Origin of the sequence: Jiangella asiatica (assembly GCF_004349065.1) — a bacterium.
GTDB lineage: Bacteria > Actinomycetota > Actinomycetes > Jiangellales > Jiangellaceae > Jiangella > Jiangella asiatica.
This window is the reverse complement of the sequence record NZ_SMKZ01000055.1, coordinates 1-44,420: the sequence shown is the minus strand read 5'-3', so window position 1 is coordinate 44,420 and position 44,420 is coordinate 1. Positions and strand designations below refer to the sequence as shown.

Sequence of the window (44,420 nt, the reverse complement as noted above, 5' to 3'; positions counted from 1 at the left end):
CCCCCGTGACGTCTCCTCTGGCGTCCCCCGCCCCGGCGTGGGGCACGCCGGGGCGGGGGACGCCAGAGGAGACGTCACGGGGGACGTCGATCGGCGGGACGGTGTCCCGCGGGACCTATACTCAGGCCGGTGGCCGACCTCTCCGTCAGCGAGCTCATCGAGGCGGCGTCGAAGGGCGACCAGCTGTCCTGGGACCGCCTCGTCGACGCGCACGCCTCGCTCGTGTGGGCGGTCGTCCGCAGCCACCGGCTCGACTCCGGCGACGCCGAGGACGCCTTCCAGACCACGTGGCTGCGGCTGGTCGAGAACCTGGACCGCATCGAACGCCCGGACCGGCTGGCGGCCTGGCTGGTCACCACCGCCCGGCGCGAATGCCTGCGGGTGGCCCGCCGCGACGGCGCCGAGGTGCCCGATCCGCTCGTCGCCGAACGCGCCGGCCACGCCGCCTGGACCGATCCCGGGCCGGTCGAGGCGCTGCTGGCCCGCGAGGAGCAGCTGGAGGTGCTGCGGGCGTTCCAGCGTCTGGAACCGCGCTGCCAGGATCTCCTCCGGCTCACGGTCGCTACCGCAGATCGCCGCTACGTGGACGTCGCCGCCGAGCTCGACATGCCGGTTGGCAGCGTCGGCCCGACCCGTCAGCGCTGCCTCGGCCACCTGCGCCGGCTGCTCGGCAGCGCCGACAGTCCGGCCGCGGCGTCTCGCCCCGCCCGGCGCTGAAGGGGGAACCCGTGCCTGACGACGAGCAGCTCCTGGACCGCCTCAGAGAGGTGCTGGAAGCCACCGACCCGCCGCCGCCCGCGCTCGTCGACGCCGCCAAGGCCAGCCTGGCCTGGCGCACGGTCGACGCCGAGCTGGCCGAGCTCGTCGCCGACTCCACCACCGAGCTCGCTGCCGCCGTCCGGGCCGCCGATCCGCCCCGCCTGCTGACCTTCACCGCCGGCGAGACGATCGTGGTCCTCGAGGTGGTCGGCGACGCCGACGCCCGCCGCGTCATGGGGCAGATCCTCGCGCCCGCCCCGGCCGCCGTCGAGGTCCGTCACGCCGCCGGCGCGTTGAGTGTGGATGCCGACGCCGACGGCCGGTTCCGCGCGGCTGCGGTGCCCGCCGGGCCCATCTCGGTGACGTGCCGGTTCCCGGACGGTGCCCGGCCCACCGTCGTCACCAGCTGGGTCACCATCTGACGCACGCGGTCGACGGCGGCACCGTCAGCTCGCGGCGAACGGCAGCGGCTCGGGGCCGGTCTCGGCCACCCGGGCGCTCGCGGCGGTCATCCGTCGCCGGTGGTGCTGGCGGCACAGCACCTCGTAGCCGAGCTCGTCGGCGACCCCAATGTCGCCGACCACCACCTGCTCCCCCTCGGTGACCATGACGCCGCCGACGGTGCGTGCGTTGTGGGTGGCGCGCCGGCCGCACCAGCACAGCGCCTCCACCTGCAGCGTCTCGACCCGGTCGGCCAGCTCGACCAGTCGCGCCGACCCCGGGAACAGCCGGGTGCGGAAGTCGGTGAGGATGCCGAACGCGTACACCGGGAGGTCCAGCTCGTCCGCGACCCGCGCAAGGTGGTCCACCTGCTCGGCGGTGTAGAACTGGGCCTCGTCGCCGATGACATAGTCGATGCGCGCGCCGGCGGTCAGCCGGCCGACCACCAGGTCCCACAGGTCCGTGGTGTCCTCCACCTCCACGGCGCGCGCGGACAGCCCCAGCCGGCTGGACACCGTCGCCTCGCCGGCGCGGTCGTGGGAGGCCAGCATCAGCCCGGACATGCCGCGCTGCCGGTGGTTGTAGTCCATCTGCAGGGCCAGGGTGGACTTGCCGCAGTCCATCGTCCCGGTGAAGAAGATCATTTCGGCCATGCCGGTCTCATGCCTCCCCGACGAGCAGCGGCACCAGCAACTCGTCCTCGCTCAACGCTCCGTGCAGGCCACGCAGCCGGGTCTCGACCGGGAACACGCTGCGCCGCTCGACCGCGCAGTCGCCGTCGACGCTCACCACGACGTCGCCGATCCGCTCGAGCACCCGTTCCTCGACCGCGCCGAACCAGCCGGCGGTGACCGCCTCGCCGCGGGTCAGCACCGTCGCCCGGGAGCCGAGCACCGTGCGCCAGGCCGCGGCGACGTCACCGGCGGTGTCGTCGGACAGCGTGTACACGTGCCGGAACCGGGCCTCGCCGGCTACCAGCGCCACACCCTCGCGCAGCGCGGGGACGTCATCGACGTCGATGCGCCGTGACGGCTCGACGTCGACCATGCCATGGTCGGCGGTGACGACGAGGACGGTGCCGGCCGGCAGCTCGTCGTACAGCTGCTCGGCGAACCGGTCGACCATGGCCAGCTGATAGCGCCAGGCCGCCGACCCGCAGCCGTGCTGGTGGCCGGTGTAGTCGAGGTCGCCGTCGTAGACGTAGACGAGCGCTGGCGGGCCGGCCGCCGCGGCCGCGACCGCCGCGGCGACCCGCTGGCCGTAGGTGTTGGCGGCACGGAACGGCCCGCGCAGCGCCGCCCGCGTCAGCCCGGTGTCGCGGAAGCTGCTCTGCCCGATGACGGTGGTGGCGACGCCCGCCCGGTCGGCGCGTTCGAAGACCGACGGGTAGGGCTGGTAGGTCAGCGGGTCCAGCGGCGGCTCCCACTTGAGCGCGTTGAACAGCGCCGTCCCGCCGGGCACCCGCGAGGTGTAGCCGACGACGCCGTGCCGCCCGGGTGGCAGCCCGGTGCCGAGGCTGGTGAGGCTGGTGGCGGTCGTGGTCGGCAGCCCGGCGGTGATGGCGTGCCCGGTCATCGAGGTCAGGAATGGCGCCTGCGCCGGGTGGGCGCGCAGAAGGTTCCAGCCCATCGCGTCGACGAGCAGGATGCAGTAGCGCGGTGCCGGCGGGAGGCCCAGGACGTCCTGCTCGCCGCGGACGCCCAGGGCGCCCAGCACGGACGGCACGAGGTCAGCGAGCGCCGCCTCGCCGTAGCGCGGTAGGAGCACCGCTCACCGCACGCTGACGGTGGCCGCGGACAGCGCCCGCGCGAACGTCAGCAGGTCGCGCACCCGGCTGCTTCCGTCGCCGGCCTCGCTCACCCGCAGCGTGAAGTCGTCGGAGGTCAGCGCGCCGGTGTAGCCGTGGTCAGCCTCGCACTCGGGGTCGCCGCAGGTGGCCGGCTCGAGGTCGATGCGGCTCATGGCGCCCCAGCCGACGGTGAGCACGACGTCCAGCGCGGGTGCGCCGCTGCGGTAGGCCGCCGGTGCGGTGACGGTGCGGCTGACGACGACGGAGGTGACGCGGTCGAGCGGGACGGCCTCGGTGGATGTGGTGGCGTACGGCACGTCGTGGGTGTCGTCCGACGGGTACTCGTCGGTGTGCCCCACGATCAACCGCGTGGGGGTGAGCACGAGCACGCTGACGTGGCGACGCAGCTCGTCGCGGTCGAAGTGCGGCTCGTGGTGCACGACGTACGAGTTGACCGCCTCACCGGCCAGCGACGTCTCGAGCATGTCAGCGACGAGGTCCGGGTAGTAACCGGCTTCCTGGATGGCCAGGCGAAGTCCCTCACGCGTCCCTGTATCCGCCATTCCTCCATCCTCGCACGCCCGCGGCCGGCGCCGTCACGGCAACCTGCCCGGGCCAGCCGTCCGGGTGACCCGGGGGCGCCGGTCAGCTCAACCGCCGCGTGTACCAGTCCTGTCGGCCGGCCGGCGGCGCCACCCGGGCCGAGCCGTTGACGACGGCCAGCCCTGACTCTCCCGCGAGCACGGGGCTCAGCTCGATCGCCCGGACCAGCGGCACGTCGTCGACCATCCGGGACATGCGGTGCACGAGGTCCTCGACGGCCTTCAGGTCGGCCATGATGCCGCCGTGGTAGCCCATGAGCAAGGCGGCCGCTTTCACCTCGCGGACCATTTCGGCGGCGTCGCGGTCGGTGAGCGGCGGGATGCGGTACGACCGGTCGCCGAGCAGCTCGGTGGCCACACCGGACACCCCGAACGAGACCACCGGCCCGAACATCGGGTCCTCCCACGCCCGGACGACGACCGGCACGCCGCCGGGTGCCATCGGCTGCACGACGAAGCCCGCCGCCGCGGGGTCCGCCATCGTCTGGGTCATGGTGACCCACGCGTCGCGCATCTCCGCCGGGCTGTCGATGTTGCGCCACACCGCGGCGAGGTCGGGCCGGTGCCGCAGCCGCGGGGCGGTCGCCTTGAGAACCACCTCGCCGCCGAGCTCGTCCAGCGCGGCGAGCGCGGCATCGAGCGTCGGCGCCGGGCGCATGGACAGCAGCTCGACGCCGTACGTGGCCAGCAGGGCGCGCAGCCCCTCCGGGCCGAGGTCGACGCCGTCGTCGGCCCGCTCCCCCGCTGCGGTGAGGACCTCGCGGGCCACCCGGGCCGCGGCGTCTGGGTCGCAGCCCTCGATCGCCGGGATGGTGCCGTGGCTGCGCCGGCGCCACTCGGCGTAGGAGGTGGCGTGGCCGAGCGCGCGGGCGGCCTCCTCCGGCGTCGGGTACGACGGCACGGCGCCCGGCCCGTGCACGCCCCGGCGGCCCTGGAACGTGCCGACCACCGGCTTCGCTGCCCCGGCCACGACGTCGGCGACGGCCTGTGCGACGTCGTCGCCGCTGGAGGCGTCGACCGCCGGCGCGTAGACCACCAGCACCGAGCTGACGTCCGGCTGCGCCATCAGCGACGCGAGGGCCTGGCGGTAGTCGTCGGCAGTGGCGCCGGCGCCGAAGCTGAGCGGGTCGCCGTAGACGTCCAGGCCGGCGCTGACGGCGGCGTCGGCGGCGAGCAGGCCCAGCGCGCCGGAGTTGCCCATGACGGCGACCGTCCGCCCGGCCGGCAGCGGTTGGTAAGCCAGCACCTGGGCGACGTCGAACATCTCCGAGATGGTGTCGACGAGCACCACCCCGGACTGGCGGAACATCGCGTCCAGGGCCGGCGCCGGCGCCTGGATGGGCCGGACGGTGTGCCCGAGCGGCACGCCCTGCGTGGACCGGCCGCTCTTCACCGCCACGACCGGCTTCACCTCCGCGACCGCGCGGGACAGCCGGGAGAACTTACGCGGGTTGCCCAGCGACTCCAGGTACAGCAGCACGACCTCGGTGACGGGGTCGTCGCGCCAGTACTGCAGCAGGTCGTTGCCGGACACGTCGGCGCGGTTGCCGGCCGAGACGAACGTCGACAATCCCAGGCCGCGCGCCGCACCGTCGCCGAGGATGGCGGTGCCCAGCGCACCGGACTGGGCGAAGAAACCGACCTTCCCCGGCGGCGGCAGGACCGTGGCGAGTGTGGCGTTGAGGGAGTACTCCGCGTCGGTGTTGACGATGCCCAGGCAGTTCGGCCCGACGATGCGCATGCCGTGCGCCCGGGCCAGCCGGACCAGCTCGCCCTGCCGGGCCCGGCCCACCGGCTCGCCCGTCTCGGCGAACCCCGACGACACCACGACCAGGCCGTGGACGCTCTTGGCCGCGCAGTCCAGGACCACGTCGGTGACTGAGTCGGCGGGCACGGCGACGACGGCCAGGTCGACGTCGCCGGGGATGTCGCGGACGCTGGCGTAGGCCGGCAGCCCGGTGACTGCCCGGGCCTCCTTGTTCACCGCGTACACCGGCCCGGTGAAGCCGCTGAGGACGAGGTTGCGCACCAGCGTCTGCCCCACCTTGTCGCGGGAACGGCTGGCGCCGACTACCGCCACCGAGCGGGGCCGCAGCAGCCGCTCGATGGAGCGTGCCTCGGCCCGGTGCTCGCGCGCGGCCATCACCTCCAGCGACGTCCCCGTAGGCGCGATCTCGAACTCCACGTGGACGACGCCGTCCTCGTAGCTGTTGTCCACGGTGTAGCCGGCGTCGGCGAAGACGGTGATCATCTTGCGGTTGGCGGGCAGGATGTCGGCGACGAACCGGCGCATCCCGCGTTCCCTGGCCGCCTGCGCCAGGTGCTCCAGCAGCACGCTGCCCACGCCGCGGCCCTGGTGACCGTCCTCGACCAGGAACGACACCTCCGCCTCGGTGCGGTTGACGCGCTCGTACCTGCCGACCGCGATCATGTCGTCGCCGACCAGCAGGATCAGCGCGACCCGGTCGTGGTGGTCGACGTTGGTGAAGTGGCTGACGTCGCGGCTGGTGAGCGTCGGGTACGGGGCGAAGAAGCGGTAGTACTTGGACTGGTCGCTGACGCGTGCGTAGAACTCGACGAGGCGATCGGCGTCGGCCGGCGCGATCGGGCGCAGGTGTGCCGTGGCGCCGTCGGCCAGGACGACGTCGGCTTCCCAGTGCGCGGGGTACGGCACCGGGCCACTCGGCGCTGCGTCCACGATCACCCAGGTTAGCGGGCCAGCGCCGGGTCGTCGCCGTCGAAATGCCCTAGGGTCCGGTCACATGCGCTTCGGATTGGTCGGTACCGGGCATTGGGCCCGGGCCACTCACGCTCCCGCCCTCCTGGCCACCTCCGGCGTCACGCTGGCCGGCATCTGGGGCCGCGACCCCGGCCGTACTTCGTCGATCGCCGCAGCCTTCGACACCCGTGCCTACGACGACTACGACGCCCTGCTGGACGTCGTCGACGCCGTCGCCTTCTCGGTGCCACCGGACGTGCAGGCTCCGATGGCGGCCACCGCCGCCCGGGCCGGCAAGCACCTGCTGCTGGAGAAACCCATCGCCCACGACGCCGACGGCGCGCGGTCGCTGGAGGCGGCGGTCCTGGATGCCGGTGTGGCGAGCGTCGTCTTCTTCACCCAGCTGTTCCGGCCCGAGGTGCGCGCGTGGCTCGCCGAGTGCGCGGCCGCGGAGCACCCGTGGGAAGGCGGCCTGGCCCTCGCGCTCGGGTCGGTGCAGCGCGAGGAGGGCGTGTTCTCCACCCCGTGGCGGCTGGAGCGCGACGGCGGGCTCTGGGACCTCGGGCCGCACGCGCTGTCGATGGTGGTGCCGATCCTCGGGCCGGTCGTGTCGGTGGCGGCGCACGAGGACCGGCTTGGCACCGTCCACCTGGTGCTGGAGCACCGCGGCGGCGCGTCGAGCACCGCGACCGTCTCGCAGGCCGTCCCTTCCGCGGCGTCCACGAGCTACGCGCGCCTCTGGGGCGGTTCGGGCCACACGCAGCTGCCCGACCGCCATTCACCCGTCGTCGAGGTGCTCAGCGGCGCGGTCGCCGAGCTGGTGGCGGCGGCCGAACCCGGCGCCGCGCCGCACCCCTACGGCGTCACCTTCGGACGCGAGATCGTCGACACACTTGCGACAGCACAGGAGCAGCTGGCGAATGTGCGACACACCGGGCAAATGTCGGCGCAATGAACGCCGTCGCGGCCGGCCTGCTCGTATCGTGACCCGCAAGCGAACTCGTGTCGACAAGTGGCCCCGAAATCCGGGCCAAACCTTGACATGATCGTCATTTCCCGGAAAGAGTGCACGTCGTACGAAGTCTCCGTCATCGGAGAGGGGGGCCTGACGCTTCGGACTCGGTCATCTCGCACCGATTCGCGCGGTAGAGCCTCCCAACCTCCTGCGCATTCGTCCGATGCGGGTCATTCTGGCCCGGCCGTGGATCGTGACGGGTGCGCGGGATCGCGTCATCCACGCACCATCCGCAGAGAGGAGCGCACATGCGCTACCGAAAGATCGCCCTCACGACGGCGGCAGCCGGCCTGGTGGCCATCGGCTTCGCCGCACCGTCGCAAGCCGCACTGACAACGTTCTGCGACGGCGTCGCCGCAGACGTGACCGTGCCGGGAGACCTCGTGGTCGCGGCCGGCAAGTCGTGTGAACTGACCAACGTGACCATCAACGGTAACGTCACCGTACGGCAGGACGCAGACCTGCTGCTCGAGGGCGCCACCGTGAACGGCAACGTCCGCGTGCTGGGCAACGGCTTCGCGGACCTGCTGGGCACCTCGGTCAGCGGCTCGACGACGCTGGCCGCCGCCTTCGGCGCCTACGCCGAGGGCAGCACGCTCAGCAACAACGTCACGGCCACCGACTCCGGGTTCTTCTACAGCGTCGCGTCCTCGCACGCTCGGAATGTCACCTCCACGAACGGTGAGACTTTCATCGAGAGTGGTTGGGTCACCCGGAACCTCGCCACCACGGGCGACGCCCTCACCGACGTGTACGACACCGTCATCGAGGGCACCGTCGCCGTCGCCGACGCGGAGCAGGGCAGCGTGTTCTGCACGTCCGAGGTCGACGGCGACGCGACGTTCAGCGGCAACGGCGAGATCGTCCAGGTGGGCGCCTCGGATCCGCTGACCGGCTGCGGCATGAACGCGTTCGGCGGCAACGTCAGCGTCACCGACAACACCGGTGAGGCGTACGTGTCCGACAACGTGGTCCGGGGCGACCTCACCTGCTCCGGCAACGCCAGCCTGGTCGCGGAGAACAACCGCGTCCGTGGCGAGGACAACTGCGAGGGTGCGGCCGCCGCGGCTGCCCGCTCCTCCGTGCGCAGTGACGTCGCGGCCGACCGGAAGGCCGAGGCCCGCGCTGAGATCGAGGCTCGCTCCGACGCCGCCTCCGCTGAGGCCGTCGAGGCTGGCCCGGCGTTCAGCTGAACGCTCGCTGAGCAGTAGTTCCACCGAACGGCGGTGGGTGGTCCTCCGGGATCACCCACCGCCGTTCGTGGTAGCGGCGTGCACTGGCGGGCGTGCTCGTGCTCGACCCGCCACTCCCCCGGCCTCGACTCCGTCCAGGCCGCAGCCCCAGCGGCGGGACGTCCCGGTCGACGTTCCCGCCCGACTGGGTCCCGCCCGACAGGGTCCCGCCTGACGGGTCCCGCTCTACATGACGTCGGGTTGCAGCCGGCCCCGCCCGACCTGCGTGCACCCGCTTCACCAGGCTCACATCCCTGGTGAAGCGGGTGCACCCATTCTCAACTGTGATCATTCAGGGGCCACGCGGGCCCCGTGACCCGGGCTCAGAGGGCGGCGGCGGGGTCCATGGCGGCCTCTTCGAGCACCTCCGGCGCGACGGCGCCGACGAGCAGGCGGCCGTCGTCGAGCAGGAGGGCGCTGACCAACTCGGTGCTCAGGACCCGGCCATTGCCGTACGGGCCGCTGATGTCCTCGAAGCCGCTGAGGACGGAGTCGGCCAGGGCGGCGGCGTCGGGGTCGAGGCCGGCCGTCAGCGCCTCGACGTCCACGTCGCGCACGACCAGCACGGACGACCAGCCGGAGCCGACGACGGAGACCGAATCGGCGTCGAACTCGCTGAGCTCGGGGCTCGTGGCGTGCTCCCGCGGGGCCTGGAGGTCGGTGGGGTCGATCTCCTCGATCTCGGTGCCGGCCGGCGGCTCGAAGTCGTAGACCGAGTCGTCGGGCTCGGAGAACGTGACGGAGGTGAAGCCGACCTCGAAGGCCGGGTCGCCGCCGTCGCGGTCGAAGATCTGGACCCGCAGCGGCATGGAGTTCTCACCGTCGACGGCCAGCCGGATCGAGCCGATGAGGGACTGCTCGTCGCGGGGGCGCAGCACCAGCTCGTACGCGGCCCGGCCGGCGACGGTCGCGGTGCCGTCGACGTCGACCTGGGTGGTCGGGGCGATCGCCTGCAGCGCCATGGCCGCGGCCGCGCCGGGCACGGCCGTCGTGCCCTCCGGCAGCCCTTCGCCGTCGGGGCCCTCGGTGCCGGATGGGCCGAGGAGCCCGTGCGGGCCGGGCGACATCTCCTCGGCCGTCTCCTCGTCGATGGTGGCGTGCGAGGCGCTGTTGTCCTGGCTGCTCCAGAACCACAGGTCGGTGCCGTTGCGGACGAGGTCGGTCTCGGCCAGCTCGTCCTGCAGCGCCAGCCGGTAGGTGTCGCCGTCGGTGTACCAGATGCGGGCGGTGCTCGAGCCGCCGAGCAGCGACATGGCCGCCGCGGAGAAAGAGTCGGCCTCGGCGCCGGACACCTGCGGAAGCGTGGGCAGTCCCAGGTCGGCGGACTGGACCACGGTGCCGGCGAACGGACCGACGTCGATGCTGGCGAGGTCGACGAGCAGCTCGGCCGCGGTGCGGTCGGGCAGCTCGGAGTCGGCGCCGGCGATCAGCGGCCCGGCGACGGCGGCGCCGACCACCGCGGTGACGACGGTGGCCGGCACGGCCCAGCGGGCCACCGGCCGGCGAAGGACGGAGTTCGGCATGTTCTCTCCTAGCGTGGTGCTCGGTGCGCATGTGCCGCGGTGCGTGCGGCGCAGGTGCCCAGTGCGCGGGTCTGTTCGAGCCAGGTTCGACCCGATGACAGCCACTGTGCGCCCCCGTGCCTGTGAGAACCCTGAGAGCCGCCCAGCCGTCGAGCCTACGGTCAGGGCAAGCTATGCGTCATGCGGGTGCTGGTGGTCGAGGACGAGCGCGGGCTGGCGCGGGCGCTGCAGCGCGGGCTGTCCGCGGAGGGCTTCGCGGTCGAGCTGGCCCACGACGGCCTCGACGGCCTGCACCTGGCCCGCGAGAACGACTACGACGTCATCGTGCTCGACATCATGCTGCCGTCGCTGTCGGGCTACCGGATCTGCCAGGCGCTGCGTGCGGCTGGCAACTGGGTACCCATCCTGATGTTGTCGGCGAAGGACGGCGAGTACGACCAGGCCGACGGGCTCGACGTCGGCGCCGACGACTACCTGACCAAGCCGTTCTCCTACGTCGTCCTGGTCGCTCGGCTGCGGGCGCTGCTGCGCCGCGGCGCGCCGGCCCGGCCGGTCGTCCTCAGCGCCGGTGATTTGGAGCTCGACCCCGGCGCGCGCACGGTCCGCCGCGCCGGCGCCGACATCACGCTGACGCCGCGGGAGTTCGGCGTCCTCGAGTACCTCATGCGCCACCGCGACGAGGTCGTGTCCAAGCGCGACCTGCTGGAGCACGTCTGGGACCCCCACTACGACGGCGACCCGAACGTCGTCGAGGTGTACGTCGGCTACCTGCGCCGCAAGATCGACGTGCCGTTCGACCGCAACGCGCTGCAGACGGTGCGCGGCGCGGGCTACCGGCTGGCCGGTGACGGCGGATGAGCCGCCTCGGCCGGCTCAGCCTGCGCGCCCGGCTCACGCTCGCGGCCACCGTGATGGTGGCCGTCGGCCTGGCGATCGGCGGCGTCCTGCTGGTCGTCGCGCTGGACCGGGCCCTGCTCGACGCCCTGGACGAGGCCGCGAGGCGGCAGGGCGAGGACATCGCCGCGCTGGTCGAGAGCGACCGGCTGCCCGACCCGCTGCCCAGCTACGGCGCCGCCGTCGTGCAGGTGGTGGACGAGCAGGGCCGCGTGCTCGCCTCCACGCCGGGCGGTGACCGCCTGACCTCCATCGTCGACGACGCCGACCTGGCCGCGATCCGCGACGGTGATGCCGTGCGGCTCGACGGCGCCCGGCTCGGCCAGCCGGAGCCGCTGCGCGTGGTCGGGGTCGAGACGGACCCCCCGGGCGACCCGCACATCGTCCTCGTCGCAGTCTCGCTCGAGGAGCAGCGGCGCAGCGTCCAGTTCGCCAAGATCGGCGTCACCGCCGGCGGCGTCGTCGTCACCGCGGCGCTGGCGGTGCTGAGCTGGCTGGTCGTGGTGCGCGCGCTGCGGCCGGTCGACCGGCTGCGGGCGGGCGCGGACGAGATCACGGGGACCGGCGCGACCCGGCGGCTGCCGGTGCCGGCGGGCGACGACGAGCTCAGCCGGCTGGCCGTCACCCTCAACGACATGCTCAGCCGGCTCGACAACGCCGCGGAGCGCCAGCGCGCCTTCGTCGCCGACGCCGCACACGAGCTGCGCAGCCCCATCGCGGCCCTGCGCACCGAGCTCGAGGTCGCGCTGGCGCACCCGGACGCCGTCGACCCCCACGACACCGCTCGCGAGGCCCTCCAGGAGGTCGCCCGGATGGGCCGGCTCGTCGACGACCTGCTGGTGCTCGCGCACCTGGACAACCCGCGCCCGCAGCGCCGCGAGGAGGACGTCGACCTGCACGAGATCGTAGCCGCGATCGCCGAGGGCGTGCGCGACACCCGGGTGCCCGTCACGGTCTCGGCCGGCGGTGCGGCGGTGACGCACGGGCATCGCGATTCGCTGACCCGGGTGGTGCGCAACCTGATCGACAACGCCGTCCGGCACGCGGCCTCCCGGGTCGCCGTCGAGGTCCGGCGCGACGGCGCGTCCGTGCGAGTCGCCGTCGACGACGACGGCGCCGGGGTCCCGCCGGCGGACCGGGAGCGGATCTTCGAACGCTTCACCCGGCTCGACGACGCCCGTGACCGCGACGCCGGCGGGTCCGGGCTGGGCCTGGCGATCGTCCGCGAGATCGTCCGCGCGCACGGGGGCACGATCGTCGTCGAGGACGCCGCGCCGGGTGCCCGGTTCGTCGTCAGCCTGCCCGCCGCGGCCGCGCCCGAACGTGCAGCCGTTCGCCCTGCGGACCGAACAGGCTGAGCACCTCCAGCGAGCCGGGGCCGGCGTTGCCGAACCAGTGCGGGGTGCGGGTGTCGAACTCGGCGGCCTCACCGGCGCCGAGGACGAGGTCGTGCTCACCGAGGATGAGGCGGGCCCGTCCGTTCAGGACGTAGAGCCACTCGTAGCCCTCGTGTGTCTGGGGCTCGTGCGGATACGGCGCCGTCGCCTCCCCTGGCGCCGGGAAGATCATCTTGTACGCCTGCAGCCCACCGGGCCGGCGGGTCAGCGGCAGATGGGTGACGCCGTGGCGTACCACCGGCTGCGGGTGCACCCGGGGGTCGCCGGTCGGCGGCGCACCCACCAGCTCGTCCAGGGTGACCTGGTGGACCCTGGCCAGTGGCAGCAGCAGCTCCAGCGTCGGCTTCCGTCCGCCGGACTCCAGCCGCGACAGGGTGCTGACCGAGATGCCCGTGGCCGCCGACAGCTGCGCCAGCGTCACCCGGCGCCGCCGGCGCAGCTCGCGCAGCCGCGGCCCGACTCCGTCGAGCACGTCCTCAGCCATGCCGTCATCTTGCCAGTCCGGCAACGTCCTTTGTCAATCTGCGGGAGACGGACGGAGGATCGAGATGGCGGCCGGCGAGTCGCCATCATGGATGCGCGGGAGGAATCATGCGGGATCTGTACGACGTCGTGGTGGTGGGCGGCGGGGCTGCCGGGCTGGCCGGAGCGCTGGCGCTGGGGCGATCACGGCGCTCTGTGCTGGTGGTCGACGCCGGCGAGCCGCGCAACGCGTCCGCCGAGGGCGTGCACAACTACCTGACCAGCGAGGGCATGCCGCCCCGCGACCTGGTCGCGGCCGGGCGCGCGGAGGTCGCCGGGTACGGCGTCGAGGTGGTCGACGGCCTGGTCCGCGAGCTGCGCCCCGTCGACAAGGAGGCCGGCGACGACGGCGACGACGGCGACGGCTCGCGGTTCGCGGTGGAGCTGGCCGACGGCCCGACGGTGCGAGCCCGCCGGCTGCTCGTGACCGCCGGCGTGATCGACGAGCTGCCCGCGATCGACGGCCTGGCCGGGCGGTGGGGGCGCGACGTGCTGCACTGCCCGTACTGCCACGGCTGGGAGGTGCGCGACCGGGCCGTCGGCGTCATCGGCACCGGGCCGCTTGCGGTGCACAGCGCGATGCTGTTCCGGCAACTCACCGACGACGTCGTGCTGATCAGGCACGCCGAGCCGGTGCCGTGGCCGTCGTCGCAGGACGCGGCTGCGTTGGCGGCCCGCGGTGTCACCGTCGTCGACGGGGAGGTCGCAGCGGTCGAGGTCGCAGGCGATCGCCTGGTCGGCGCCCGGCTGCGGTCGGGCGAGGTGATCGAGCGCGACGCGCTCGTGGTCGCCTCGCGCCCGGTGGTGCGCGGCGAGCTGTTCGTCGGGCTGGGCCTCGAGCCGGCCGACGTCGAGATGCACGGCCAGACCGTCGCCACCCACATCCCCGCCGACGGCGCCGGCGCGACGTCCGTGCCCGGCGTGTGGGTCGCCGGCAACGTCACCGATCCGATGGGCCAGGTGATCGGCGCTGCCGCGGCCGGCCTCAAGGCGGGCGCCGCGATCAACGCCGACCTCGTCGCCGAGGACGCCGACCTCGCCGTCGCGTCCGCCGGAACGCTCGCCCCCGCCCCCGGCTGACCGGCGCCGGACCAGCGGCGCCAGGCCGGGCGAGAGCCCGCGGGTCGGCCCTAACACTCGTTCGGTAACCTGTCGCGCCATGACCGACCTCGTCCTGCGCCCGTCCGTCCGCAACTCCGCGATTCGCTCCCGCGTAGTCGGTGTCGCCGTCTTCATCGCGATCATGCTCGTCCTCCCCACGATCATCGGAGGACTGCCGGGTCTGATCTTCGGCGTAGCGTTCTCCACGGTGATCATCGCGCCGATCGCCGCACTGCTACTGCGGTCGCGGGTCGTCGTCACGCCGACAGCGATCACCGTTCGGGGCATGCTCCTGCAACGACGCAAAGACCGCGCCACGGCGGCATCGGTGGTCCGGGCGATGCTCGTCGTGCCTCGCACCGGATTGGTCGACACCGTCTTCGTCCTCGATGCCAAGAAGCGACCGCTGTTGCGCATCAATGGCAACATCTACCGCACCGCGGACCTCGACCGTCTGGTCCAGCACCTCGGTCTGCCCACCGCGGCCGTGCAACATCCGGTGACCGTGCCCCAGCTGGAGAGCATGCATCCCGGGATCGTCTCCTGGGTCGAGGCGAACCCGTTCCGCGTTGGTTGCGTGGGTGCGGGGATCGCGGTCGTGGTGATCCTGGTCCTGGCGAGTGTCATCACGGCGGTGACACTGTGACCGGGACGGCTGGCCGAGTGGCGCCCGGATAGGCTCAGCGCACATGATCGACCTGGAGCTGCGGCCCTCGCCGGCGCGTCGGCGTCTCGCCTATGTCATGACCGCGGTGGTCGGCGCCGTGTTCGCCATCGGCGGGACCATCGCGGCCGGGGTGCCGGGCTTGCTGATCGGGCTGGCCGTCTCGGCCCTGATGCTCGCCGTCATGTACGGGCACCTACGCAGGTCGCGCATCGTCGTGACGTCGTCGGAGATCGTCGTGCACGGGCTGGTGATCACCCGGCGGCGGGAACGCTCGCGCGCCGCGTCCGTGGTGCGGGCCGTGGTGATCCCCGTTCGCGGCCCGGCCGTCGACACCGTCTTCGTCCGCGCGGCCGACGACTCACGACTGCTGCGCATCCACGGCAACAACTACGAGGCGGAGGACCTGGACCGCCTGGTCGCGCATCTCCGGCTCCCGTCGACCGGCCCGGATCGGCCGGTCACGGCGGGACAGCTGGACCGCGCGTACCCGAGCCTCGTGCCGTGGGTCGAGGCGCACCCGTTCAGGTTCTCCTTCGCCGTCGCGTTCGGATTCGTGACACTCGTCGTGGTCGTGGGGATCGTCGTCGCGTCGTTGTGACCCTATGATCGTGGCCGTGCCCGGACCCTCCCAGCCCGGCGCGGCGCTGGTGCTGCGCCCGTCGTTGCGCCGCTATCTGCGCACGTCCAAGGTGACGGTGCTGCTCGCCGCGGTGCTGCTGGCGGCCCTGCTGTTCCGCGGTGGCGGGTTCGGCGTCCTGGTGTCGGTGACGGTCATCGCGGTCGCGTCCGCGGTGGTCCCGGTGTACTTCCGGCGCGCCGCCATCGCAGTCACCGCCGACGAGGTCGCGGTCACCGGGCTGCTGCGCACCCGCCGCACCCCACGGGCCTCCGTCGCAGCCGTGGTCACCGCCGGCCTCCCCCGCTCCCACAAGGCCAGCAAGAGCCTCGCCCACGTCTTCGTGCTGGACGGGTCCGGCCGGCGGATCGCGCGGATGACCGGCAGCCGCTGGCTCGAGGACGACATGCGCGCGCTGATCCGCGAGCTGGGCCTCGAGCCCCGCAAGCTCGGCCGGGTGTCGTCGGCCCGCGAACTGGCGCGTTCCTACCCGCACGCCGTGAGGATCCTGGAGCGCTACCCCGTCATCGCCGGCGCCCTGGTCGTCGTCCCCGCACTCGCGATCATCCTGGCCGTGTCCCTCGAACTCTCTTGATCATCAACGGTTGGCGACGTCATGGCGTCGCCAACCGTTGATGATCATGGGGAGGGGTGGGTCGCTACGCAGGTCCGGGGGCAAAGCACGCCACAATGTCCCCCATGGCACGCCGCACAACGACACCACCACCGGAGGACTTCGAGGAAACCATCCTCGACGTCGACGTCGCCGAGGAGATGCGGGGCAGCTTCCTCGAGTACGCCTACTCCGTCATCTACGCGCGCGCGATCCCTGACGCCCGCGACGGGCTGAAGCCGGTGCAGCGCCGGATTCTGTTCCAGATGAACGAGATGGGCCTGCGCCCGGACCGTTCCCACGTCAAGTGCGGCCGCGTCGTCGGCGACGTCATGGGCAAGCTGCACCCGCACGGTGACGGCGCCATCTACGACACCCTGGTGCGGATGGCCCAGCCGTGGGCGATGCGGGTGCCGCTGGTCGACGGGCACGGCAACTTCGGGTCGCTGGACGCCGGGCCGGCCGCGTACCGGTACACCGAGTGCCGCCTGGCCGAGCCGGCGATGCTGCTGGTCAGGTCGCTCGACGAGAACGTCGTCGACATGGTGCCCAACTACGACGGACAGTTCGAGCAGCCCGAGGTCCTGCCGGCGGCGTTCCCGAACCTGCTGGTCAACGGTGCTACCGGCATCGCCGTCGGCATGGCCACGAACATGGCGCCGCACAACCTCGGCGAGGTCATCGACGCCACCCGGCATCTGATCGCCCACCCCGAGGCCAGCCTCGACGACCTCATGCGGTTCGTCCCCGGCCCGGACCTGCCCAGCGGCGGGCGCATCATCGGCCTGGACGGGGTCCGCGAGGCCTACGAGACCGGACGGGGTGCGTTCAAGACCCGCGCCACCGCACGCATCGAGAACATCACCGCGCGGCGCAAGGGCATCGTCATCACCGAGCTGCCGTACATGGTGGGGCCGGAGCGGGTCCGCGAGCGCATCGTGGAGCTGGTACGCAACAAGAAGCTGCAGGGCGTGGCCGACGTCGTCGACTACACCGACCGCAACACGAGCCTGCGCCTGGTCATCGAGCTGAAGAGCGGCTTCGTCCCGGAGGCGGTGCTGGAGGAGCTGTACCGGCTCACCCCGCTCGAGGACTCCTTCTCGATCAACAACGTGGCACTGGTCGACGGGCAGCCGCGCACGCTGGGCCTCAAGGAGCTGCTCGAGGTCTTCATCGCGCACCGCCTCGACGTGGTGCGGCGGCGCAGCGAGTTCCGCCGGACCAAGGCCTCGGACCGGCTGCATCTGGTCGACGGCCTGATGATCGCGCTGCTGGACATCGACGAGGTCATCGCGGTGATCCGGTCCTCCGACGACGCCAGTGCGGCGCGCGAGCGGCTGATGGCCGTCTTCGACCTCAGCGACATCCAGGCCCGCTACATCCTCGACACCCCGCTGCGCCGGCTGACCCGCTACGACCGGCTGGAGCTGGAGAAGGAGGGCGAGGAGCTGCGGCGCACCATCGCCGAGCTGACCGCCCTGCTGGAGGACGAGTCGCTGCTGCGGCAGGCCGTCTCCGCGGAGCTGGCCGAGGTCGCCGCGCAGCATGCCGACCCGCGGCGGACCGTCCTGCTGGAGGAGTCCGGCGCGGTGATGCCGCGCGCCGGCGCGGCCTCGCTGGAGATCGCCGACGACCCCTGCCGGGTGCTGCTGTCGTCGTCCGGGCTGCTCGCGCGGACCGCCGGCGACGACCCGCTGGTCCATGGCGACAACCGCTCCAAGCACGACGTCGTGGTCTCGGTGGCCGCGTCGACGGCGCGCGGCCAGGTCGGCGTCGTCACCAGCGCCGGCCGGGTGGTTCGGCTGTCCGTCCTCGACCTGCCGGCCCTCCCGCCCACGGCGGCCCTCACGCTGGCCGGTGGGGCGCCGCTGAAGGAGTTCGTCGACCTCGGCGGCGGCGAACGGGCCCTGTGCCTCACCACGTTCGACCCCGACTCCAAGGGCCTGGCGCTCGGGACGGAGCGCGGTGTGGTGAAACGGGTGGTACCGGAGCACCCGGGCAAGGATGCCTACGAGATCATCCGGCTCGACGACGGCGACCACGTGGTCGGCGCCGTCGAGCTGAGCACCGGCGACGAGGATCTGGTCTTCATCACCACCGACGCCCAGCTGCTGCGGTTCAGCGCGAGCACGGTCAGGCCGCAGGGCCGGGCCGGCGGCGGCATCGCCGGCATCAAGCTCGGCGGCGGCGCCAAGGTGACGTTCTTCGGGTCCGTCGACGCCGGCCGCGACGGCGCCGTCGTCACCGTCTCCGGGTCGTCGACGGCTCTGCCCGGCACCCAGCCCGGCGCCGTCAAGGTCACCCCGTACCGCGAGTACCCGGCGAAGGGCCGGGCCACCGGCGGCGTGCGCTGCCACCGCTTCCTCAAGGGCGAGGACACCCTGCTGCTAGCCTGGGCCGGCGCGGCGCCGGCGCGAGCGGCAGCGGCCAGCGGGGTGCCGATCGACCTGCCAGACGCTACCGGACGGCGCGACGGCTCCGGCATCCCGGCGGCACAGCCGATCGCGGCCGTCGCCGGCCCCACATCAGCCCGTTGATCTCGGAGTAACCGCGGCAATGCAGGACGAAGTGTCCGCTTGATTCCGCAGTTGCTCCAAGATCAACCGCGACGGGGACGACGGGAACAGCGTGCGGGTCGGGCGACGGGCCTAGGCGCGTGGACGCAGGCCACCCAGGACGCCGTCGAGGAGCTGCTCCAACAGTTCCCGCGACGGCGTCTGGTCCGGGTGGTGCAGCATCCAATGCAGGGTGGGCGCGGTGACGATCTCTGACATCACCTCGAGGTCGAGGTCGTCGCGCAGCTCGCCCCGCTCGATGGCCCGGCGCAGGGCGCCGCGGGTGAGCTCGCGGCGCGGCGCGATGACGGTCTCGCGGTACTGCGCGTCCAGCGCGGGGTACCGGCTCATCTCACCGACGAAGCACGCGTACACCTTGCGGTTGCGTGCGGACTCCCGGCTCCGGGCGGCGGCCTCGGCGATGGACAGCAGGTCGTCGCGAAGGGAGGCGCCCGACAGTGTGGGCAGCGGGCCCTTCAGCGTGAGCATGGCGTCGCAGATCAAGCTCTCCAGCCCGCGCCAGCGCCGGTAGATGGTGGTCTTGCCGACGCCGGCGCGTGCCGCGATGCCCTCGATGGACGTGCCGGCGATGCCGGACTCCGCGAGGAGGTCGAGGGTGGCCTCGATGATCGCCCGGTCCGCGTCCTCGCTGCGCGGCCGCCCGCTGCGCCGCTCCACCCGAGCGATCTCGGTCATGTCAGGTCACGTCCTCGCTGTCTCCGGCTCCGGTGCCGTCGACGGTGCCGGCTCCGCCGCCGACGGCCCGGGCAGGAACACCGTGACGACGACGACGCTCAGCGCCGCGACGGCGGCACCCAAGAAGGCTACCCACTGCACACCGCCGATGAAGGCGTCGAAGGCCGGGCCGCGCACCTGTGCGACGACGCCGGCCTGCTCGGCGGCCATCATGGTCGACCCGATCGACTCCGCCGCCGCGTGCCGGATGCCTGCGGGCAGCACGCTCACCGCGTCGTCGACGCCGGACCGGTATCGGGCCGAGAGCACCGCGCCGAGGACGGCGACCCCGAGCGCGCCGCCCACCTGGCGCATCGTGTTGTTGACCGCGGAGCCGATGCCGGCCTTCTCGCGAGGCACCGCCGCCATGACGGCCGTCGTCGCCGGCGGCATGACGTTGGCGATGCCCGCGCCCTGGATGAAGAACAGCGCCAGCAGGAACCACAGCGACGTGCCGGCGTCGATGGAGCCCATGCCGACCAGGCTGAGCGTCACCAGGCCGAGCCCGGTGGCGGTGACCGCGCGGATGCCGTACCGGCGCACCATCCGCTCCGAGAGCGCCGCGAACACCGTCTGGGCCACCGCGAACGGCAGGAACGTCAGGCCCGTCTCCAGCGGCGAGTAGCCCCGGACGATCTGCAGGTAGAACGTCATGAAGAAGAACGTGCCGAGCATGGCGAAGAACACCAGGCCGATGGTGGCGACCGACGCGGAGAACATCGGGTTGCGAAACAGTTGGACGTCCAGGGCCGGGTGATCGGAGCGGGCTTCGTACCAGATGAACAGCCCCAGCACGGCCAGCCCGCCCAGGGTGGAACCCCAGACCACCGGCTCGGTCACCGTGGCCCGCTCGCCGCCCTCGATGATGCCGTACACGAGCAGCGTCAGCCCGATGATCGACAATCCGACGCCGACGGGGTCCAGCCGCCCAGGCGAGGGGTTGCGTGACTCCGGCACCAGCCAGGCGATCAGGGCGAGGCCGATGAGCACGACCGGGACGTTGATGAGGAACACCGAGCCCCACCAGAACCGCTCGAGCAGCGCGCCGCCGAGCACCGGGCCGAGCACGACCGCGATGCCCACGGAGGCGACCCAGATGCCGATGGCGCGGCCGCGCTCCTCGGGCTCGAAGACGTTGGTGATGATTGCGAGCGTCGCCGGCATGACCGCGGCGGCGCCGACACCCATGAACGCACGGGCGGCGATCAGCTGCTCCGGCGACGAGGCGTAGGCGGAGACGGCCGAGGCGATGCCGAACAGCAGCAGCCCCAGCATCAGCATGCGGCGCCGGCCGAAGCGGTCGCCGAGCAGGCCGAATGTGAACAGCAGCCCGGCGAAGACGAGGGTGTAGGAGTTGATCGCCCACTCCAGCTCGCTCTGGGTGGCCGAGAGATCGTCCTGGATGGTCCTGAGCGCGACGTTGAGCACAGTGTTGTCGAGCACGACGACGAGCAGGCTGACGACGAGAACGCCGAGGATGCTCCATCGCCGGTTGTGGATCGTCGCTTGGTCCACGATGGCGGGTTTCCTTCCCATCGGATGTTGTTTCGATACGCTCACGTGTCGTATCGGTATGGGGGCGACAATAGACCCCATCCGCACGATACGCAACGGTCGCGTATCGCAATGCAGTCGAACTCTCAGCGAGTTCACAGCGGCCGACGGGCACCGTGGGGCGTCGCTGCCGTCCGGGAGGAGTTCGTGTGGAGTCCAGCTCGCGGGTCGGCCGGGCACCTGACCGCCCCGGCTGGCACACTGCCCTCATGCGAGTCACCGCCCGCCGGATCGCCGCCGCTCTGCTCGCCACGGCCACCACGCTCGCCCTCGCCGGATGCAGCGGTGACGACGACGGCGACGGCGGCGGCGACGACCCCCAGGCACAGCTGGACACCGCCGCCGACCTGCTGAACGAGGCGTCGAGCGTGCGGTTCACCGTCGAGGGCGAGGATCTGCCCGACGACGGCACCGTCGTCCTCGGCGCGGAGGGCGTCGCCGTGCCGCCGGCGTCGTTCGAGGGCGACATCCGCATCCGCGCCGGCGCGCTGCCGGCCACCGTCGCCGTCGTCTCCGTCGACGGCCAGCTGTGGGCACAGCTGCCGTTGACCAATGGGTTCGCGGAGGTCGACGCCGAAGAGCTCGGGTTCGGCGACCCCGGCCTGCTCATAGACCCCGACGAGGGCGTCAGCCAACTGCTCACGTCCGGCAGCGAGGTCACCGCGGGCGACCAGGTGCGCATCGACGGCGAGGTCTACGACCAGGTCGAATCGGTCCTGCCGGGCGAGCTGGTCGGCCGCATCCTCGCCATCGCCGACCCGACCGCCGAGGTCCAGGCCGTCTGGGCGCTCGATTCCGACTCCGGGCACCTGCGTCAGGCCACCTTGACCGGGCCGTTCTACGAGGGCGGCGACGAGCAGAGCTACTCCGTCCAGCTCGACGACTACGACGAGCCCGCCGAGATCAGTGCTCCCGACAGCTGAGCGCGCCGGCCGCCGGGCGCTGGCGCTCGGGGTCGTCGGGGTACTGCTGGCGGCCGCCGACACCTACGTCATCGTCCTGGCGCTGCCGGACATGATGATCGGCGTCGGGTTGGACGCCGACGAGCTGCAGCGGGCCGCGCCGCTGGTGTCGATGTTCCTGCTCGGCTACGTCGTGGTCCTCCCCCTCGTCGGGCGCATCTCCGACGTCACCGGGCGTCTGCCCGTCCTCACCGGCTCGATGCTGGTCTTCACCGCCGGGTCGCTCCTGACGGCCTCCGCCGACGGCGTCGCCGGCGCCGTGGTCGGCCGGTTCCTACAGGGCGCCGGCGGCGGCGCACTGGTCCCGGTGACGCTGGCGCTGGTGGCCGACCTGTGGCCGGCAGAGCGTCGCGGCGTCCCGCTGGGCCTGGTCGGCGCCGTCCAGGAGCTGGGCTCGGTGCTGGGTCCGCTGTTCGGCGCGGCCATCCTCGCCGTCGCCGACTGGCGGGCCATCTTCTGGGTCAACTTCGTGATCGGGGCGGTGCTGTTCGCCGGCACGGTCGCCCGACGGCGCCAGCTCACCCTGGCGCCCGCGCAGCCGGCCTCATCGCCCGCGCGGCCGCCGTCCGCGCCCGCCGGCTGGCCGGACGTCGCCGGTGCGTTGCTGGGCCTGGGCGCGCTGGCCTGCGCCGGCCTCGCGGTGACCCGGCCGGACCCGCTCGAGCAGAGCGTTCGGTGGGGCGAGCTGCTGGTCCCGCGGGTCGACGGCCGCGGCTGGACCACTCCGCTGGCCATCGCCGCGGCCGTGCTGGTGCTGGCGTTCGTCGCGCGGGAGCTGACCGCGCGCCGGCCGGTCCTGCCGCTGCGCCGCACCCCGGCGGTGCTGCGCGCCGCCGACCTGCCCGGCGCGCTGCTGCTCGGCACCGCGCTGGGCGGCATCGTGCTGACCTTCGCCGTGGCAGACCCCGCGGTCGAGCTGATGGCGCCGTCCGGGCCGTGGCTGCTCGCCGGGTCGGCGCTGGCGCTGGCCGGGTTCGCCTGGCGGCAGCGCCGGGCCGCCGCCCCGCTGGTGCCGCCGGCCGCCGTCCGCGCCGTGCCGGCGTGGGGATCGCTGCTGGTCAGCTTCTTCGTCGGGGCCGCACTGGTCGCCGTCGTCGTCGACGTCCCCATCCTGGCGCGCACCGTGCTCGAGGGCGCGGACCAGCTGGACGCGGCGCTGGTGCTGCTCCGGTTCCTGGTGGCGCTGCCGGTCGGCGCGGTGCTCGGCGGCTGGCTGCTGCACCGGTTCAGCCCGGCGCCGGTGGCCACCGCCGGGCTTGCCGTCGGCACCACCGGGCTCGCCGTCATAGCCACCTGGGGGCTCGGGTCGCTCGACGGGCTCGGCGACGACGCCGTCCTGGTCGCGGCCGGGTTCGGGTTCGGCCTGGCCATCGCCCCGGTCAACGCGGCGCTGCTGGCCGCGGCGCCGCGCGCGACCCACGGCGTGGCCAGCGCCCTGCTCGTCGTCGCCCGCATGGTCGGCATGCTCGCCGGGCTGTCCGCGCTCACCGCGATCGGGCTGCGGCGCCTCTACTCCGTCCAGGCCGACATCGAGTCGCCCACGGTCACCTGCCCGTCATCCCCCACCGACTGCCCGCCGTACGACGACGCCGTCCGGCAGGCCATCGTGGAGCAGCTGCAGGCTACGTTCACCGGCGCCGCGGTGTGCGCGGCGGCCGCGACCGTGGGCGCGCTGCTCCTGCTGCGGCACGTCCCCCGTACCGTGGTGGCGTGACCTCCTGCTCCGACGACAGCCGCGAGCTCGGCGAGCCGCTGGCCGGTACGGCGCCGGTGGCCGCCTGGTGGCTGGTGGTCGAGCAGCCCGGGCCGTGGGGCGCGAAGGCGCTCACGCAGTCGCATCTCGACCCCCGCCTCGGCGCAGAGCTGGACGCATCGGCCGGCGAGCACGGCGGCCGGGTCGCGCTGGTCCGCCGCCCGCGCCAGCACCCCGACACCCGCCGCCCCGTGTCGCACCGGGTGTGGCTGGCCGCGACCCGCCCGGGCGCTACCCGCCTGCTCGGCGGCTGGATCGCGGACCCGTCCGACCTGCGCGGGCTCGACTGGGCCGCGCTGCGCGCCGCCCGCGGCGGCCGCGACCTCGACGCCGTCGTCGCCTCCGCCGGGCTGGCGCTGCGCCCGGAGCCCGAGCCGCTGCTCCTGGTCTGCACCAACGGGCGCCGCGACGTGTGCTGCGCGCAGAAGGGCCGCCAGCTCGTGCACGACGTCCGCGACGACATCCTGGGGCGGGTCTGGGAGACCACCCACCTCGGCGGCCACCGGTTCGCCCCGACCGCCGTGCTGCTGCCGCACGGCGTCGTCTACGGCCGGCTCGACGACAAGGCGGCACTGCTTCTCGTCGAGTCCGCCCGGGCCGGCCGGTTCCATGCCGACCACTACCGGGGCCGCAGCACTTTCAGCCGGCCCGCCCAGGCCGCGGAGGCCGCGGTCCGCCGCGTCTCCGGCGACACCGGGCTCGACGACCTCGACGTCGCCGCCGTGGCCCCGCTCGACGACGCCGCCTGGGACGCCGTCGTCGAGCACCGTGACGGCCGCACCTGGACGGTCCAGGTGCGCACCGAGAAGCAGCACCCGGCCCGCCCGGAGTCGTGCGGCAAGCCGGCCGGAACCCCCGTCGCCTACATCGCCCGCCTGCGCGGATGAGAGGAGCGTCATGCAGACCGAGGATTTCGCCGACGTCCTGGCCGCCAACGACGACTACGCCAAGCACTTCGACCTGGCCGGCCTGCAGCCCGTGGCCGCTCGCGGGCTCGCCGTCGTCACCTGCATGGATTCCCGCATCGAGCCTTTGGAGATGCTCGGGCTGAAGCCCGGCGACGCCAAGATCATGCGTAACGCGGGCGCCCGCGTGACCGCCGACGTGCTGCGTACGCTGGCGCTGGCCACCCACCTGCTCGGCGTCACGCGGATCATGGTGGTGGCGCACACCAGGTGCAAGATGGCCAGCGCAACGGCCGAGGAGGTCAACGCCGCCATCCTGGACAGCTCCGGCATCGACGTGCGCAGCCTCGACTTCCAGCTCGTCGCCGACCAGCGCGCAACTCTGGCCGCGGACGTGCAGAAGATCCGGTCGTGGCCCTTCCTGTCGCCCGGCGCGCCCGTCGGCGGCTTCGTCTACGACGTCGACACCGGCCGGTTGTCGCAGGTCGCCTAGCGCCTAGACGAGGGCAGGCGCGAGCGCACGCCACTGCTGCCGCGGCAGCCCGCGTTCGCCGGTGAGGACCTGCACGCACACGTGGTCGGCACCGGCGTCGTGGTGCTCACGGATGCGGGCGGCGACGGTGTCGACGTCACCCCAGGCGACCAGCGCGTCGACCAGCCGGTCGCTGCCGTCGCCGCTGAGGTCGTCGTCCCCGAACCCGAGGCGGCGCAGGTTGTTCACGTAGTTCGGCAGCCCGAGGTAGAACGCGACCACCGGGCGGGCGACGGCGCGGGCCTCGTCGGGGTCGGTGGCGAGCACTACCTTCTGCTCCGGCGCCAGCAGCGGCCCGTCGCCCAGGATGCCCCGCGCCATCGCCGTGTGCCGCGGCGTCACCAGGTACGGGTGCGCGCCCAGGCTGCGCTCCCCCGCCAGCTGGACGGTGCGCGGGCCCAGCGCCGCGACGGCCCGGGCGCCCACGGGCACACCCGCCGCGTCCAGGGCGTCCAGGTACGCCGCGACCTTGCTGTACGGGCGTTCGTAGAGCTGCCCGCCCGGCTCGACGAACTTCGCATGCCCGGCGCCAATGCCCAGCAGCAGCCGGTCCGGGTGGTCCGGGCCGACCCGGTGGAACGCGGCGGCGACCTCGTCGGCCGGCTCCGACCACACGTTGACGACCCCGGTGGCCGCGACGAGGCGCGTCGTGGCCGCCAGCACCTGCTCCGGCCGCCGGAGTGTTCCCTCCGCGCCGCCCAGCCAAATGGCGCGGTAGCCCAGCTCCTCCAGCTCCGCGGTCGCGTCCGCCACCTCCGATGGGTCCGCCGGCCAGGTCCGCGCACCGACCCACACACCCGCTCGTCCGACATCGATCGCCATGTCGTGCCCAACCCGTACACCGGCGCCGCTCTTCCCCGTGACTAGGCTCGTGACGTGTCCCACACCTTTCGCACCCCGACCGCGGCCGACGAGCTTGCCCTGCTCACCCTGAACAACGACCACGCCCTCGAGCTCTCCGAGCTCACCGCCGACGAGCTGCGCGAACTACTCAAGATCGCCTGGCGGGTGCGCATCACCGACGACGCCGCCGCCATGGTCGTCGCCTTCGACCAGGACACCGTCCGCGACAGCCAGAACTTCACCTGGTTCAAGGAGCGCTACGACCGGTTCGCCTACATCGACCGGGTCGTCGTCACGTCCCGGCTCCGCGGACAGGGCGTCGCGCGGGCCCTGTACGAGGAGGTCATCGCCGCCGCCCGGGCCGAGGGCCACACCCTGCTGTGCGCCGAGGTCAACCTCGAGCCGCCCAACCCGGCCTCCGACGCCCTCCACCTCTCGATGGGCTTCACGCCCGTGGGCACGGCGCAGCTGATCGGCCGCGACAAGTCCGTCCGCTACTTCACCCGCCCGCTGACCTGACGCCCACGCCGCGGCCCGTCGGTCCCACCACGTTGATCACGGCCCAACCGGCCCTCCGCGTGCTCCGGAAGGCCGATTGGCCATGATCAACCGTGGGAGGGTGGGGAGTCAGCCTTTGCCGACGTCGTCGAGGGTGGGCGTGAGCTCGTCGACGACGAGGGTGTCCGCGCGCACGGCGTCGTGGCGGTAGGCGGCCCGGCCGATCATGTGGGCGGAGACGGGCGCGGTGAGAAGCTGGAACATCGCGACCGCCAGCAGCATGCCGAGGTCGGTCCAGTCCCGCAGCCGCAGCCCGACCCCGACCAGGATCAGCAGCAGCCCGAGCACCTGCGGCTTCGTCCCGGCGTGCATGCGGCTGAGCAGGTCCGGGAAGCGCAGGAGGCCGATGGCGGCGATCAGCGACAGCGACGATCCGGCGATCAGGCAGACGGCGGAGGCGATCTCGACGACAGTGGTCATGCTCGCTCCCCCTTGTCGTCGCGGGCGGCGAACCGGGCCACGCTGACCGAGCCGACGAAGCCGACCAGCGAGAGCACCACCAGGATCGGCAGCGTCGTCGCGTGCTGGTTCAGGGCGGCCTCCAGCCCGAGCCCGGCCACCACGATGGCGATCAACACGTCCATGGCGACCATCCGGTTGAGCATGGTCGGCCCGGTGGTGAGGCGCACGACCACCAGGACCGCCGCTACGGCCAGCAAGGTGGCGCACACCCAGATCACGACGGTCATCGCGGGTCTCCTTCCCTCGCGCGCCGGTAGGCGGCCAGCTCCTCGTCGGAGGCCAGCGCGCGCACGACCCGCTCCTCCTGGACCAGGGCGTCGCGGCGGGCCCGCTCGACGTCGGCTTCGTCGTGGACGCCGAGGACGTGCAGGAAGAGCGTCGACGTCGAGCGGCGCACCTCGACGACGAGGCTGCCCGGCACCAGCGACAGCAGCTCGGCGGTCAGCGTCAGGTACAAGTCCGAGCGGCTGCGCAGGTCGACCTGGATGACGGCGCTCATGGGCGGCCGGCCGATGCTCAGCGCCTGCCGGGCCACCTGACCGCTGGCGACGATCAGATCGACGACGAAGCGGCCGATGAGCCGGAGCAGGCCGACGGGGCGGACCTTGCCGCCGAACACGATGGGCGGCAGCGGGAAGACGACCACCACGACGAGCGCCACGACCAGCCCGGCCGCGATGTTCGCGACCGAGAAGTCGCCCCAGAGCAGCGCCCAGACGACGGTCAGCCAGACCAGGATCGGCCACTGGAGCCGACGCCGCCGCTTCGGCACCGCGCCGGGTGTCTCCGGCGAGCTCACGGCGCACCTGCGGGGAGGACGGCCTCGATGTACGGCGTGCGTTCGCGCAGGTCGCTGGCGGCACGGTCGGTCAGCGCGAACAGTGGTCCGGCGAAGATCGTCATCGCCAGCCCCACCAGCGCCAGGCCCGCCGCGGGACCGGCCAGCGCGCCGCGCATCGCCACGGTGGCGAGCCGGCCGGCAGGCTCCGGCGAGTCGGGCCGGACGGGTTTGCGGTGCAGATCGGTGGTCTCGCGCGGCCCGACCGGGTTCGGAGCCTGCCAGAACGCCCGGTTCCACGCCTTGGCCATCGCGTACAGCGTCAGCAGGCTGGTGGCGACGCTGCCGACGACCAGCGCGTACGCGAGCGCGCCGCCGTCGTCGACCCCGGCCTGCATGAGCCCCAGCTTGCCGAGGAAACCGGAGAACGGCGGGATGCCGGCCAGGTTCATCGCCGGGACGAAGAACAGCAGCGCCAGGACCGGCGACAGCTTCGCCAGGCCGCCCAGCCGTTCCAGCGACGTGCTGCCGCCGCGGCGCTCGATCAGCCCGGCGACGAGGAACAGGTTGGTCTGGATGACGATGTGGTGCACGACGTAGTAGATGGCGCCGGACAGGCCCGCGTCGCTGGCCAGCGCGATCCCGAAAACCATGTATCCGATGTGGCTGACCAGGGTGAACGACAGCATTCGTTTGATGTCGTTCTGCGCCACCGCGCCCAGGATGCCGATGACCATCGTCAGCAGGGCCGCCCACATCAACAGGTCGCTGAGCGCGCTGTCGGGGAACAGCAGCGTCTGGGTTCGGATGATCGCGTACACGCCGACCTTGGTCAGCAGGCCGGCGAACACGGCGGTCACCGGTGCCGGCGCGGTCGGGTAGCTGTCCGGGAGCCAGGCCGAGAGCGGGAACACCGCGGCCTTGATCGCGAACGCTGTCAGTAGCATGAGCTGAATCAACAGCGCGACGGCGTCGGGCAGCTCGTCCAGCCGGCCGGCCAGGTGCGCCAGCCCGACGGTGCCGGTGGCGGCATAGGTCAGCGCCAGCGCGGTGAGGAAGATGATCGACGACACCAGGCTGACGACGACGTACGTGGTGCCGGCCCGGATGCGTTCGCCGGTGCCGCCCAGCGTCAGCAGCACATAGCTGGCGGCCAGCAGGATCTCGAAGCCGACGTAGAGGTTGAACAGGTCGCCGGAGAGGAACGCGTTGGCGACTCCGGCCACCAGTACCAGGAACGTCGGGTGGTACACCGACAGCGGGGTGTCCGGCCCGTACTCCACGACGCCCTGGCCCAGCGAGTACACGAGGACGCTGAGCGCGACTACGGCGGAGATCAGCAGCATCAGCGCCGACAGGCGGTCGGCGACCAAGGAGATGCCCAGCGGCGCGTCCCAGCCGCCGACGTTCACGACCTGCGGGCCGTTGGCGTCGGCCTGGACCACCAGAACCGCGGCGATGACCACCATCAACGCGAGCACGGCGAGGCTGACGACACGCTGCGCCCGGGCCGATCGGCCGAGGGCGAACGCGAGCCCGGCGCCGAACAGCGGCAGCACCACAGCCAACGGGACGAGCGCGGTGACGTTCATCGGGACTCCCCCTCCGGGCCGACCTGGCGGCCTGGCCCGGCGCCGGGCGAGGCGGACCCGCCCGAGCCGACACCGGCCGGCTCGTCCGCGCCTTCCTCGTCCATGGTGCCGCCGGCGCTGTCGTCGTAGGTGGACGAGGCCTCGTCGCGCTCGGCCCGGCGCCGGATGACCGCGTCCTCGACGTCGTCCTGGACGTCGTCGTGTTCGTGCAGCTGCCCGGCGCGGTAGGCCATGGCCAGCAGGAACGCCGTCACGCCCAGGGTGATGACGATGGCCGTCAGCACGAGCGCCTGCGGTAGCGGGTCGCTCATCTCGTCGACCTCGTTGAGCCCGACGATGGGCGCCCGCCCGGCCCGGCCCGACGCCACCAGGAACAGTGTGTTGACTCCGTTGCCGATGAGGATCACGCCGATCAGCACCCGGGTGAGGCTGCGCTCGAGCAGCAGGTAGACGCCCGCGGCGAACAGGACGCCCACCAGCGCGACGAGGGTCAGGTTGGCACTCATCGGACCCCCTCCGCGGGCTCCAGGGACTCGACGTCCTCGTCGTCGACGGACTGCCGGTCGATGCCGCCGCCGAGGCTGCGCAGCACGTCGAGCATGAGGCCGACGACGACGATGTAGACGCCGACGTCGAAGAAGAGCGACGTCACGAAGTGGATGTGCCCGAGCAGGGGCATCGTGATGTCGACGACGGCGCTCTGCAGCACGTCGCCGCCGAGGGCCAGCGGCACCAGCCCGGATCCGGTGGCGATGAACAGGCCGATTCCCAGCACCAGGCCGGCGTCGACCGGAGCTGCCTCGTTCAGCTCGTGCCGACCGCCGGCGAGGTACCGCACCATCAGCGCCAGCCCGGCGACCAGCCCGCCGGCGAACCCACCACCGGGCGCGTTGTGGCCGGCGAACAGCAGGTAGATCGAGAACACGACGATGACGTGGAAGACCAGCCGGGTGACCACCTCGAACATGATCGACCGGCGCTCCGGCGCGAGGGTGCGCCCGGCCCGCAGCCACACGTTTCGGTGGACCCGGCGGCCGACGGCGGCCCGGGCGGGCGGCGCGTTCGCGATGGCCTCGTCGGCCCGCCAGCGCCCGGTGCGGCCGGTGATGAGGAAGATCAGGCTGGCCACGCCGGTCGCGGCCACCACGAGCACCGAGATCTCCCCCATGGTGTCCCAGGCGCGGATGTCCACCAGCGTGACGTTGACGATGTTGTGGCCGCCGCCGTACGAGACGGCCGGCTCGGCGAAGCCCTCAGACACCGGCTCGGCGACCCGCGCTCCGGACGCCGCGAGCGCCAGCCCGGCCATCACGAGGCCGACCAGCCCGCCCAGGCCCAGCCGCCACCAGCGCAAGCTGGTCAGTGGCCGGTCGGAGAAGTACGGCGGCAGCCGGCGCAGCACCAGCACGAAGATCACCAGCGTGACGGTCTCGACCAGCACCTGCGTCAGCGCGAGGTCCGGCGCGCCGTGCAGGATGAACAGCATCGCCATGCCGTACCCGGTGACGCCGGCCAGCACGACAGCTTTGAGCCGTCGCCGCGATCGCGCCGCGGCGACCGCGCCGGCCACCATCACCGCCACCACCACGGCCTGCGCCGGCGTGTCCCACGCGTGCACGTCGCCGTCCCATACCTGGCCGGCCAGCAGCGTGCTACCCGGCACCGCGACCACGACGACGAAGATGACGGCCAGGTAGATCGGCAGCGAACCACGCTGCGTGGTGCCGGTGACCTCGACGGCGAGCCGGTCGACCGCGCGCATGATCGCGCGATAGCCGGACTCCGCGTCGGCCCGCGGGGCCAGCCGTTCCTGCACCCTGGCGACCAGGTCGCGTCGCCAGTGCACCGCCAGGCCGAGCGCGACGGCCAGCACCGACAGCAGCAGCGGGGTGTTCACTCCGTGCCACAGGCTCAGCTCAGCCTCGTGCGTGCCCGGCGGGAACTGCTCGGCGTACGGCTCGAGCAGCTCGGTCTCCGCGGGTCCGACCAGCCCGAGCGCCAGGCACGCCAGCGCCAGCGCCACCGGCGCGGCAGCGAATCCCGCGACCGGCATCCGGCACTCCCCGATCGGCGGCACGTCGGGCTTGACGGCGAACGCGCCCCAGACGAACCGGGCGCTGTAGGCGACGGTGAGCGCGGAGCCCGCGCTCAGCCCGGCCACGAGGGTCCACCCAGCCGCGGAGCCGATGCCGGTGCCGTCGCCGGTCTCGGCGATGTCGACGAACGCCGCGTAGACGGTCTCCTTCGCCACGAACCCGGCCAGCGGCGGGACCGCCGCCATGGACGCCGCCGCGAGCACCGACGCCCACAGCAGCACCGGCATCCGCCGGCCGAGCCCGGACAGCTCCCGCAGGTCGCGGGTGCCGGCTGCGCGGTCGACGATGCCGACTATCAGGAAGAGCGACGCCTTGAACAGCGCGTGCGCCACCAGCATGGCCACCCCGGCCAGAGCCGCCGCCCGGGTGCCCGCGCCGACCAGCACCACGAGGAAGCCCAGCTGGCTGACCGTTCCGTAGGCGAGCAGCAGCTTGAGGTCGTGCTGCCGCAACGCCCGCAGTCCGCCCAGGAGCATGGTCACGACACCGAGGACGAGCAGCAGCGGGCGCCACGGCATCAGTCCCGCGAACGCCGGCGCGAACAGGGCGACGAGGTAGACGCCGGCCTTCACCATGGCCGCGGCGTGCAGGTAGGCGCTGACAGGAGTGGGCGCGGCCATCGCGCCGGGCAGCCAGAAGTGGAACGGCACCAGCGCGGACTTCGAGATGGCCCCGACGAGCAGCAGCACGACGGCGGCGGTGATCGCGTCGCCGGCCGGCGGGTCGGCCAGGACCGCCGAGATTTGGTACGTGCCGGCCCTCTGGCCGACGATGACGATGCCGATCAGCATGGCCAGGCCGCCGAAGGTCGTCACCATCAGCGCCTGCATGGCCGCGCGCCGGTTCGCCTTGCGTTCCGGGTTGTGGCCGATGAGCAGGTACGACAGGACCGTCGTGAGCTCCCAGAAGATGTAGAGCACGATCAGGTCGTCCGCGAGCACCAGGCCCAGCATCGCGCCGGCGAACCCGGTGAGCAGCCCGGAGAAGCGCCACAGGTCGCCGTCGCCGGGCCGGAAGTAGTAGGCACAGTAGGCCAGGACCAGCGCGCCCACGCCGGTGACCAGCAGCATCATGACCCAGCTCAGCGTGGTCAGCCGGAACGACAGCTCCAGGCCCAGCGTCCGCACCCAGGCGACCTGCTCCTCGATGGCGCTCGCGCCGTGCCCCGCGACCCGTGAGGTCATGGCCACTGCCCAGCCGAACGCGACCGCGGGCACCAGCGCCAGGACCAGGAAGGCCCGGCGATGCAGCCAGGCCACCAGGACCGGCGCCGCGGCCGCGGCGACGAAGTGCGCGGCGATCAGGGCAAGCATCATGAGCGACTCGAACGGACGGCGAACACAGGATCCCTCCGATGGTGCCGCCTCGTGGGATGCGAGGGGCACGGTATGCAGACGTCGACGGTCAGATGTCGGCGGATGCCGGTGGCGCCCGGCTGCCGGCCGCCGGTTCGGAGGAGTCCGGCTCGGCCTCGGTCGGCGCGGACGCGACGGGCCGGCTGCTGTGGTTGGGCCCGATCGTGACCGGTTCGGCGACGGTGGCGGCGAGCGGCCCGAGGTCATCACCGTCGCCCGCCGCTTGGACGCAGCCCTCGTCGTCAGCCGGGAGAGGGCAGGTGCGGGGCAGCGCGTTGGGAGTGATCTCCGCCGCGGGGTGGATGGCCGGACCGGCCGCGGCGCCGACGCGCGCCACGTCACCGCCCGGCGTCACCAGGGCCGCCGCGAGCACCATGAGGCCGCCGGCGAGCGCGGCCGCGAGCATGGGACGCAACCGACCGAACGCGGAGCGTCTCCACACGACCGATCACCCCCGTCTGCTCGAAACCGCCGCCTTCACCCTACCGGCCACCTACACACGGCCTGAAATGATCACGTTCAGCACGAAATCTCGTGTCGGACCATGCTTGTGAGCCTCGTGACGCGCGAGAACGCCTCGTGATGTGACGGTGAGCGACCCGGGCGATCAGCGAACGCGGCTCAGACGTCGATGCGGGCGCGGTCCAGCTCGGCGGCGCCGGCGATGATGAATTCCTTGCGCGGCGCGACGTCGTTGCCCATGAGCAGCTCGAAGACGGCCTCGGCACGCTCGGCGTCGTCGGCGTTGATGCGCCGCAGCCGGCGGTGCCGGGGGTCCATCGTCGTCTCGGCCAGCTGGTCGGGGTCCATCTCGCCCAGACCCTTGTAGCGCTGCGGGGTGTCCTTGACCCGCAGGCCGCGGCGGGCCAGGTCGCGCAGTGTCCGGTCGAGGTCGGGATCGGTGTAGGTGTAGATGTACTTGTCCTGGCCCTTCTTCGGGTTGGCCAGCTCGATGCGATGCAGCGGCGGCATCGCCGCGAACAGCCGGCCGGCCTCGACGTACGGGCGCATGTAGCGGTAGAAGAGCGTGATCAGGAGCGTGCGGATGTGCGCGCCGTCGACGTCGGCGTCGGTCATCAGGATGACCCGGCCGTAGCGGCTCTGGTCGATCTCGAACGTGCGACCACTGCCGGCGCCCAGCACCTGGATGATTGCCGCGCACTCGGCGTTCTTGAGCATGTCGCCGACCGACGCCTTCTGCACGTTGAGGATCTTGCCGCGAATGGGCAGCAGCGCCTGGTACTCGGCGTCGCGGGCGGACCGGCCGGTGCCCAGCGCGGAGTCGCCCTCGACGATGAACAGCTCGGAGCGCTCCAGGCTGTTCGAGCGGCAGTCGACCAGCTTGGTGGGCAGCGCGCTGGTCTCCAGCGCGTTCTTGCGGCGGACGGTCTCCTTGTGCAGCCGGGCCGCCACGCGGGCCTTGGCGGCGGCGACGACTTTCTCCAGCAGCGTCGCGGCCTGTGCCTTGTCGCCCCGCTTCGTGGAGGTCAGGATGGACTTGAGCTCGCGGTCGACGACGGTGGAGACGATCGAACGGACCGCCGCGGTGCCCAGCACCTCCTTGGTCTGGCCCTCGAACTGCGGCTCGTCGAGCCGGACGGTGACCACCGAGGTGAGGCCCTCGAGCACGTCGTCCTTCTCGATCTTGTCGTTGCCGGCCTTGAGCCGGCGCGCGTTGACCTTGATCTGGTCGCGCAGCGCCTTGAGCAGGCCCTGCTCGAAGCCGGCGACGTGGGTGCCACCCTTCGGGGTCGCGACCACGTTGACGAATGACCTGGAAACGGTGTCGTAGCCGGTGTCCCAGCGCAGGGCGATGTCGACCTCGCAGGTGCGCTCGGTGTCCTTCGAGACCAGCTGGCCGTCGTCGTCGAGCACGGGGACGGTCTCGCGGAAGGTCTGCGACCCGGTCAGCCGCAGCACGTCGGTGACCGAGGCACCCGGGCTCAGGAACTCGACGAACTCGCTGATTCCGCCGTCATGCCGGAACGTCTCCTGCACCGGCTCGTCGCCGCGCTCGTCGCGGATGGACAACTGGAGCCCCGGGACCAGGTACGACGTCTGCCGGGCGCGGGAGACCAGGTCGTCCCAGGAGTACGTGGCCTCGCGCAGGAAGATCTGCCGGTCGGCGTGGAAGCGCACCCGAGTGCCGGTGACCCGCTTGGCGACCCGCCCGACGACGCGCAGCTCGGAGTGGTCGGTGAACGGCGTGAACGGCGCGTCCGGGCCGTCGCCGTCGTAGACGCCCGGCTCGCCGCGCCGGAACGACATGGCGTGGGTGCGGCCACCGCGGTCGACCTCGACGTCGAGCCGGGCCGACAGGCCGTTGACGACGCTGGCGCCGACGCCGTGCAGGCCACCGGAGGCGGCGTAGGAGCCACCGCCGAACTTGCCGCCGGCGTGCAGCTTGGTGAAGACGACCTCGACGCCGGACAGGCCGGACTTGGCGTGGGTGTCGACGGGGATGCCGCGGCCGTTGTCGGCCACCTCGGCCGAGCCGTCGGCGCGCAGGACGACCTCGACGCGATCGCAGAAGCCGCCCAGCGCCTCGTCGACCGCGTTGTCGATGATCTCCCAGAGGCAGTGCATGAGACCGCGGGAGTCGGTGGACCCGACATACATGCCCGGGCGCTTTCGGACGGCCTCGAGGCCCTCCAGCACCGACAGATGGCGCGCGGTGTAGTCGCCGGCGGTGGTCACCGCATCAGCGCGCTCAGCGGTCACGAGTCGGTTCCCTCCTGAACATCGGGACGAAGACATGCGCTGCCAGCGTAAGCCCTGGGGCCGACGGAGCCGCGGTGCCACGCTGGCGGACGCAGATCGGCCGGCCGGGAACCGGGAGGTGACGAGTCTCACAGCCGGATCGTTACGCGCAGAGCGAACCAGCGCACGCTCGAGATGCGGGAACGCCTGGCGATGGTTTCATGTTGATACGGATGCACGACCACCGAGAGGTGGCTCATCGATCAGGAAGGTTGGCGACGTGACGAATACAGCTCTCGCTACCAGCCCGCTGCAGGCCGTCGACCGCTGCGACAGCTGCGGTGCCCAGGCGTACATCCGCGTCGTTCTCAGCGAGGGCGACCTGCTCTTCTGCGGCCACCACGGCCGCCGGCACGAGGCCAAGCTTCGTCCGATAGCACTGGAATGGCACGACGAGACCGACCGGCTCCACGCTCCGTCCGCCCCCGTCACCGACTAGTTTCGGCGCCGGGCTAGACCTCACGCGGTCGGCCGGCCGCCTCGACGGCGAGGCGGCCGAGCACGACGCCCCCCCGGGTGGTCTCGCCGCGCAGCGTCGCCGGCAGACCCCCGTGCCGCACCGTCACGACACAGCCGGCACCGTCCGCGACGATCGTGACCTCCACCCGTGAACCACCCGGCGGGATGTAACCCCCGCACTCCCACCAGCGGGCCATCCGGTCCGGCTCGGTGAAGAACCGCCACCCACCGTCTCCGGCGTGGCGTCGATGTGGATGCTCTGCTCGATCCATTGAATTCGCTGGTGGGCGCGTGGTGCTCCGAAGGCACCACCGTGACCGACCCCGTCGTGCGCATCAGCGGCAGCGACGCCTACGAGTGGCCACCGGGCTGGCACTTCATGCTGCACCACGTCGACGGTCACCATCGACGGTCAGCGCTACCAGGGCGCTGGATGTGTTCGGCGGGGCCGCCGACGACGACGGATGCGTCGCCCGCGTCTACGACAGCACAGCACCGAGTGGCCGCACTGGATGGACCCGCGCTTCACCGGGGACACCGACCCGGAAGCGTCACGTGCGGGTGCGTGAGCCGCTGCCTCGCAGCACGAACGCCATGAGCACGCCGGCCAGCGCGCCGAACAGGTGCCCCTGCCACGAGATGCCCGGCTGCCCCGGCAGCACGCCGACGACGATGCCGCCGTACATCAGCACCACCACCACGGACACGATGATGCTCAGTACCCGGCCGCTGAGCAGGCCCCACGCCACCAGGAACGCCGCGTAGCCGTAGACCAGGCCGCTGGCACCGATGTGGACGGTGTTGGGCGCGGCCACCAACCAGGTGGCGAACCCGCCGACCAGCCCGACGCCGATGGTCACCGGCCAGAACCGGCGTGTGGTGAGCGCGATGAGCCCGCCGAGCACCAGGAACGCGCCGGTGTTGGCGATGAGGTGATCGAACCCGCCGTGCAGGAACGGCGCGGCGGCGATGCCGAACAGCCCTTCCCCGTTCCGCGGCCGGATACCGTACTGGTCGAGATCGACGCCCGGGAAGGCGTCCACGATCTCGCCGGCCCACATGATCAACGCCAGCACGAACACCGGAACGGTGGCGACGACGGCAGGCGGTAGCTCCCTGCGGCGCGTGACCTCACCCGAGGACGACATCCCCCCAGTGTATTCGCCGCTCCCCGCCCCCAAATGATCACGTTCAGCACGAAAACTCGTGTCGCACCATGCTCACAAGCCTCGTGATGCGCGGGTGATCCTGGTGATGCACGGTGCGACCTCAGCGACGTCGGCGCCAGCTCAGCTCGATGTTGCCGCCGATCCGTCGCGCGCCGAACCCGGCCATCAACGCGTTCGAGGCCGCGTTGGTCTCGTCGACCTCACAGACCACTTCGGCCTCGCCACGCTTGTGCAGGACGTCGAGCACCGCGCCGACCAGCGCCCGGGCCAGCCCGCGCCCGCGGTACTCCGGCAGCACCCCGATCAGCCCCAGCCGCGGCCCCGTCGTCCGGACCCACACCCGGACCAGCCCCACGTAGCCGCCGGTGCTCCCGTCGACGGCGATCAGGTAGGTGGCCGGGTCGAACTGGGGATCGTCGAAGGTCTCGCGGCCGAACGCCGCCGGCTCGTTGCGCCACTCTCCGACACCGGGCACGTCCCGGCGCAGAGCCTCGTCGAGGAGGCGGAACCGCTCGAGGTCGACGTCGGCAGCGGACCGCAAGCCGAACCCGTCCGGCGGCTCGACGTCGACGCCGAGCCGCCGGGTGGGCACGGCGTAGACGTGTTCGCGCCGGTCGACGGCGAAGCCGTGGCCGGTCAGCAGCGCCAGCCGCGCGGCGTCGTCGGCACCGGCCTCGACGCGCAGGTCACCGTCGACGGCCGCCAGCGCGGCCTCGAGCAGAGCACCGACCACTGCGTCGGAGGACGGTCCGAACAGCGCGAAACGCCGCCCGTCGGGCCGGACGAAGACCCGCAGCTCACCAGCCACGACGCCGTCGTCACCCACGGCCACCCAACGGCCCGGCGCCTCCTGCCGCGTGCTGATCACATTCTGGACGCTAGCCGGGTGCGCGGTCCTGGAGCCAGGTGTTTTCGGTCAGCCCATCACCAGGATCACCCGCGCATCACGAGGCTTGTGAGCATGGTGCGACACGAGATTTCGTGCTGAACGTGATCATTCCCAACCGGGGGGAAGGGAGGGGCGAACGGTGGTGGCGGCGGCGCTGTCGTCGTGCCAGGTACAGCCGAGGCCGACGGCGAGGACGCGGCCGGTGTCGAGGACGCGGCCCATCGCGGCCGTCACGTCCGCCAGGGACGGACCGCCGGGCGCGGGGAACAGCAGCCCGGGCAGCTCCGCGGGGTTCACGACGTCCAGGTCGACGTGCAGGTAGATCGGCCCGTCCGGCAGCGTCGACGCGTCCAGTGCGGACACCGGCACCTGCCGCACCGCGGAGGACTCCAGATACTCCCGCTCCGGCGGGTCGAGGTCGCGGGCGTCGACCAGGACGACGTGGTCCTCGGGCACTGGCGCCAGGCCCAGCCGCCGCGCGATCAGCTCAGGTCGATAGCCGGTCAGCATCCGCAGCGGCATCCCGCCGAGGTAACCCGACGTGGTGGTCTCGAGGGTCTGGACGTCGCCGTGCGCGTCGAACCAGACGATCGACGGTGACACGCCGGCGCGTTGCAGCCCGGCGACCGTCGCCAGCGACGTCGTGCAGTCGCCGGACCCGACGAGCACCGGCGTACCCACCGACGAGGCGACGACGGACGCGACCCGGTCGTACAGCACGGCCAGCCGCTCCCACACCGAACCGTCCGCGGGCAGTGGCGCCTCCACCGTCATCGACGGCGTGAACGGGACGTCGAGCCCGGGGCGGTGCTCGTCCAGGTGGTACGGGACGAGCACCCGAGCGCCGGTCACCGTCAGTCCAGGTAGTCGCGCAGGACCTGGGAGCGGGACGGGTGACGCAGCTTCGACATGGTCTTGGACTCGATCTGCCGGATGCGCTCACGCGTGACGCCGTAGACCTTGCCGATCTCGTCCAGCGTCTTCGGCTGGCCGTCGGTGAGGCCGAACCGCATGGAGACGACGCCGGCTTCGCGCTCGGAGAGGGTGTCCAGCACGGCGTGCAGCTGCTCCTGCAGCAGCGTGAACGAGACCGCCTCGGCCGGGACGATGGCCTCGGAGTCCTCGATGAGGTCGCCGAACTCGCTGTCGCCGTCCTCGCCGAGCGGGGTGTGCAGCGAGATGGGCTCGCGGCCGTACTTCTGGACCTCGACGACCTTCTCCGGCGTCATGTCGAGCTCGGTGGCCAGCTCCTCCGGGGTGGGCTCGCGGCCGAGGTCCTGCAGCATCTGCCGCTGCACCCGGGCGAGCTTGTTGATGACCTCGACCATGTGCACCGGGATGCGGATGGTGCGGGCCTGGTCGGCCATGGCGCGGGTGATGGCCTGCCGGATCCACCACGTGGCGTAGGTGGAGAACTTGAAGCCCTTGGTGTAGTCGAACTTCTCGACCGCGCGGATCAGGCCGAGGTTGCCCTCCTGGATGAGGTCGAGGAAGAGCATGCCGCGACCGGTGTAGCGCTTGGCCAGCGAGACCACGAGGCGCAGGTTGGCCTCGAGCAGGTGGTTCTTGGCCCGGCGGCCGTCCTCGGCGATCCACTCCAGCTCGCTGCGGAGCTTTGCCGCCATGCCGTCGTTCTCGGTGGCGAGCTTCTCCTCGGCGAACAGGCCGGCCTCGATGCGCTTGGCGAGCTCGACCTCCTCGCCCGCGTTCAGCAGCGGGACCTTGCCGATCTGCTTCAGATAGTCCTTGACCGGGTCGGCGGTGGCACCGGCGACGGCGACCTGCTGCTCCGGCTCGTCGGTGTCGTCGTCCTCGGAGAGGATGAAGCCCTCGTCCTCGACCCGGGCCTCCTCGGCCGCCAGCTCGGTGATGTCCGGATCGCCGTCGGTGCCGGCCGCGCCCGCCTCACCGGCCGGTGCGGACTCGGTCGCCTTCGCGGCCTTCTTGCGGGAGCGGGTCGCCTTGGGCGTCGACTCGCCGGATGCCTCCAAGCCGGCGTCTTCCGCCACGACCTCGGCGTTCGCCTTCTTCACCGCCGTTTTCACAGATCCATCGCCCTTCTTGGCCGCCGGCACGGACTTCTTCGCTGCAGCCGTCGTCACCGTTCTCGACCGCGTCGACGTGGCCGCAGCAACACGCTTGCGCGGACTGCGTGAGTCCGCGGCTGCTACCTCGACGGTAATACCGGTCGACTTCAAATGCTCGACAACGAAGCGGCTCTCTTTCATCGCCAGGTTGGCGGCCCCGCAGGCCAACCGCACATCTTCCGCGGTGACCGAACCCGATTTCCGACCCTGGGTCACGAGCGCCTGAACTGGCGGGAGCTCGAGGATCCGGGCGTGCTTGGTGCTGGACGGGCTCGACGACACGTACGACCTCTCGACGTCTCTTGGTTGGGACAGCGCAGGGCACTAAGCCGCGGCAGCAACACAACATTCTGACACAGCGAACGCTTCCCGTTCATCCCGAGAACCGGCGCCACGCGGGCCCGGCTCTCGTCGATCGGCCTAGCCTAGACTCATAGCCCCGCCCACCGCAGCGCGAGGACCGTCAGGTCGTCCGACGAACCCTCCACGCGCATCCGGGCGACGACGGCGTCCAGGAGCTCGTCCAGCGGCACTCCGCGCAGGTCCTCGAGGCATCGCAGCAGCTGAGCGAAGCCCTCTTCGAGCGAGCGGGTGCGCGTCTCGATCAGCCCGTCGGTGAACGCGATGAGCACGTCGCCTGGCCACAGCCGCACCGACTGCGTCCCGCGCGGCTCGGTGACACCGATCGGCGTGGTGCCGGCGCCGGCGTCGATCAGCTCGACCGCGCCGAGCTCGGGCAGCCGGATCAGCGGCAGGTGGCCGGCATCGCCGACCCGGACCGACCCGCGGGCGGGGTCGACCACCGCGTACACGACGGTGACCATCTCGACGCCGTCGTCGCGCTCGACCAGCCGGTCCAGGCCACCCAGGACGGCGGCCGGGTCGGGATCGGTGAGGGCCAGCGCCCGCAGCGCCGCGCGCATCTGGCCCATGCCGCTGGCCGCGGTGACGCCGTGCCCCATGACGTCACCGACGACGACGGCCAGCTCGCCGTCGGGCATGACGAACGCGTCGTACCAGTCGCCGCCGACGGAGTGCTCCTCACCGGCGTCGGAGCGGCTGCGCGCGGCGAGCTCGACGCCGGACACCGTCGGGAGGCGGCTGGGCATGAGACCCTGGCTCAGCGACACCGCCGCGGTGCGCTCGCGCTCGAACAGCCGGGCCCGGGCGAAAGCAAGCGAGCACTGCTGCGCCACCGCCCGCAGGAACCGGCAGAAGTCGGAGTCGAACTCCTGCTCGTCGGCGAAGGAGAAGCGGACCGCTCCCACGCAGCCGTCCTCGCCGGACAGCGGCAGCACCGCCCAGGCCCGTTCGTCGGTACGGTCGAGGAACTGGCCGAACGCGGGATCGGGCGGCGTGGTCGGCGTCGACGGTACCGCGGCGCGAGCGCGCTCGCGGGTGCCCAGGAACATCGGCCACCCGCTGCGCAGCACCTCCGCCGTCGGCGTGACGGAGTCGTGCGGCCACACCGCGACGCCCTCGCCGTCGGCCACCCCGGTGGTCAGCGCGTACGGCCGGCCGTGCCCGCCGAGAAGCGTCACCGCGGTCCGGTAGGCCTGCACGTTGCGCCGGCCGATCTCGGCGACGCCGTCGGCGACCTCGCGCACCGTCACCGCCCGCGAGAGTACGTCGGACACCTCCAGCAGCCGGGCGTTGCGGGCCCGGCTGCGCCGCAGCGATGAGATGGCGCGCTGGTGGGACGTGTCGTCGACGACGAACATCGCGACCTCGCGGCCGCGTCCTTCGTCGACGAGGTACCAGGAAGAGTGCAGGTGGTAGGTGTCGGTGCGGCCGGACACCGCGGGCTCGTCGGTCTCCACCGACTCGCCGGTGCGCAGCACCCGCTCGATCATCTCGTCGGTGTGGGTGGCCAGTTCCGGCGGCAGGACCTCCGCGGGCGTGCGGCCGAGGTGGTCGGCGATGCCCTTGCCCGACCGCTCGGCCAGCGCGGCGTTGATGGCCAGGTATCGATGCTGCTCGTCGAAGACGGCGAACCCGACGGGCGCGTCGACGCCGGCCAGCGCACCGAGCAAGCGCTGGGCGTCTGCCGGGCGCATCGGCCGCTCAGGCCTTCGCCGCGCGCTTGAGCTCGCGCTTCGTGGCTCGGACCCGCGCCAGGGTGTCAGCGTCGACCACGTCGGCCACCGACCGCGTGGAGCCCTCCTCGCCGTACGCGCCGGCGGCTTCGCGCCAGCCCTCCGCCTGGACGCCGAACTGCTTGCCGAGCAGCGCCACCATGATCTTGGCTTTCTGCTCACCGAACCCCGGCAGCGCCTTGAGGCGTTTGAGCAGCTCGGCACCCGTGCTCGCGGTGGACCAGATGGCGGCGGTGTCGTTGTCGTAGTGCTCGGCGACATACGCGGCGACCTTCTGGATGCGCGCGGCCATGGAGCCCGGGAAACGGTGCACGGCCGGTGTCCTGGAGTTGAGGGCGGCGAACTCCTCGGGGTCGTGCGCGGCGACGGCGGCCGGGTCGAGCGTCGTCGTCCCCAGCCGCTCCGCGATGACCGCGGGACCGGAGAACGCCTTCTCCATGGGCACCTGCTGGTCCAGCAGCATGCCGACGAGCAGGGCGAACGGGTCCCGCGCCAGCAGCGCGTCCGCCTTCGGGTCGCCGGCCAGGTGCAAGGTGGTCACGATCGGGACACCTTTCGGTCAGTCCACGTCCTCTGCCTTGACCGCCAAGACAGGGCACGGTGCGTCCAACAGGATACGCTGAGCATTGCTTCCCAAGATCAACTTACCGACTGGGCTGCGGCGACGCAGCCCGATGACGATGAAGTCGGCGGAGTGCTCCTCGGCGACGGCGATGAGGTCCTCGGCGACGTCCATGCCGCGGACCAACTGGCGCACCTGCGCCTCGATGCCCGCCTCCTCGAGCTGCTTGCTGACGGCGGCGAGCTCGGCGTCGGCCCGCACGGCGTCGTCGTCGTCGAGCTCGCGGCCACCCCGGGAGGAGTTGACGACGACCAGCCGCGCGCCGCGGAGCTTGGCTTCTTCGGCGGCCCGCCGGAGCGCCGCGCGCCCCTCGGCCTTGGGCACGTAGCCCACGACGATCGCGGTCATCGGTTCCTTCTTTCACTCCAGTCGCGGCGCAACGCTACCGCAGCCTCGGCTGTCGGGGTGGGGTGGCACGATGAGAGGATGCGCGTCCTTCATCTCGACCTGGACGCGTTCTTCGCCTCGGTCGAGCAGCGCGACAAGCCGTCGCTGCGCGGCCGGCCCGTCATCGTCGGTGGGCTGGGGCCGCGCGGCGTGGTGTCCACGGCGTCTTACGAGGCCCGCACCTACGGCGTCCGCTCGGCCATGTCCATGAGCGAGGCCCGTTCCCGCTGCCCGCACGCGGCCTACCTGGCCGGCCGGTTCGCCGTCTACCGAGTGGTCAGCTCGATCGTCATGGCGACCCTGCGGGAGGTGTCGCCGGTGGTCGAGCCGCTGTCGCTGGACGAGGCGTTCGTCGACCTCGGTGCCGGTGCCGGTCCTGGTGGCGCCGACGGGGTACGCTCGGCCGCCGCGGTGCGCGAGCTGGCGTCGGCGTTGCGGGCGCGCATCCACGAACGGACGGCGGTGACGGCCAGCGTCGGCGTGGCCAGCTCCAAGCTGATGGCCAAGATCGCCTCGGAGCGGGCCAAGCCGGACGGGCTGGTGGTCATCGAGCCCGGCACGGAGCTGGACGTGCTGCACCCGCTGCCGGTCCGGGCGGTCCCCGGTGTCGGCCCGGCGACGGCGGCCCGGCTCACCCGGCTCGGCGTCAAGACCGTCGGCGACCTCGCCCGCATCGCCGAAGCCGACCTCGTCGACCTGCTCGGTGAGGCGCACGGGCGCTCGCTCCACCGGCTGTCGCTGGCTCAGGACGACCGGAAGGTCAACGCCGAGCGCGAGTCCAAGTCCGTCAGCGTCGAGGACACCTTCGACCGCGACCTCACCGACCCCGCGCTGCTGGCCGCGCTGGTGGCTCGCCTCGCGGAGAAGGTGACCGGGCGGCTCGTCCGGGCCGGGCTGTCCGGGCGGACCATCACCCTCAAGACCAGGCTGCACGACTTCACGACGCTGTCGCGTTCGGCCACGCTGCCCGCGCCCACCGACGATGTCCGCGCTGTGTCGCGGGTCGCCGTCCGGCTGCTCGAGGAGATCGACACCGCCGGCGGCGTGCGGCTGCTCGGGGTCGGCGTGTCGGGGCTCTCCGACTGGGTGCAGGACGATCTGTTCTCGGCGGGGCCGCCGGTCGACAGTGCCGCGGACGGCCAGGGCGCGCCGTCACCGTCGTCGGGGCCGTCCGGTGCCGACGACCTCGACGGCCCGGCCGGAGCGGTCGAGGAACTGCTGCATGAACGGCACCGCTGGGTCGCCGGCATGGACGTGGTGCACGACGAGCACGGCGCGGGCTGGGTGTGGGGCAGCGGACGGGGCCGGGTCACCGTCCGCTTCGAGACCGCCGGCACCCCGCCCGGCCCCGTCCGCACCTTCGCCGCCGACGACCCCGCCC

Annotated in this window: 43 protein-coding genes; 18 read left to right on the top strand and 25 right to left on the bottom strand. The window is 72.4% G+C overall.

Annotated features, from left to right (window positions below; all coding sequences use genetic code 11):
• Nucleotides 1–129 precede the first annotated feature (129 nt).
• Entirely contained in the window at nucleotides 130–717 is a 588-nt protein-coding gene (locus E1269_RS26680) for an RNA polymerase sigma factor (RefSeq protein WP_131900320.1), read from the top strand.
• 11 nt (nucleotides 718–728) lie between these two features.
• Nucleotides 729–1,181, top strand: a complete 453-nt coding sequence (locus E1269_RS26675; RefSeq protein WP_131900318.1) for a carboxypeptidase regulatory-like domain-containing protein — start codon at nucleotides 729–731, stop codon at nucleotides 1,179–1,181.
• 24 nt (nucleotides 1,182–1,205) lie between these two features.
• On the opposite strand, the gene E1269_RS26670 is transcribed toward E1269_RS26675, so the two are convergent.
• From E1269_RS26670 to E1269_RS26655, 4 genes are all read right to left on the bottom strand, one after another.
• Complete coding sequence (locus E1269_RS26670; protein ID WP_131900316.1) at nucleotides 1,206–1,853, bottom strand: thymidine kinase; 648 nt, start codon at nucleotides 1,851–1,853, stop codon at nucleotides 1,206–1,208.
• A gap of 7 nt (nucleotides 1,854–1,860) precedes the next feature.
• Nucleotides 1,861–2,967: an alkaline phosphatase family protein gene (locus E1269_RS26665; protein WP_131900314.1), complete on the bottom strand. Its 1,107-nt coding sequence runs from the start codon at nucleotides 2,965–2,967 to the stop codon at nucleotides 1,861–1,863.
• Between the two features lie 3 nt (nucleotides 2,968–2,970).
• Nucleotides 2,971–3,552: a DUF5998 family protein gene (locus E1269_RS26660; protein WP_131900312.1), complete on the bottom strand. Its 582-nt coding sequence runs from the start codon at nucleotides 3,550–3,552 to the stop codon at nucleotides 2,971–2,973.
• A gap of 82 nt (nucleotides 3,553–3,634) precedes the next feature.
• A complete protein-coding gene (locus E1269_RS26655) occupies nucleotides 3,635–6,289 on the bottom strand; it encodes a bifunctional acetate--CoA ligase family protein/GNAT family N-acetyltransferase (RefSeq protein ID WP_131900310.1) in 2,655 nt (884 codons plus the stop codon).
• Between the two features lie 64 nt (nucleotides 6,290–6,353).
• Between E1269_RS26655 and E1269_RS26650 the strand changes: the two genes are divergently transcribed.
• Both E1269_RS26650 and E1269_RS26645 read left to right on the top strand, forming a co-directional pair.
• Complete coding sequence (locus E1269_RS26650; RefSeq protein WP_131900308.1) at nucleotides 6,354–7,265, top strand: Gfo/Idh/MocA family protein; 912 nt, start codon at nucleotides 6,354–6,356, stop codon at nucleotides 7,263–7,265.
• Nucleotides 7,266–7,573: 308 nt separating this feature from the next.
• The gene (locus E1269_RS26645) at nucleotides 7,574–8,518 is read left to right on the top strand and encodes a hypothetical protein (protein WP_131900306.1); all 945 of its coding nucleotides are present in this window, start codon (nucleotides 7,574–7,576) and stop codon (nucleotides 8,516–8,518) included.
• Between the two features lie 362 nt (nucleotides 8,519–8,880).
• Here E1269_RS26645 and E1269_RS26640 read toward each other — a convergent pair whose 3' ends face one another.
• A complete protein-coding gene (locus E1269_RS26640) occupies nucleotides 8,881–10,080 on the bottom strand; it encodes a LolA family protein (RefSeq protein ID WP_131900304.1) in 1,200 nt (399 codons plus the stop codon).
• 180 nt (nucleotides 10,081–10,260) lie between these two features.
• Between E1269_RS26640 and E1269_RS26635 the strand changes: the two genes are divergently transcribed.
• Together E1269_RS26635 and E1269_RS26630 are read left to right on the top strand one after the other, a co-directional pair.
• A complete protein-coding gene (locus E1269_RS26635; protein WP_131900302.1) occupies nucleotides 10,261–10,938 on the top strand; it encodes a response regulator transcription factor in 678 nt (225 codons plus the stop codon).
• Nucleotides 10,935–12,332, top strand: coding sequence for an ATP-binding protein (locus E1269_RS26630; RefSeq protein WP_131900300.1), 1,398 nt, complete (start codon nucleotides 10,935–10,937; stop codon nucleotides 12,330–12,332). Before E1269_RS26635 ends, E1269_RS26630 begins: the two co-directional genes overlap by 4 nt.
• Here E1269_RS26630 and E1269_RS26625 read toward each other — a convergent pair.
• A complete protein-coding gene (locus E1269_RS26625; protein WP_131900298.1) occupies nucleotides 12,268–12,855 on the bottom strand; it encodes a helix-turn-helix domain-containing protein in 588 nt (195 codons plus the stop codon). The two genes, E1269_RS26630 and E1269_RS26625, sit on opposite strands and share 65 nt — an antisense overlap.
• A 107-nt stretch (nucleotides 12,856–12,962) precedes the next feature.
• Between E1269_RS26625 and E1269_RS26620 the strand changes: the two genes are divergently transcribed.
• From E1269_RS26620 to E1269_RS26600, 5 genes are all read left to right on the top strand, one after another.
• Nucleotides 12,963–13,973 (top strand): NAD(P)/FAD-dependent oxidoreductase, encoded by a 1,011-nt coding sequence (locus E1269_RS26620; RefSeq protein WP_131900296.1) that lies wholly within the window; start codon nucleotides 12,963–12,965, stop codon nucleotides 13,971–13,973.
• Nucleotides 13,974–14,052: 79 nt separating this feature from the next.
• Complete coding sequence (locus E1269_RS26615) at nucleotides 14,053–14,640, top strand: hypothetical protein (RefSeq protein WP_131900294.1); 588 nt, start codon at nucleotides 14,053–14,055, stop codon at nucleotides 14,638–14,640.
• A 43-nt stretch (nucleotides 14,641–14,683) separates the two neighbouring features.
• Nucleotides 14,684–15,259, top strand: coding sequence for a hypothetical protein (locus tag E1269_RS26610; RefSeq protein WP_131900292.1), 576 nt, complete (start codon nucleotides 14,684–14,686; stop codon nucleotides 15,257–15,259).
• Nucleotides 15,260–15,275: 16 nt separating this feature from the next.
• The gene (locus tag E1269_RS26605; RefSeq protein WP_131900290.1) at nucleotides 15,276–15,872 is read left to right on the top strand and encodes a hypothetical protein; all 597 of its coding nucleotides are present in this window, start codon (nucleotides 15,276–15,278) and stop codon (nucleotides 15,870–15,872) included.
• A gap of 104 nt (nucleotides 15,873–15,976) precedes the next feature.
• The gene (locus E1269_RS26600) at nucleotides 15,977–18,427 is read left to right on the top strand and encodes a DNA gyrase/topoisomerase IV subunit A (RefSeq protein ID WP_131900288.1); all 2,451 of its coding nucleotides are present in this window, start codon (nucleotides 15,977–15,979) and stop codon (nucleotides 18,425–18,427) included.
• Between the two features lie 111 nt (nucleotides 18,428–18,538).
• Here E1269_RS26600 and E1269_RS26595 read toward each other — a convergent pair whose 3' ends face one another.
• Entirely contained in the window at nucleotides 18,539–19,141 is a 603-nt protein-coding gene (locus E1269_RS26595; protein ID WP_131900286.1) for a TetR/AcrR family transcriptional regulator, read from the bottom strand.
• 6 nt (nucleotides 19,142–19,147) lie between these two features.
• Entirely contained in the window at nucleotides 19,148–20,716 is a 1,569-nt protein-coding gene (locus E1269_RS26590) for an MFS transporter (protein ID WP_131900284.1), read from the bottom strand.
• 227 nt (nucleotides 20,717–20,943) lie between these two features.
• Here E1269_RS26590 and E1269_RS26585 point away from each other — a divergent pair, with 227 nt between their 5' ends.
• The 4 genes from E1269_RS26585 to E1269_RS26570 are packed head-to-tail and all read left to right on the top strand — an operon-like array spanning nucleotide 20,944 to nucleotide 24,847.
• Complete coding sequence (locus E1269_RS26585; RefSeq protein ID WP_131900282.1) at nucleotides 20,944–21,657, top strand: LppX_LprAFG lipoprotein; 714 nt, start codon at nucleotides 20,944–20,946, stop codon at nucleotides 21,655–21,657.
• Complete coding sequence (locus E1269_RS26580; protein ID WP_131900280.1) at nucleotides 21,641–23,410, top strand: MFS transporter; 1,770 nt, start codon at nucleotides 21,641–21,643, stop codon at nucleotides 23,408–23,410. Before E1269_RS26585 ends, E1269_RS26580 begins: the two co-directional genes overlap by 17 nt.
• Nucleotides 23,407–24,336, top strand: a complete 930-nt coding sequence (locus E1269_RS26575) for a sucrase ferredoxin (RefSeq protein WP_131900278.1) — start codon at nucleotides 23,407–23,409, stop codon at nucleotides 24,334–24,336. Before E1269_RS26580 ends, E1269_RS26575 begins: the two co-directional genes overlap by 4 nt.
• Before the next feature lie 10 nt (nucleotides 24,337–24,346).
• Nucleotides 24,347–24,847 carry a beta-class carbonic anhydrase gene (locus E1269_RS26570; RefSeq protein WP_131900276.1) on the top strand — a complete coding sequence of 167 codons (501 nt, stop codon included), beginning with the start codon at nucleotides 24,347–24,349 and terminating at the stop codon, nucleotides 24,845–24,847.
• Nucleotides 24,848–24,850: 3 nt separating this feature from the next.
• Here E1269_RS26570 and E1269_RS26565 read toward each other — a convergent pair whose 3' ends face one another.
• Complete coding sequence (locus E1269_RS26565; protein WP_131900274.1) at nucleotides 24,851–25,708, bottom strand: LLM class F420-dependent oxidoreductase; 858 nt, start codon at nucleotides 25,706–25,708, stop codon at nucleotides 24,851–24,853.
• Nucleotides 25,709–25,762: 54 nt separating this feature from the next.
• On the opposite strand from E1269_RS26565, the gene E1269_RS26560 reads away from it, so the two are divergent.
• Entirely contained in the window at nucleotides 25,763–26,248 is a 486-nt protein-coding gene (locus E1269_RS26560) for a GNAT family N-acetyltransferase (RefSeq protein WP_131900272.1), read from the top strand.
• 108 nt (nucleotides 26,249–26,356) lie between these two features.
• On the opposite strand, the gene mnhG is transcribed toward E1269_RS26560, so the two are convergent.
• The 8 genes from mnhG to E1269_RS26520 form a co-directional block, all read right to left on the bottom strand.
• Entirely contained in the window at nucleotides 26,357–26,707 is a 351-nt protein-coding gene (gene mnhG / locus E1269_RS26555) for a monovalent cation/H(+) antiporter subunit G (RefSeq protein WP_131900270.1), read from the bottom strand.
• Nucleotides 26,704–26,976: an MrpF/PhaF family protein gene (locus tag E1269_RS26550; protein ID WP_131900268.1), complete on the bottom strand. Its 273-nt coding sequence runs from the start codon at nucleotides 26,974–26,976 to the stop codon at nucleotides 26,704–26,706. Before E1269_RS26550 ends, mnhG begins: the two co-directional genes overlap by 4 nt.
• Entirely contained in the window at nucleotides 26,973–27,548 is a 576-nt protein-coding gene (locus E1269_RS26545) for a Na+/H+ antiporter subunit E (RefSeq protein WP_131900266.1), read from the bottom strand. The genes E1269_RS26550 and E1269_RS26545 overlap by 4 nt, the downstream gene beginning before the upstream one ends.
• Nucleotides 27,545–29,119 (bottom strand): Na+/H+ antiporter subunit D, encoded by a 1,575-nt coding sequence (locus E1269_RS26540; RefSeq protein WP_131900264.1) that lies wholly within the window; start codon nucleotides 29,117–29,119, stop codon nucleotides 27,545–27,547. Before E1269_RS26540 ends, E1269_RS26545 begins: the two co-directional genes overlap by 4 nt.
• Entirely contained in the window at nucleotides 29,116–29,625 is a 510-nt protein-coding gene (locus E1269_RS26535) for a Na(+)/H(+) antiporter subunit C (RefSeq protein WP_131900262.1), read from the bottom strand. The genes E1269_RS26540 and E1269_RS26535 overlap by 4 nt, the downstream gene beginning before the upstream one ends.
• Nucleotides 29,622–32,528 carry a Na+/H+ antiporter subunit A gene (locus E1269_RS26530; RefSeq protein ID WP_131900326.1) on the bottom strand — a complete coding sequence of 969 codons (2,907 nt, stop codon included), beginning with the start codon at nucleotides 32,526–32,528 and terminating at the stop codon, nucleotides 29,622–29,624. Before E1269_RS26530 ends, E1269_RS26535 begins: the two co-directional genes overlap by 4 nt.
• Before the next feature lie 91 nt (nucleotides 32,529–32,619).
• Nucleotides 32,620–33,012 (bottom strand): hypothetical protein, encoded by a 393-nt coding sequence (locus E1269_RS26525; protein ID WP_131900260.1) that lies wholly within the window; start codon nucleotides 33,010–33,012, stop codon nucleotides 32,620–32,622.
• Between the two features lie 179 nt (nucleotides 33,013–33,191).
• On the bottom strand, nucleotides 33,192–35,327 hold the full coding sequence (locus tag E1269_RS26520) for a DNA gyrase/topoisomerase IV subunit B (RefSeq protein ID WP_131900258.1): 2,136 nt from the start codon (nucleotides 35,325–35,327) through the stop codon (nucleotides 33,192–33,194).
• A 223-nt stretch (nucleotides 35,328–35,550) separates the two neighbouring features.
• Here E1269_RS26520 and E1269_RS26515 point away from each other — a divergent pair, with 223 nt between their 5' ends.
• Nucleotides 35,551–35,769 (top strand): DUF7455 domain-containing protein, encoded by a 219-nt coding sequence (locus E1269_RS26515; protein WP_203434101.1) that lies wholly within the window; start codon nucleotides 35,551–35,553, stop codon nucleotides 35,767–35,769.
• Between the two features lie 13 nt (nucleotides 35,770–35,782).
• Here E1269_RS26515 and E1269_RS32525 read toward each other — a convergent pair whose 3' ends face one another.
• From E1269_RS32525 to E1269_RS26480, 8 genes are all read right to left on the bottom strand, one after another.
• Nucleotides 35,783–35,935, bottom strand: coding sequence for a hypothetical protein (locus E1269_RS32525; protein WP_162606645.1), 153 nt, complete (start codon nucleotides 35,933–35,935; stop codon nucleotides 35,783–35,785).
• Between the two features lie 405 nt (nucleotides 35,936–36,340).
• Nucleotides 36,341–36,937: a rhomboid family intramembrane serine protease gene (locus E1269_RS26510; RefSeq protein WP_131900256.1), complete on the bottom strand. Its 597-nt coding sequence runs from the start codon at nucleotides 36,935–36,937 to the stop codon at nucleotides 36,341–36,343.
• Between the two features lie 121 nt (nucleotides 36,938–37,058).
• On the bottom strand, nucleotides 37,059–37,826 hold the full coding sequence (locus E1269_RS26505) for a GNAT family N-acetyltransferase (protein WP_131900254.1): 768 nt from the start codon (nucleotides 37,824–37,826) through the stop codon (nucleotides 37,059–37,061).
• A gap of 126 nt (nucleotides 37,827–37,952) precedes the next feature.
• Nucleotides 37,953–38,699 carry an arginase family protein gene (locus E1269_RS26500; RefSeq protein ID WP_203434100.1) on the bottom strand — a complete coding sequence of 249 codons (747 nt, stop codon included), beginning with the start codon at nucleotides 38,697–38,699 and terminating at the stop codon, nucleotides 37,953–37,955.
• Between the two features lie 2 nt (nucleotides 38,700–38,701).
• Nucleotides 38,702–40,216 carry an RNA polymerase sigma factor gene (locus tag E1269_RS26495; RefSeq protein ID WP_420810676.1) on the bottom strand — a complete coding sequence of 505 codons (1,515 nt, stop codon included), beginning with the start codon at nucleotides 40,214–40,216 and terminating at the stop codon, nucleotides 38,702–38,704.
• A gap of 149 nt (nucleotides 40,217–40,365) precedes the next feature.
• Nucleotides 40,366–41,991 (bottom strand): SpoIIE family protein phosphatase, encoded by a 1,626-nt coding sequence (locus E1269_RS26490; RefSeq protein ID WP_131900250.1) that lies wholly within the window; start codon nucleotides 41,989–41,991, stop codon nucleotides 40,366–40,368.
• Nucleotides 41,992–41,998: 7 nt separating this feature from the next.
• The gene (locus tag E1269_RS26485) at nucleotides 41,999–42,574 is read right to left on the bottom strand and encodes an HhH-GPD-type base excision DNA repair protein (RefSeq protein ID WP_131900248.1); all 576 of its coding nucleotides are present in this window, start codon (nucleotides 42,572–42,574) and stop codon (nucleotides 41,999–42,001) included.
• Nucleotides 42,575–42,589: 15 nt separating this feature from the next.
• Complete coding sequence (locus E1269_RS26480) at nucleotides 42,590–43,000, bottom strand: universal stress protein (protein WP_131900246.1); 411 nt, start codon at nucleotides 42,998–43,000, stop codon at nucleotides 42,590–42,592.
• 78 nt (nucleotides 43,001–43,078) lie between these two features.
• On the opposite strand from E1269_RS26480, the gene E1269_RS26475 reads away from it, so the two are divergent.
• A partial coding sequence (locus tag E1269_RS26475; protein WP_131900245.1) for a DNA polymerase IV occupies nucleotides 43,079–44,420 on the top strand: 1,342 nt, incomplete at its 3' end.

Excerpts from the sequence above, each read along its gene's own strand:
- E1269_RS26670 (WP_131900316.1), bottom strand. The coding sequence starts at position 1,853 with ATGGCCGAAATGATCTTCTTCACCGGGACGATGGACTGCGGCAAGTCC.
- E1269_RS26660 (WP_131900312.1), bottom strand. The coding sequence starts at position 3,552 with ATGGCGGATACAGGGACGCGTGAGGGACTTCGCCTGGCCATCCAGGAA.
- E1269_RS26650 (WP_131900308.1), top strand. The coding sequence starts at position 6,354 with ATGCGCTTCGGATTGGTCGGTACCGGGCATTGGGCCCGGGCCACTCAC.
- E1269_RS26645 (WP_131900306.1), top strand. The coding sequence starts at position 7,574 with ATGCGCTACCGAAAGATCGCCCTCACGACGGCGGCAGCCGGCCTGGTG.
- E1269_RS26640 (WP_131900304.1), bottom strand. The coding sequence starts at position 10,080 with ATGCCGAACTCCGTCCTTCGCCGGCCGGTGGCCCGCTGGGCCGTGCCG.
- E1269_RS26635 (WP_131900302.1), top strand. The coding sequence starts at position 10,261 with ATGCGGGTGCTGGTGGTCGAGGACGAGCGCGGGCTGGCGCGGGCGCTG.
- E1269_RS26630 (WP_131900300.1), top strand. The coding sequence starts at position 10,935 with ATGAGCCGCCTCGGCCGGCTCAGCCTGCGCGCCCGGCTCACGCTCGCG.
- E1269_RS26625 (WP_131900298.1), bottom strand. The coding sequence starts at position 12,855 with ATGGCTGAGGACGTGCTCGACGGAGTCGGGCCGCGGCTGCGCGAGCTG.
- E1269_RS26620 (WP_131900296.1), top strand. The coding sequence starts at position 12,963 with ATGCGGGATCTGTACGACGTCGTGGTGGTGGGCGGCGGGGCTGCCGGG.
- E1269_RS26615 (WP_131900294.1), top strand. The coding sequence starts at position 14,053 with ATGACCGACCTCGTCCTGCGCCCGTCCGTCCGCAACTCCGCGATTCGC.
- E1269_RS26610 (WP_131900292.1), top strand. The coding sequence starts at position 14,684 with ATGATCGACCTGGAGCTGCGGCCCTCGCCGGCGCGTCGGCGTCTCGCC.
- E1269_RS26600 (WP_131900288.1), top strand. The coding sequence starts at position 15,977 with ATGGCACGCCGCACAACGACACCACCACCGGAGGACTTCGAGGAAACC.
- E1269_RS26595 (WP_131900286.1), bottom strand. The coding sequence starts at position 19,141 with ATGACCGAGATCGCTCGGGTGGAGCGGCGCAGCGGGCGGCCGCGCAGC.
- E1269_RS26590 (WP_131900284.1), bottom strand. The coding sequence starts at position 20,716 with ATGGGAAGGAAACCCGCCATCGTGGACCAAGCGACGATCCACAACCGG.
- E1269_RS26585 (WP_131900282.1), top strand. The coding sequence starts at position 20,944 with ATGCGAGTCACCGCCCGCCGGATCGCCGCCGCTCTGCTCGCCACGGCC.
- E1269_RS26570 (WP_131900276.1), top strand. The coding sequence starts at position 24,347 with ATGCAGACCGAGGATTTCGCCGACGTCCTGGCCGCCAACGACGACTAC.
- E1269_RS26565 (WP_131900274.1), bottom strand. The coding sequence starts at position 25,708 with ATGGCGATCGATGTCGGACGAGCGGGTGTGTGGGTCGGTGCGCGGACC.
- mnhG (WP_131900270.1), bottom strand. The coding sequence starts at position 26,707 with ATGACCACTGTCGTCGAGATCGCCTCCGCCGTCTGCCTGATCGCCGGA.
- E1269_RS26550 (WP_131900268.1), bottom strand. The coding sequence starts at position 26,976 with ATGACCGTCGTGATCTGGGTGTGCGCCACCTTGCTGGCCGTAGCGGCG.
- E1269_RS26540 (WP_131900264.1), bottom strand. The coding sequence starts at position 29,119 with ATGAACGTCACCGCGCTCGTCCCGTTGGCTGTGGTGCTGCCGCTGTTC.
- E1269_RS26535 (WP_131900262.1), bottom strand. The coding sequence starts at position 29,625 with ATGAGTGCCAACCTGACCCTCGTCGCGCTGGTGGGCGTCCTGTTCGCC.
- E1269_RS26530 (WP_131900326.1), bottom strand. The coding sequence starts at position 32,528 with ATGCTTGCCCTGATCGCCGCGCACTTCGTCGCCGCGGCCGCGGCGCCG.
- E1269_RS26520 (WP_131900258.1), bottom strand. The coding sequence starts at position 35,327 with ATGTCTTCGTCCCGATGTTCAGGAGGGAACCGACTCGTGACCGCTGAG.
- E1269_RS26510 (WP_131900256.1), bottom strand. The coding sequence starts at position 36,937 with ATGTCGTCCTCGGGTGAGGTCACGCGCCGCAGGGAGCTACCGCCTGCC.
- E1269_RS26490 (WP_131900250.1), bottom strand. The coding sequence starts at position 41,991 with ATGCGCCCGGCAGACGCCCAGCGCTTGCTCGGTGCGCTGGCCGGCGTC.
- E1269_RS26480 (WP_131900246.1), bottom strand. The coding sequence starts at position 43,000 with ATGACCGCGATCGTCGTGGGCTACGTGCCCAAGGCCGAGGGGCGCGCG.